Source organism: Acinetobacter sp. V104_13 (genome assembly GCF_031798995.1).
Classification (GTDB): Bacteria; Pseudomonadota; Gammaproteobacteria; order Pseudomonadales; family Moraxellaceae; genus Acinetobacter; species Acinetobacter pittii.
The window spans coordinates 1,095,756-1,153,426 of record NZ_JAVQNP010000027.1 but is presented as its reverse complement, the minus strand read 5'-3'; the positions used below and the strand labels follow the sequence as shown (position 1 = coordinate 1,153,426).

Here is a 57,671-nt window from a genome sequence, read left to right as displayed (position 1 = left end):
GCTCAACGCATCTTTATCACGTGTTTGTGAAGCCGGTAAAATATAAAGGTTTTCGATATCTTTATCGCGAATAAGGGCTTGTTGCAGACGTGCTTCATTATTAATAACATTAACGAAATCATACACAACACGACGCTCACAACCCATAATCAAATCAAGGTTACGTAAGCCTACATCAAAATCAATCACAACAGTTTTATGACCACGAAGGGCTAAACCTGTTGCAAAAGATGCGCTCGTTGTAGTTTTACCTACACCACCTTTGCCTGATGTTACGACAACAATTTTGGCCACCGAATCCACTCCTATTATGGTCATACACCCTTAAAAGGGCTGTTTTTTGGTGATTTGCTTAATAAATTAAAGTTCTAGAGCTTCAAATTCAAGCTCTTGCTTTTCATTTAAATAAATATGTACTGGTTTTTTTACCACATGTTTAGGGATATCATCTGCGACACAATACGTTCCGGCAATGGAAACGAGCTCAGCCTCTAAAGATTGGCAAAAAATGCGTGCAGCTGCGTGCCCGCCCGCACCAGCAATGACTCTACCACGAACTGTGCCATAAATATGTATATTTCCTGAAGCGATCACCTCGGAACCACTATTCATGCCAGCCTTTAAAATAATATCGCCGTTATCTTGTACAAGGGATTGGCCTGTACGCAAAATTTCATCATGATAAGAGGTAATATGAGCGACCGCTATCTTGTTTAGTGGTTTTTTTGTTTCTGCTGAAGACGAGGCAGGAGCTGTAGCAGGTTTTTCCACAATAGCCACTTGTTCAGCTGTCGCTTTAATGCGTTGTAATGGTTGATCTGCCGGTAAAACAGGGAATTGAATAGCGCGAGCCTCATCTCCTAAAATACCGTCGATTACCGCCATTGGTTGTAAACCCAAGCTCACCAGAAGTTGAATCAATGCAATTAACTCTTGCTCAACTGTACTGTCAATAATCACTAAAGTTCCTTGATAGGAACCTTCATTTAAAATATTTGATAATTGCTGGCGGATCACATCATGATCATTGGTATCGAAGGTTATCCTGCTAAAGTTAACCATTCTGCCGGTAATCCGTATATCAGCCATAAGTCTTCCTTCAAGGCGTTAAACGAGCTGTAATATCGTTAAGTTTATTGTAAATAGGGCAAATGCTAGAACAATTCGTGCCAATTCTCTAGCGTGATTCATAAAAAATTAAATAAATGCTTATTCTTTGATTCGATCATACTCCGCAAGGGTTTGTTGCCATTGTTTGACCTTGACTTGTTTACGTACAGACTCCAGTGTCTCGAACACGACAGATTCAACCAATTGCTCAAGCTGACGATTATTAATATTGATTTCACTTACTCTTTGAGAAATTAATTGATAAGTAGGGTTCGGACTATTTGGTGAGCCCTCAATTAAAGGTTCAATTAAACCTGCACTAATATTTTCACCTAATCTTTGACCAATGCTTTGAATTTGCTGTTCAATGCGGCCCCCGACTAAAGGAATTAATCGTAATAATTGAGTTAGCTCAGGCGTATCAATAATGGCTTGATCTACAATTTTGCCCACCCCTTTTGTAATGGCAGGCTTTTGTTCTTTTAAAGCGGTGGCTAAAGATTCTTGTAATAATGCAGTTAGAGCAACAGTAAATTGCTCACGATGATGATTAACCAAGTCGTGAATAATCTGTTTATGGCTAGAACTGGTTTCAAGTTCATATCTAATACCATCAATCACGGTAATTACAACGCGGTCAGATAATTCTTCCATTACGACGCGATAATAAAATAGCCCAGTTTTCCGCCAGCTTTCCGGAACAACTGGATAACCCAACTCATGTAAACGGTAAGCAATAATTCCAGCACGGAATAAACGTAAAAAACGAAGTTGAGGAATAATGGCTAAAATTTCATACCAGTGAATAAAAGGGAAAAAGAACCAACGCTTATGGTGCTTGTTGATGATCGCAATAGCCCAGCGTACAAGCAGCTCAATAATTAAAAAACCAATAAACCAAGCTTCTGATGTAATCACCCAAGGATGTAGTGAAGTACGATAAAAGCTGAGTACTTGGGGCAAGTGAATATGTTCGAAGAACCATGCTCCAATACTGCTCATTAAAAAGAAATTAGTCGCAAGACAGAACAAGTTAAAAATGATAATAAACACCATAAAGATGTCGTAGACCAAAAACAGCTTAAATGAAAGGCTGTTTGGGTCTACATGATGGTATTTCGTTTTTTTCCCAGAACTGTTTTGCATAATAACGGGTGCTTTCTTAAATATTTGCAGTGGTATATTGAGACTTCATTTGCTCAATAAGTTGATCTTTTTCGGTCCAAATGTCATGAACCCATTGCTGAAAACGTTCACGATAAGCTGCGTCATCTTCATAGTTGCCGCCAAGCACCCAGTCTGGAATTTCAATTTTACGTAAGTTAACCGCAATTTTAGAAACATCCCCAAGCCAGAAATCGCTATATCCCGGTACGCCATCAGGATAGACGATGGTCATATCAACTAGGGCATCGATTTTGTCACCCAAGATATTTAATGCAAGCGCCAAGCCACCTGCTTTGGGTTTTAGCAAATGCTTATAAGGGGATTTTTGCTGGTCATGTTTTTCTTGAGTAAAACGAGTACCTTCCAAATAATTTAATAGGGTGAAGGGCTGACTTAAAAGCTGCTCACAAGCTTTACGTGCTTCCATCATGTCACGATCTTTAAGTTCAGGATTCTTAGCGATCTGTTCTTTAGTGTGACGCTTCATCATTGGGAAGCCTAAAATTTTAAATGCTTGCCCAACAAAAGGAATAAAGATGAGTTCCCATTTAGTAAAGAAACGGGTAAGGGGCATACGGGTTAAACCAAAATATTGATTTACAGTCGTGTCAACCCAACTTTGATGATTACAGGTCATTAAATAACGACCTTGCATATTCAGATCAAGCCCTTCATCAATGGTAATGTCCCATTTTAGATTGGGTAGAACATGGTCAATTAACCAGTTATTTACCCCTAACCAGCTATTTGTAATTTGAATATTAGTTTCATCTATTTTTGATGATTTTTTTAAAAGCTTGGTCAGACCTAATGCAAGAACAGGAGGACCATGAAAAAAAGTACTTCCTGTAATGACTGTACCTACAGTGAGTCCACGTGTAATTTTTTTTAGCGCAGATTGTTTATTGGGTGCAGTTGGCATATAAATGACCCCGAATGTCTCAAATCCATAGAAAAGTTGTTCAACTATAACTGTCATAATATGAAATACAACGTTATCTTAGACAACAATGAAGAAATTGTGATGAGCTAGCATCTTAAAGTGCATCAAAATATTACAAAAACATAACTAAACTGTTTATTATTAACAAAATATCAATGTTTTATACTTCCTTTTTGTTTCATTATTCATTCAGACAACAAAACACACAAAGTGAGGAGGCATGCAATGCGTGCATTAGTTATTTCAACAGTGGTAGGGGCAGCAGTAGTTCTTTCTGGTTGTCAAACAACTGGTAATAATCTTGGTGGCGTTGAATACGATAAAGCCGCATTAGGTACTTTAATTGGTGCAGCAGCTGGTTATGGTATTTCTAAATCAAATGCAAACTCTAGCCGTCAAAACAACCGTGCTGCGGCAATTGGTGCAGTTCTTGGTGCTGCTGGTGGTGTATATCTTGACCAGAAAGAGAAAAAACTTCGTCAACAAATGGCGGGTACTGGTGTAGACGTTGGCCGTAACCCAGATGGTTCTGTTCAATTGATCATGCCTGGTAGCATTACTTTTGATACAAACAAATCAAACATCAAGCCAAACTTCTATGCAACTTTGAACAAAGTGGCTCAAACTTTGGCTGAAGATAACAAGAGTGCAATTCTTGTAACTGGTTATACTGATAACACTGGTAATGACTCTATCAACATTCCATTATCACAAGCACGCGCTCAATCAGTACGTAGTTATTTAGCTAGCCAAGGCGTATCTGCTAGCCGTATCGACGCGCAAGGTTATGGTTCATCTAACCCGATCGCAGATAACTCAACTGCATCTGGCCGTGAACAAAACCGCCGTGTAGAAATCAGCATTTATGCTAAACAATAAGATCTAGTTTATTGTTTCAAAAACCACCTTCGGGTGGTTTTTTTATGGGGGCAGTACAAGAAATAATCACGACATTCTGCGGCGCATAAATTGCATTATTAGACATCATTTATACATATCCGTAGATTTACTATTGGGATTCTAAAAAAGAGATGACTATAATCATGCTCGAAAAATTAAGAGGTAATACACGATGTCATCTGCCAGTCAATTGAACAACAAGCAAGAAGAAGCCATGAAATATACTCAGGGCCCTTTATTGGTGCTTGCTGGCGCTGGTTCAGGTAAAACATCGGTAATTACGCGTAAAATTGCCTATTTAGTGCAACATTGCCGTATTCCTGCACATCGTATAACCGCGATGACCTTCACAAACAAAGCTGCGCGTGAAATGAAAGAGCGTGTGACCAAGCTTTTGTCGCGTGAAGAAGCAAAAGGTTTATCAGTTTCTACCTTCCATACTTTTGGTTTAAACCTTTTACGTTTAGAACTTAAAAATTTACCTTTAAAAGCTAATTTTTCGATTTTAGATGCAGACGACTGTAAACGTATTTTGATGGATTTGATGCATCGCGATAATTTATCGGGTGCAGAGAGTAAAGAATTAATTGCTAAAGCAATGAAGAAAATTTCAGATTGGAAAAACGATCTGATTTTGCCGGAACAAGCACATTCGACTTGTGAAACACCGGAAGATGTCCAGTTTGCACATCTCTATCAACTTTATGAACGTAATTTACGTGCCTACAATGCTGTCGATTTTGATGACTTGATTGTTATGCCAACACGCTTATTGCAAGAAAATGCAGAAGTACGTGACAAATGGCAAAACCGTGTCCGTTATTTATTAGTCGATGAATATCAAGATACCAACACGGCTCAGTATATTTTGGTCAAACTATTAGTTGGTGTAATGGGGCAGTTCACTGCAGTAGGTGACGATGACCAGTCAATCTATGCGTGGCGTGGTGCTAAGCCTGAAAACATGGCGTTGCTTAAACAAGATTTCCCAAATCTACATATTATTAAGCTTGAGCAAAATTACCGTTCGACCAGCCGTATTTTAAAAGCAGCGAACTGTGTGATTCAAAATAACCCACATATTTTTGATAAGAAATTGTGGAGTGATAAAGGGCATGGTGAAGTCATCCGAATCATTACATGTCGTAATGATGATGATGAAGCAGAACGCGTAGTCAAAGACTTACTGACTCATAAGCTAATGAACGGTAAGAACTGGAAAGATTATGCCGTTTTGTATCGCGGAAACTTTCAGGCACGTGTATTAGAAACCCAGCTTCGCCAAATGCAAATTCCGTATAAACTCTCTGGCGGTACATCGTTCTTCGCGCGTGCAGAAATTAAAGATGTAATGAGTTATTTGCGTCTTATTATTAACCCAGAAGATGACAGTGCTTTCTTACGAATTATTAATACGCCTAAACGTGCGATTGGCCCTGTTACTCTAGAGAAGCTCGGTTTATTTTCACAAGAAAATAATTTGTCTTTACTTGGTGCTTCTGCTGACCAGCGTTTAAGCATGGTGCTTCCTAAAAAGGCAGAAACACAGCTTCATGAATTTGCTGACTTTATCGCGACATTTACACGTGAATTGTTGGAAGATGATGAGCCTGTGCCTAAAGTTCGTCAAATGATGAATGAAGCGGGTTATATGGATTACGTTCGGGAACAGTCAGCAACTCCTGCACAAGAGAAAAGTAAACTCGATAACATCGAGAACTTATTTACCAGTATTCAAAATCTGATTAATCGTGCTGAAGATGTTGATGAAAAGAATATTGAAAGTGTCATCCGAAAACTAGTTTTGCTCGATCTGTTAGAACAGCAGCAGGAAGAAGAAGATACAGACAAAGTTAACCTTCTTACTTTGCATGCAGCAAAAGGTCTGGAATTCCCATATGTGTACATTATGGGACTTGAAGAAGAACTATTGCCTCACAAGAACTCGATTGCAGCAGAAACCATTGAGGAAGAGCGCCGTCTCATGTACGTGGGCATTACACGTGCACGCCAAGGTTTAACGTTAACTCTAGCGGAACAGCGTAAAAATGGTGGACAGATGAAACAAATGACGCCTAGCCGTTTCCTTGATGAGCTTCCGCAAGATGAGCTTGAGTGGTTAGGGCGTAAAAAGAAAATTGCGGCTAATGTTGACCCTAAAGAACAGGCTCAACAATATCTGGCAAATTTAAAAGCTTTATTAAAGCGTTAATTTTTTTAATTTTTAGGAAATCCCATGAAAGTTCAAGTGAAATTGCTCGATCCGCGTTTAGGTAAAGAATGGCCTTTACCTTCATATGCTACAGCAGGTTCAGCGGGTTTAGATTTACGTGCCTGTTTAGATGAAGCAATTGATATTGAACCAGGACAAACTGTTTTAGTTAAAACAGGTATGGCAATTTATATTCATGATGTAAATTTTGCTGGTTTAATTTTACCACGTTCAGGTTTAGGCCATAAACACGGGATCGTGCTTGGCAACTTAGTTGGTTTGATTGATTCGGATTACCAAGGTGAATTGATGGTTTCAGTTTGGAACCGTGGTCAAACCACATTCCGTTTAGAACCAGGTGAGCGCTTGGCACAGTACGTTTTAGTGCCAGTCGTACAAGCTGAATTTGAGCAAGTAGAAGAATTTGAAGAAACTTTACGTGGTGCTGGTGGCTTTGGTCATACAGGTAAACAGTAAGTTTTTCTAAAATATTAACGAAAATCAAACGCCTGTTGAACAGGCGTTTCTTTTTATATCTTGAATGTTACAATGGATTATATTACAACACGCTTTACTCATATTCTTTTAACTTTTTTAGCAAACAAACCTTTCAAAAATTTTGAATAATCTATGTTTTTGCGATAGATCGAATTGATCTTTAAATAGAAGATACGCTATGAATGTAAGACACTCATTTCCAAAAAGTATTTTTCGTGCTTACGATATTAGAGGCAAACTTTCTTACTTAACCACGGACGTTGTCCGTTCAATTGCCTACGGATTGGCACAACAATACAAACAAGCAAAACAAACTCAATTAGTGATTGGCTATGATGCCCGTCTCACAAGCCCAGCCTATGCACACTTAATTGAAGAAATTTTAATAGAACAAGGTTTAAAAGTAACCAATATTGGTTGCTGTTCATCACCAATGATGTACTACATTGCACGAGATTTTGGTGGCAATGGCATTATGGTGACAGCAAGCCATAACCCAAAATCTGATAATGGTATTAAGTGGATTTTAAAGGGTGAACCGCCGTCTCCAGAAATGATTCAGCAGGTGGGTGAAGAAGCCCAAACTTATGTACCAAACCATTCAATTTCTGTACTTGAGTTGACATTACCTCAATTTAAAGTTGAATTTTGCCAGCAATACCAACAAGCCATTTTTAAAGATATTCAGTTAAAACGTCCTTTAAAAGTTGTTTTAGATGGTTTGCATGGTTCAGCCGGGCATTGTTCAAAACTAATCTTAGAAAAAATGGGTTGTGAAGTCATAGCTTTACGCACTAATCCAAATGGAGAGTTTCCAGATCACGCACCAGATCCATCACATGCAGCTCATTTAATTAGCTTGCGAAAAGCCGTGGTCGAGCAGCAGGCGGATATTGGTATTGCTTTGGATGGTGATGGAGACCGTGTTGTTTTAGTCGATGAAAAAGCACAGATATTGACAGCAGATCGCTTATTGTCGCTTTTTGCGCAAATGTGCCTTGAGCAGCATCCAGAGCAAGAAATTGTTTTTGATGTGAAATGTTCACGTATGGTTCAAGAGACCGTCGAGAAACTCGGCGGAAAAGCAAAAATGATCCGCACGGGAAGTAGTTTCCTAAGGGCTTATTTATCTCAATCGAATGGACGGGCCATTTTTGGTGGTGAATATGCAGGTCATTATGTGTTTAATGATGGCCGTGGTTTTGGCTACGACGATGGTTTATATGCTGCATTACGAGTAATGGAGTATTTTACCCAATCTGATGCCGCTACAATTTCTGAATTATTTGCTCCATATCCAGAAAGATGTTGTACAGAAGATACCTATATTGGTACTTATCAGTCTGATCCAAAGTATGTATTACAAGATATTGAGATTTTAAGTCATCGCTTAGGGGCACGTATTAGTAAAATTGATGGCGTACGTCTTGATTTTGATGATGGTTTTGGCATTATTCGAGCATCAAATACTGGTGAATACTTTACAGTACGATTTGATGCGGATAATCCTTTACGATTAAAGGAAATCCAGCAAAAATTTGTAGATATGTTGCAAGAACACTATCCGCAAATTGCACAAGAACTTTCAGAGGCCTAAGTAAGGAGAGGCGTAATGCCACAACATCAGCATATCGGTGTCGACAAAGCAAAAATCTTGATTGAAGCTTTGCCGTATATTCAACGCTTTACTGGTAAAACGCTGGTGGTGAAATACGGTGGCAACGCAATGACTGATCCGGAGCTTGAAAGTTCATTTGCCCGAGACATCGTTTTACTTAAAACTGTAGGATTAAATCCGATTGTTGTTCACGGTGGTGGGCCGCAAGTGGATTCATTCTTAAAGCAGTTAGGCCGTGAATCTGACCGTATTGACGGTATGCGCGTAACTGATGCTGCAACCATGGAAGTGGTTGAAATGGTGTTGGGCGGCAGTGTAAATAAATCAATCGTTAATCTAATTAATAAACACGGTGGACGTGCGATTGGTTTAACAGGTAAAGACGGTAATTTACTTCGTGCCCGCAAATTGCTCATGGAAAAGCAAGAAGAAGATGGTTCTATCAAACATATCGACTTGGGTATGGTTGGTGAAGTCACTGGCGTTAAAACAGATGTATTGGAAATGTTCACCCAAAGTGACTTTATTCCAGTGATTGCACCGCTAGGTGTAGATGAAGAAGGCAATACTTATAATATTAACGCTGATTTAGTTGCAGGTAAGGTTGCAGAAGCTTTAGGCGCTGAGAAATTAATTTTGCTCACCAATATTAGCGGTGTGCTTGATGAAAATAAAAATCTGTTAACTGGCCTTACGACACAAGAAGTTGATCGCCTCATTGAAACAGGTGTGATCTATGGCGGTATGATTCCTAAGGTAGGCTGTGCACTTGATGCTGTTAAAGGTGGCGTTGTGAGTGCGCATATTGTTGACGGTCGTGTGCCACATGCCACATTACTTGAAATCTTCACTGATCATGGTGTTGGAACGCTGATTTCTAACCGTACTAAAACAGCTTAAGAAATCAGTTATTCTCAATAAAAAGATCACCCTAGGTGGTCTTTTTTTATACCATATTGATTTGGTCATTTTTTTGTCATGAGCTTTGACTAGTGTAGGGGGTGTCACTAGGAGCGTTCATTATGCTGGAAAAATTTAATCAATATCGCCAAACCTGGACTTTACCTTTAAATCGTCATAAAGCAATAAATCAGACGCAATTTCGTTTTGAGTGGGTTGATAATTTAAAAGAATTACAAGATGTACAACGGTTTCGTGCACAACAATTTAGCCAACAATTCGGAATCAAGTTTGAAGATAACTTAGACCAAGATATTTATGATTTTGGTTGCGAGCACGCAGTCTTACGTGAAAAGTGGACTGGAGAAATTGTAGCGTATACGCGTCTAAAACTATTTCAAGGCCACGAAATAGCACAGAGTTACAGCGCACATGAGTTTGATATAGTTCCTCAGTTATCGCATCTTCCAAATGTGTTAGAAATAGGCCGTACCTGTGTACATCCTCGCTTCCGTAATGGTAAAGCGTTATCTATGCTGTGGTTAAACCTTGCACCGAAAGTGCTATGGTCAATGCGTGCTAAATATTTAATGGGCTGTGTCAGTATTCATTTGCAAGATAATTTGGCTAGAGCGTACTACACGCATCGTCAGATTCAGCAGTTACCAGAAAGTAAAACGATTGATATCCGTTCGAAAAAAATCTATGAACCTGAATATCCTGAGTTTAGCTTCCCACAAGATGAACGTATGCCAAAGCTATTCCAAATGTATCTGAGCATGCAATCAAAACTATCGAAACAGGCTTTTTTTGATGAAGAGTTTAACTGTTTGGATTATTTTGTATTTCTTGAGGTGAATAAAGTCGCGACCTCATTTGTGATGAATAAAATGGTGCAGCGTTAATCATATTTTCTATTTTGTAATAGCCAGCACATATTGAGATTTGCAAGCACTTTTACTCTCATGCACAATAGAGCATATGGGGTAATTAGAAGTAGTTTAAAAAGCGATATGTGCCAGCTATTAGGAATGAATTGTGCAACACCAACGGATATCACTTTTTCCTTCCGTGGTTTTTCACAGCGTGCAGGAATTACCTCAGATCATAGTGATGGATTTGGTATTGCATTTTTCGAAGATAAGGCGTGCCGTTTATTCGTTGATAACCAATCAGCAGTTGAGTCTCCAATTGCCGATCTTATTCGTAATTATCCTATTAAATCACGCAACGTGATTGCACATATCCGCAAAGCTACTCAAGGTAAAATCACTTTAGAAAACTCTCATCCGTTTATTCGAGAATTGTGGGGGCGACACTGGATTTTTGCCCATAATGGTGATTTACATGACTTTAATCCGCCGTTAAGTGGACGTTTCACACCAGTAGGTAATACCGATAGTGAGCGTGCTTTTTGTTATTTGCTCGATCAACTCATTGAAGTATTTGGTTATGAAGAACCAAGTCTTGAACAGATATTTGAAGTATTAGAAAAGATTTCTCCGCAAATTGCGGAATACGGCACATTTAATTATTGTCTATCTAATGGCAAAGCATTATTTAGTTATGCCATTACTAAATTACATTGGCTCGTTCGTGAATATCCATTTAATCATGCTCATTTAATTGACTTAGATGTCGAAGTCGATTTTAGCCAGGTAACCACTCCAGAAGACCGTGTGGCAGTAATAACAACTGAACCTTTAACACATAACGAAAATTGGACAGCATACCAACCTGGTGAAATGATTTTATTTCAACATGGTAAACCAATTAAAAAAGCTATTACTTTTGTAGAAAGATTAAAGCGCGAACAGGAAAATCCTGAACTTAAACGTATTACGCGTGCAGATCAGTATTAATATAAAATACATTTAAAATATATGAATAAGGATGTTTATATATTTTTATCATTTAATAATAAAATAGTTTGTTCAAAAAATACTTTATTATTTTAGTTGGTTAATTTTAATTTAATATTTAAAAAACAATAACTTGAGTTAAATATAATTTTTATATGCTAAAGCCGACAAATTAGGTTTGTTTTTATTTATATTCTTTAAATATATCATGCAGTTTATGCAACGATCATTAATCATCATTGGGGAGATGTATGAAAATGAAATGGGCTTCAGAATATAATACGGGTATTGATGTTATTGATGAGCAACATAAACGAATACTTGATTATATTAATGAAATTGATGATGTAAAAGATGAAGAGGATAGACGTCGTATTAAAGATGTTCTAGACAATATTATCGATTATACGCAATCACATTTTACTTTCGAAGAAAGTTTGCAAGAGGAAGCTGATTATAAATATCGTGTACCTCATAAACGTGTACATGATTTATTTATTAAAAAAATAGAGCTATATCGTGAACGTTTTGAAATGGGACACACGATTGAAGCAGAATTACAAGAAATTTTGGCTAAATGGTTAATTAACCATATTCAACATGATGATGCCGATTATGTAGGAGCAGTAAAAGAAAATATGATGGGAATTATTAGAGAAAAAGAAAAGAAAAAAGGGAAAAACTGGTTTGCTCGGTTTTTCTCATAACCTGAAATAAAAATAACTCATAATTTCAGTTAGCGCGGCAAACTATCGATTCGGTAGTTTGCTTTTTTTATTGAGCAAACTTTGATTTTCAAGCATGACACGGGCAAAATATCTCTAGTCTTTTTCAAGGAATGCATAATGCAGGACATACCTATGTCACGATGGTTATCGCCCCTGATGGCGTTTTGCTTATCTTTCATCATTATGGCGACATTGGCACCCACAATGGGAATCCAGATTGATCGTCAACTCGATTTCTGGTTATTGTGGTTAGGCACGATGTTGTTATTGGCACTACCAGTTTGTTATTTGGAAATTGCTTTAGCAAAACGGTCGAAGACTACAGCCTTAAATGCTTTATCAAGTTTAACTCGTGAAGCAGATAGTTCCCCAAAATGGCGTTTGGTTGGCTGGCTTGCGGTTATTTTTATTCCATTTTTAGCTGGTAATGTATTAAGTACAGCTGGCAATTTACTGACTACACAACTTAATAATAGTGTTTCAGGGCAACTTGTTTTTGCTGGTCTTGCTGTTGTGGCCCTCATTTTATCCTTTATTCCACGTCAGATTTTAATTTTACTGATGACGGTTGGTGTAATTGCTTCTCTTGTTTTAGCTAACACGATGGGAACGACTTTACAGCCTTGGCATTGGACCAATGTTGAGTTTAAAGAGTGGGGTAATGCAACTGTACTTGCACTTGTTGCGAGTGGGCTAGGTTTAGGGCTTTACTGGCAAAATAGTGTAGGTGCGGTTCAGTCGCAAGAAGGTGCAACGAAAACTGTTCTTCCAATTTGGTTAGCTCAGTTAATTGCTGTGATTGCCTTTGGTTTCTTTTCTTTACAAGCACAGCTTCCTGTTTTTACTTGGATCTTTACCGCAGTAATGACAACAGCGTTATTTGTGCAATTGGCTAGAGAGCAGCTTGCTCAGCGTCAGCTTATGCCTATTTTACAGTGGGTGATTATTGTTGTAACGATTGCTGTTTGGGCTGTGCCTGAGCTTCATAACATCTTTACGCTGATTTTGATGCTTTGGGGATTACTCATTTGCTTGATCTATGCCATTTTTGCTGGCTGGATTATGAAAATTAGCCATTTGCGTAAATCTATGAATTTTAGCAATGAGTTGTTTTATAACTTATGGCGCATTGCGGTACGTATTGTATTGCCGCTTTCAATTGTGATTGCCATGATTGCGGTGATTGGACAAATTATCTGATGGAAAAAGCTCAGCAAGTGTGGGTTGCTTATGCAGCCCCAGAGCAACAGTTTTTAGTTGCTATTCCATTTGAAGCTGGTATGACTGCATTACAAGCAGTTGAGGTGAGTGGTTTGCAGACACAGATCAGTTTGCCTGAGCCATTACAACTTGGCATCTTTGGTGCAAAAGTTGAAGCACATGCGATTTTGCAAGCGGGTGATCGAGTTGAGGTTTATCGACCTTTAACCATTAATCCTAAAGATATACGTCGTAAACGCGCCGAGAAAAACCCTGTGGGGCGATATATTAAAAGTAATCGCTTTAAGCAATAAGCCCCATAAACAAAACCCCTCAAAGTATTTCACTTGAGGGGTTTATTTTTATTAGAAAAAACGATTATAGTGGTGGTGCAGTTAAAATCGCTTCTTTAGAAGCAGGTAAACCTGGTTGCGATTCTGGAATAGTTTCTAAACCTTCAATTTTAGTTACTGTGCCAGTGCCATCAAAGTAAATTTTTAAATGCTGACCATGTGCTGCGGGGATTTTTGCTTTTTTAGCATAAGTTCCCGGGATATAGTTGTAAATGTAGTCCCAACGTAGAGGATTGAGGGGATCAGTCACAGTTGGACTACCAAGCAAAAAACGCACTTGCTGGAAATTCATGCCGACTTGTACTTGAGAGGCTTGAGCTTTGGTCAATGGAGTCCCTTGAGGAATATCAACCTTATATACACCAAAGATTGAACAACCGGCAAGGAGTGAAGTGACTAATAACGTCAGCACGAGTTTTTGCATTTTGCTACACTATCCCAATAAATTATGATGCATTTGATCAAAGGATAGATCATACTTCATCTAAATTCTATTGCCTATTCCAACTTGAGATTTGTTGAGAGACCTTTTTTCATGCCTATTTCCAATCAAGATTTGCGCAAAGCTGGACTTAAAGTTACCCTTCCTCGAATTAAGATTTTGGAATTATTAGAAAATTCAAAACAACATCATCTTAGCGCTGAAGATATTTACAAGACTTTGTTAGAACAAGGGGAAGATGTCGGTCTTGCGACAGTTTACCGTGTGTTAACACAATTTGAAGCTGCAGGTATCATTCAGCGCCACCATTTCGAAAATAATCATTCTGTTTTCGAAATTATGCAAGAAGATCACCACGATCATTTGGTTTGCCATAATTGCAACAAAGTTATTGAATTTACTAATGATGTTATCGAGAAAGAACAGCATGCTGTAGCTGAGCAACATGGGTTTACCTTAACTGGTCACTCATTAAACCTCTACGGTTACTGTAACGAACCTGAATGTCAGGAAGTACTGCGCAAGAAATAATCGTTTTCACACAAAGAAAACAAATAAAAAAGGAAGGTTACGTTTAACCTTCCTTTTTTTATGAAGAAATTACTGTCTGTCGAAGGTTAAATGCTGATTTGTGCCTGCAATTTGCTCAGGACCTTCTTCGGCAAGCTTAATTGTTAAACGCAAATCGTTTGGTGAGTCGGCATGTTTTAATGCATCTTTGTAGGTAATTTGGCCCGACTTATAAAGATCAAACAGTGCTTGGTCAAAAGTTTGCATACCGAGTTCACGTGAGCGTTTCATTAAATCTTTAATTTCATGAATTTCGCCTTTACGAATATAGTCTGAAATTAATGGTGAGTTAATGAGAATCTCGATTGCGGCACGGCGCGAATTACCATCTGGAGTCGGAATAAGTTGCTGTGCAATCATGGCCTTTAAGTTAAGAGATAAGTCCATGTAGAGCTGACTGTGGCGGTCACTTTCAAAGAAGTGAATAATACGGTCAAGTGCTTGGTTGGCATTGTTCGCATGCATTGTGGCTAATACAAGGTGACCTGTTTCGGCGAAGCCAATCGCGTAGTCCATAACTTCACGAGAGCGAATCTCACCAATCAAGATTACATCGGGTGCTTGTCGCAACGTATTCTTTAAAGCAATTTCAAATGAGTCTGTATCGATCCCAACTTCACGTTGGGTAATGATGCAGCCAGCGTGTTCATGAATAAACTCGATAGGGTCTTCAATGGTAATGATATGACCTTTGGAGTTATGGTTACGATAGCTAATCATTGAAGCCAAAGATGTCGATTTACCTGTACCTGTTGCACCTACAAAAATAATGATGCCGCGTTTGGTCATCGATAAATCTTTAAGCACAGGTGGTAACTGCAAGTCATCAATTGAAGGAATTTTAGTTTCAATTCGACGTAGTACCATGCCGGGCATGTCACGCTGTTGAAAAGCACTCACACGAAAGCGGGCAGTTTTATCACGGTTCATAATGGCAAAGTTACATTCACGAGTCTCAGCAAATTCTTTGCGCTGTTTTTCACTCATGATGGAGTGTAATAGTTGTCCAATAATTTCGCCTGAAAGACTATTTTTTGAAATGGGAACAATTTGCCCGTTAATCTTCATCGATGGTGCAACGCCATCTGTAATAAAGAGGTCGGATGATTTTTTTTCAACCATGAGGTTGAGTAGGTCATTAAAATCCATATTTATTCTCTAGTTATTTTTATAGAAATGATTCTGGCTGTTTAGCAGCAGTACGAGCCGTTTGTGGGCTGATCACACCGCGAGACACCAGATTTTTTAAGCTTTGGTCGAGGGTGGTCATGCCATGATTTGCGCCAGTCTGAATAGCTGAGTACATTTGCGCGACTTTATTTTCACGAATTAAGTTACGAATGGCAGGAATACCAATCATGATTTCATGAGCTGCCACACGGCCGCCGCCATTCTTTTTAAGCAGGGTTTGTGAAATTACAGCCTGCAATGATTCAGAGAGCATGGCACGAACCATGTCTTTTTCTTCGGCTGGGAATACGTCAATTACACGGTCGATGGTTTTCGCAGCAGAAGTGGTATGCAGTGTGCCAAACACCAAATGACCTGTTTCGGCAGCAGTAAGTGCTAAACGAATAGTTTCGAGGTCACGCATCTCACCGACCAAAATAATATCTGGGTCTTCACGCAGTGCTGAACGTAGTGCCTCATTAAAGCCGTGTGTATCACGATGCACTTCACGTTGGTTAATCAGGCATTTCTTTGACTGATGTACAAATTCGATAGGGTCTTCAACCGTTAAAATATGGTCATAACGGTTTTCGTTGATGTAGTCCATCATCGCTGCAAGTGTGGTCGATTTACCAGAACCTGTTGGACCTGTTACCAGTACAATGCCGCGTGGATAGTCACAAATATCTTTAAAGATTTGACCTAAGCCTAAATCTTCCATGGTGAGTACTTTAGAGGGAATGGTACGAAAAACTGCACCCGCACCACGGTTTTGGTTAAATGCGTTTACACGGAAACGAGCAACGTTGGGTACTTCAAAAGAAAAGTCGGTTTCGAGTTTTTCTTCGTAGTCACGACGCTGTTTATCATTCATGATGTCGTAGACCAGACGATGAACATCTTTATGATCTAGAGCAGGTAAGTTAATGCGACGGACTTCACCATCCACGCGAATCATTGGTGGCATGCCAGCAGATAAGTGTAAATCGGACGCGCCATTTTTCACAGAGAAGGCGAGTAGCTCTGTAATATCCATAATTTCCCCAAGTAAATCAAAATATGTCATTATTTTGTAGAATAATATACGGCTTTCACCGAGGCTTACCAACACCTCGCTTTAGGTGAAAAGCAAAAAAGTTTTTTGAAAATGAGAACCTTGTCAATGAATTACCTGCAAGATGCGCGTCAGCACGTATTACAGAAAATCCAAAGTGCTTGTGAACATGCTCAACGTGCGCCTGAAACTGTGCAACTTTTAGCCGTATCAAAAACACATCCAAGTGAAAGTTTGCGTGAAATGTATGCAGCAGGACAAAGAGCATTTGGCGAAAACTATTTGCAAGAAGCTTTGGAAAAAATCGAAGCTTTACACGACTTAGACATTGAATGGCATTTTATTGGTCATGTTCAACGCAACAAGACGAAGCATTTGGCCGAGAAATTTGATTGGGTACATGGTGTAGATCGTTTAATTATTGCCGAGCGATTATCTAACCAACGTGGCGATGATCAATCTGCACTTAATATTTGTTTGCAAGTCAATATTGATGGGCAAGACAGTAAAGATGGTTGTGTACCAGATGAAGTTGCCGAGCTGGTTGCTCAAATCAGTCAATTACCAAAAATCAAGTTACGCGGTTTAATGGTCATTCCAGCACCTGACAATACTGCTGCATTTGCAGATGCTAAAGCCTTGTTTGATGCTGTGAAAGACCAACATGCCCACCCACAAGATTGGGATACTTTAAGTATGGGAATGTCGAGTGATTTAGAAGCTGCAATTGCTGCTGGTTCAACCATGGTTCGTGTAGGAACAGCCTTATTTGGTGCTAGAGACTATTCGCAAAAAGGCTGATGTAAGCTTTATCTTACAGAAATTGCGGCCTTTTGCGGCTATGGCAGACAACGTTTTTTTCGTACTATGAACTCATCAGGAAACAGGATGTTTCTAAGAATAACAATAAACAGTGATGAATGGATGCATACAGGTACGACAGGAGTTATACCAACGCAGAATCTAAAAAAGCCCCGACAGGATGTCGGGGCTTTTTAGTTTTAACCTACTACTTCAATGGTACTTGCACCCGCGCCGAGTGGTTTTACCTGAATTTGTACAGGAATACGTTCATGCATTTCTTGAATGTGTGAGATGAGAATGACTTGGCGTCCCTGATTTTGTAGTTGGTCTAGAGCATTCATGACCATATGTAAAGATGAGGCGTCTAAAGTACCAAATCCTTCATCAATAAACAGCGATTCAATTTTCATTGAGCCCGAGGCCATATTGGCAATCGCTAAAGACAAGGCAAGGGCTGTTAAGAACGACTCACCGCCAGACAAAGATGCAACAGAACGGGTTTCTCCATCCATGTCATGGTCAATAATCGCAAGGCTTAAAGACTGATCTAGGCGTTTTAGCGTATAGCGTTGAGACAGCATTGCCAGTTGCTGGTTGGCGTGTTCAACTAAAATATCTAAGTGATATTGCTGGGCATAGTCGCGGAACTCTTTTCCTTTGGCATCACCAATCAAGCCTGAAATTTTGCTCCAGCGATGTTCTTCTTGCTGAATATTTTGAATTTGCTCGGCATATTGTTGCTGTTTAGCCAGATTTTGCTGATGGACTTCGAGCTTAAGCTTCAGTTGATCACGTACTTCAAGCTGTGCTTTAAGCTCTGCAATATTGTCTTGAATGAGGCTAACAAGCTTTTCATGTTCAATATCTGGCTGAGTTTGTAAATGCTCACTTAATTGCTCTTGCATGGTCTTAAGGGCAGAAGAAGCTTCACTTAATAGACGCTCGGCATGATTAAGACGGTTACGAATGTCTTGCTCTTGGGCGGAATTAATCTGCATGAGCGCCGTAAGAGCAGATGCTTGAAAATCAGCATGGGCCTTTAACCAGTTTTGAATTTGCTCATCAACCTGCTGCTGATGTTGTGCAGTGTGTTGATGTTGATGCTTGAGCTGATCAAGTGCCTGTTTTTGCTGTTCAAAGTGTTGTCTGGTTTGTTCGAAACGCTGTTTAGCTTCGTGATATGCTGTTTGTTGCTGCTGACGTTTGGCATCGTGCTCAATTAACCATTCGTGCGGTTTAATGTCAGCGCGACCAGTCATTTGTTGAATGAGCGACACCGCTTTTTCATTATTCTGTTGGCCTTTAAGCGTAATGTCTTTGAGATTTTGATCGACCTCATCAATTTGCTTGGTCATTTGCTCAAGATTGGCAGCTAACATTTTAAGTTCTTGTTGCTGCTGTTCAAAACGCTGTGAAAGCTGTTCTTGTTGTTCAAGCTGCTTAGCGCGTGCGTCTAAAACTGACCAAGTCTGCTTAGCTGTTTGGCTACTTGCTTGCTGCCATGCATGCTGTTCGGCTTCAGATAAACACTCAACAATATGTTGAACTTGTTGTTGCCATTGCTGTGCTGTATTGAGCAAGCTTTCATTACGTTGAATCGTTTGAACGAGCTGATTATGCTGTTTAATTGCTTGGGCTAAACGCATGTTTTCTGAGTCAAATGAATTTATGGCAGTTTGCGTGGTTTGTCTGAGTTCGTTCAGCGTTAGCAAGATTTGTTCAGGAGCTTGATTAAGCTCAATATTTAACTGATTGAGGTTAAGCGCTTGCTCAAGTTCTTGCTGTAAGTTTGTTTGTTTTGCCTGAAGTTGAGCTAGATATTTCTGAACTTGCTCAAGCTCGGCACGACACTGGGTGAGGGCATGCTGTTGGGTTTGCCACGCATTAAATGTAGTTTGCTCTAGTGCTACTGCCTGTTGCTCTTGTTGTTGCTGCAAATCGAATAAAGCTTTAGAGACTGCACTGTCATCAACACGATAGGGATGATGTGTACTTCCACAAACTAAACACGCTTCACCTTCTTTAAGATTGGCCCGTAACTGCTCAATATTTTCGGTGTGTAGTAAACGCTGCTGTTGCAGGATGTACTGTAACTTTTCACGTTCAGTTTTTGCTGTTTGGTAGTCTTGTTCAGCTAACTGGCAAACAGTTTTAAGCTGCTGCTCTTGGGCTGAGACTTGAGTTTGTTTTTCAGAGAATTGCTGAAGCTCAGCGTATAGTTCATGATAAATTTTTATTTTCTGTTGAATCAGATCTAACTGCGTTATTTGAGCAAGTTTCTGATCTTTATCTTTACGTTGCTGTTCAAGCTTTAACTCAATTTGTTCAACTGTGCCGAGTGAAGCTGTGAGTTGTTCAACTTCACTTTTAGCTTCCGATAGCTTTTGGCGAGCAAGGGTAGGGTTACCGAGCTGTTGTTCAATCGTTTGGTAATTTTGAATAAATTGCCCGAGCTGATGTAGATGTGCTGAAAGGCCCTTGTCTAATACCGCATATTGCTGAGTTTGGGTAAGTTGTTGTTGTAGATAAACTTGGTTCTGCTCAAGCTGTACAATCTGCTGTTGCACAGTGTTTTGCTGTTGTTGCAATGGACTGAGTTTCTGCTCAAGTACATTTTTCTTTTCTTTGCACTTTTTATATTCATCGGCAATAAAGGCACGTTCTTGAATGGACTGTCGAACTTGATTTAAAGCTTGTTGATGCTGTTGCTCAAAATCGAGCGTTTGTTTGAGTTGTTGTTCTGCAAGTTGATATTGTTTTTGTTCCGTTTCAAAAAATTGCACCAACTCATTAAACTTGGTTTGCGCTTGCTGAATTTGCGGCTCAAGTTGTTGTAGCGTTTGTAAATTTTGAGATTGCTGAAAAACTTGTGGGCGTATTTCAGAGAAAACTTCGAGTCTTTTTAATTGCTCACGCTCACCAGCCAATTGTTGATGGTGATTTTGCTGGGTTTGAAACTGTTGTTGTTTCGCTTGAACTTCTTGTTCAAGTTTTGCTTTACGTTCAAACCATTGTTGCTGTTTGTCTAAGACATTTTTTTGTTGTTCTAACTGTTGATGATTTTGCTCGGCTTGCTGATATTGTTCGGTAAAAGCCGCAATATCTTCATCAGACAAAATTTCGATATGTCCTAAAAACTCTTCAAGCTGTTTACGCTGCTTTGCAATATCGGCTGTTTTACGAAAAGCCAATTCACCGATTTTGGCGAAAATGCTGGAGTTGGTCAGGTACTCAAGTAACTCACCACGCTCGCTGTCTCGTGCTTTTAAAAACGCGGTCACTTCTGACTGAGCAAGTAGTACAGCACGAGTAAACTGTTCAAAAGAAAGCTGGGTAATTTGTTTAACTTTTTCATCAACTGCTTTGGCTTTATCGGCAAGCACCACACCATCGGTTAGACATTTTAAATGGCGTTGCACGCTTTGTAATTTACCATTTGGGTTTTCACGTGCACGTTTAATTTCCCAGCGTGCCAAATAGCGTTTTTGATCTTGTGCGATAAAGCAAAGTTCCGCAAAACCATGTCCTGTACCACGGCGTAAGACAGTTAAAGGTGAGTTGGTCAATAACTCAGAACCATCAACATCTTTTAATTTGCCATCACTGTCTTTCAAGCGGGGTACCCGATTAAACAAAGCCAGACACATTGCATCTAAAATGGTTGACTTACCTGCGCCTGTTTTCCCTACAATTGCAATCAGACCTGCATGGGCGAGAGGCGCGCTTTCAAAATCAATAAAGTGTTCATCAGAAAGAGATGCCAGATTTTTTATTCGAATGGATAAAATTTTCATGACATATCCTTAAGGGGTTGCATCATTTTCAAGATGTTTTTGTGCTTCTTGTACCAAGCTTAGAAAATCTTTTAAGACCGCATCATCAGCGTTGTAACCTTGTTTTTCCCAAATATTTTGAAAGAGTTTTTCCGGTGTAGGCGGTTCAAGTGCAATGTGCTGAGTAGTATTTGAATCGGTCGCGTCTTTATTCACATATTGACGTGAAATACGCACTAAACGATAGCGGTCAGATGGCAGGGCTGCTTCAAACTGCTGACGTAAATTAGGCTGTGGCGGCGTTAAACTATAATATTCAATATCGACATATTCACGGTGGTCAATATTTTCAATCACGCCGTGAGGCAAGGCTTTAAGTTGTTGCAGTACCTCGTTTAGCTCACCACGAATGCGGTGCAATTGTATGCAACGTGGAATTTCGACAGCTTCAAATTGCAAACGGCTCTCTGTGTCTTGAGTCGGATCAACTTTGACCTCAACCACTTGGTGTTTATAGTTTATTTCACTAAAAGAAAGCGGAATTGGCGAGCCACTATAACGAATGTGTGGCTGACCTACTTTTTGTGGTTTATGTAGATGTCCTAAAGCGACATAGTCGACAGCATCTTCAAACAAAGTCGTTGAAAGCGCCTCTTCATTACCAATAATAATTGGGCGTTCAGAGTCTGATGTTTCCCCACCTTGCATGTGGGCATGCGACATCAAAATAAGCGCTTGGTCTGGTGTCTTGCGACGTTTGGCTTCAGCAATGAGTTGCTGGTGCAAATAGGCAATCGCATTTTTGCTGTTAGTGGTATGTTCATTAAAACCCGTAATTTCGGCCGAGCGTAAAAAAGGCAGGGCAAGGCACCACGCCACAATATCCTGATTTTGATTATAAATAGGTAAAAGTAGTCGATCGAGGTCTAAGGTTTTATCTTCATTCCAGCGAACCACGCCCACGGTTTTTGCGTTATATTTTTCTAAGAGTGGTTCGACCTGTTCAATACGGTAGCCTGAGTCATGGTTACCCGCAATCATGAGTGTTTGCATGTGCGGCGCAAGGCGATGAGCATCTGCTAAAAATTGGTAGAGTTGTTTTTGTGCTTGTGAACCGGGGTTAATCACATCAAAAATATCGCCGGCGATGAGTAGGGCATGTGGTTGTTTTTCTTGAATTTGAGTGAGTAACCAGCTTAAAAATTGTTGGTGTTCGTAGTGGCGTGAATGATTATAAAAAAACTGCCCCAAATGCCAGTCAGAAGTATGTAGAAAATGTACGGACATAGAAACAGACATCAAGCCAAAATAAACACAGATACGTTAGCATAAATTGGCAGGAGATTTTATCAAGACATTTTAAAGTGCTCGTTATTTAAGCCTACAGTAAAACTTAAATTAATTTTTTTACTTTAAACGCTGCTTTGTTACTATCAGGTCAAATCATAAACTCTGAGAACAAAATGACCATTCATAAATACGAAGTAAAAATACAGTGGGAAGGTAATACGGGTACAGGCACTTCATCTTATCGTTCATATAAACGAGACTTTAGCATTCAACATCCTCAGAAAACCACAATTCAAGGTTCATCAGATCCTGCCTATTTAGGCGATGTGACCAGATGGAACCCTGAAGATTTATTGGTGGCATCAGCTTCAGCTTGTCATAAGCTTTGGTATTTACACCTGTGTGCAGTCAATCATATTCATGTGCTGAGTTATGTCGATCATGCGCTTGGTTTTATGGAAGATGCAGATCCAGTTAAACGTGGTCACTTTACTCAAATTATTTTAAGACCCGAAGTTGTTTTAGAAAAAGGTGCAGACCAAGCGCTTGCAGCAAAACTGCACGAAGAAGCACATCACGAATGCATGATTGCCAATTCGGTGAATTTCCCAATTACATGTGAAGCTAGCTTTAGCTTTGCCGAATAATCAATATGAAATAGCCACCGATAAAAAGGCGGTGGCTATATATTAAAAATAAATAGAGTCGTTAAATAAGATCTTTAAGCTGCATTTTCATCGACTTGGAAAATACCAAAAACGTTGTGGTCTAAATCGACAAAGTAACCATGCCAAGCGCGGCCCGGAATAGCAAATTTATCCATTGCGACAATACCGCCTTGCGCTAAAATTTTTGCAGTCACTTCATCGAAGTTTTCGACTTGAACCGAACAGGTAAATGCATTGGTGCCATATTCCATTGGAGGTGTTTGAGCAGGGCGTTTTAATAGCCCACCCATAATTGAAGGTGTCTCTATGCGGTAATATTCAATTGGTAAGTTTGGATCTAATTTAAATTGCCAACCAAACACAGCTTGGTAAAACTGCGCATCGCGGGCAGGGTTTGAAGACTGGATTTCAAAATAGGCAATAGTGTTCATATTATTTAAATCATATTTTTATGGTGCAAAAAGTATAAGCATAGCCTTTATCGCCACGAAAGCACTATTGTGTATGGTGAGCGTAAAATAAATGAAAGTACCAGAAAATAAAAACCGACGATTCGAGTGATGAGAGAATCGTCGGTCAAAAACTTCATCAAGGGTTTCGGCTGCTAACAAAACCTAATCCGAAGGAAGGAAAGAGTCGTAATGAAAGGTCACCGAAACAATTTTGCGGATGCCGTGCAAAGGAAGTATTCGGTTGCTGCGACCTTGTTATCCTATATAACGTCAAGAGATCAGGATTGGTTGACAGAAAAATGAAAAAAAATCGAAAAAAATTTATAATTATTTTTTGAACCCATAAATTAGGCAAAAATATGACCAAATTACGTTCTTACTTTCTCTGGTTTTTTGGTTTATGCATCGTGCTCACCTTAATTGTAGGTGTTGTTGCAGCACTATTACCAGCGAGTGTAGGTGGTATTTTAACAGCCGTTCCATATTTAGGCGCAATGATTTTTGTCTTATTTAAATTTTTAAAGAAAGAACGCCGTGCCCCAACTGTACCAGAAAAAAAGAAATTTACTTTAGGTTTTACCCTGATTTTTTGGGGCTATAACTTGTGTGGTGTTTTATTTGGTCTGTTTTTATTTGCCAGAAAAGACCCTGAGATTTTGCAGAACTTTATGCTTTACCTCAAACAGCCTCAGTTTTTAAGCATTATGGTGATTATGCTTTTAATGTTAGCTATTCCGCTTTATTTAATTACCTACTGGTTTTATGGCAAGCAGGCACAGCGAATGGCTGACAAAATGTTTAACGTGTAATAGATCACTACGAAAACTCATACGATTAAATATAAATGAGTCTTATACAATTAAATAAAACTTGAATCCTCAGCTTAGGAGGAAATATGAATAAGAATGTATTAATTACAGGTGCAAGTGGTTTTATCGGAACGCATTTAATTAAGTTCCTGCTACAAAAAAATTATAACGTGATTGCTGTGACACGGCAGGCTGGAAAGGCATCTGACCATCCTGCCTTGCAGTGGGTGCAAAAGTTTGAAGATATTTCGACCCGACAAATTGATTATGTGGTGAATTTGGCAGGTGCAAATATTGGCGAGAAACGCTGGACCGAGTCACGTAAAAAACAACTCATTGAAAGCCGTGTAAATACGACCCGAAAATTGTATGCATGGCTCAAACAATCTGAAATTTTTCCGGAAGTAATTGTGTCTGGTTCTGCAATTGGTTATTACGGAATAGATGATCAAGAAAAGTGGGCAGAAGTGTGTACTGAACAAAGCCCGCCACAGCCTATTTTTATGTCCGAGCTTTGCCAAGAGTGGGAGCGAGCAGCTTTAGCAGATTCTCAACAAAATACTAAAATTATTCGCTTAGGTGTGGTGTTTGGGCAGGGCGGTGGCATTTTGCCTAAAATGTTGCTTCCTATTCGACTCAATTTACTCGGTCAAATTGGTCATGGTCGTCAGCCTGTGGTTTGGGTACACATTGAAGATGTATTAAACGCAATTGAGTTTATATTTAAACATCCTCAATCTGCTCAAATTCACAATGTCGTGGCACCAGAAAATGTGACTCAAAAAGCTTTTGTTGAACAAGCAGCAGAGGTTTTAAATAAGAAACCATTGTTGTCAGCACCGAGCACGGTTTTCCGTTGTTTGTTAGGAGAACAATCGCAATTGATTTTGAATGGGCAATACGTCAAACCCGCAGCCTTACAAACTGAAGGATTTGAGTTTGCTTATCCTCAGTTAAAAATGGCTTTAGAGAATATACTCGCCTCAGGCTAAGATTTTATTTTGCAAACGCTCTGGAGAATATGCTTTGGCATCAACTAATGTCGGTTGACCCAGCATAAGTTGACGGAGCAATTGTGCAGAACCTGCGCCCATACATAAACCATTTCTAAAGTGACCAAAGTTTGCCCAGAGATTGACCATTTCAGGCATTTTGCCAATGTACGGAACGCCATTTGGTGAACTTGGTCTAAGTCCCGCCCAACGATGTACAATCGGGAAATCGGCCAGTTCAGGCACCATTTCTAAACATGCTTCTAAAATATTGTGCTGCGTAGTTTCATCGGTAGAGGTGTCAAAACCACGATGTGCCATGCTAGACCCGCATACAATATGACCATCCATACGAGGAATCAGATACATGACTCGATTCATACACATGGTCGGTAGCCAGTGAGCAGGGGTTTTAAATAACAGCATTTGACCTTGAACAGGTTCGACTGGAATTTCGAGTTGTAATTGTGAGTTCCAGTAATGGCTCCAAGCGCCCGAAGTTATTACAAAATGGTCTGCTGTATGTTTGCGACCATCTTCGGTTTGTAGCGCTTGTATGACATCACCTTGTTGAATCAGTTTTTTAACAGGAGTGTGCTCAAAAAATTCAACATTTGGGTGTTGTTTTAAATAGCGAATCAGGGACTGTAATACACGCGGGTTGCGGATATTAGATAGTTCAGGGAAATAAATGGCTTCTTGAAACTGATCGGAAATATGCGGGTTGACTTGTTCTAGCGCATCTCGCTGTAAATATTCACAGCGCTGCATCGGTTCTTGATGCTGCTCGGCGTAGGAAAGTCCGACGTCAAAATCTTCTTCATCAAAAATCAGCATGCCTGTGTCATGAATTTCAAAATCAATCCCTGTAATAGGGTAGAGTTTTTGGTTCCATGCTTGATAAGAGGCTTTGCCAAATTGAGCAAGTTGATTCACTGCATGCACATAGCGCCACGGGTACATCGGAGAGAGAATACCTCCGCCAGCCCAAGAGGCTGCTTGTCCCGCTTGTTGTTGATCAAAAATGCTGATCGTACAGCCTTGCTCAACCAACTCCAGCGCAGACATTAATCCACTTATGCCCGCGCCAATGATTGCAATATGCATGCAGTGTTATCCTTTCTCTGCGAACTTAGTTCATTTCCTTGAGTTTTTCAGCAGCGGTTTCTGCAAAGTAAGTCCAGATTCCGTCTGCACCAGCGCGGCGGCAGCACATGAGTGACTCTAAAATTACTGAGTCTGATAACCAGCCATTTTGAATTGCACCAGCTAACATTGCATATTCGCCACTCACTTGATAAATGAATGTCGGAACACCAAAGGTATCTTTCACTTCACGTACCACATCCAGATATGGCATGCCTGGTTTTACAATCACCATGTCAGCGCCTTCTTGAATATCAAGTGCGATTTCATGTAACGCTTCGGCACGGTTGGCAAAGTCCATCTGGTAGTTATATTTATTACCACCTTTGAGGTTGGATGCAGAGCCAACAGCATCACGGAACGGGCCATAGAAGCTAGATGCATATTTCGCAGAGTAGGCCATGATGTTGGTATAGATGTGACCATTGGCTTCTAAAGCTTGACGAATTGCGCCAATACGGCCATCCATCATGTCGCTTGGTGCAATCACTTCGGCACCTGCTTCTGCATGACTTAACGCTTGTTTAATCAAGCATTCTACAGTCTCGTCATTGAGCACATAGCCTGTTTCATCAATAATGCCGTCTTGACCATGAGTGGTATATGGGTCGAGGGCACCATCGGTAATTAACACCATTTCTGGTAATTCTTTTTTAAGCAGACGACATGTGGTTTGTACTAAACCATCTTCATGCCATGCAGCTTCTGCGGTGAGGCTTTTATCTTCTTGCGGGGTAACTGGAAAAAGAGCCAGTTTTGATACGCCCAATTCCAAAAGTCTTTCAGCTTTTTTCAGTAACAAATCTGCCGACAAACGCTGAATGTTCGGCATACTTGGAATATCTTGGGTCTGATTTTGTCCCGGTAATACAAATACTGGATAAATCAAGTGATTGGTAGTGAGCTGTGTTTCGCTGACCATCGCACGCAACTGGTCATTTTTACGGATACGGCGCATGCGAGTGGCTGGAAATGCAGGACGATTGAACGTATAAGTCATAACAATCTCGATGTTCGGTATTACACTAGGATAGGTTGGCGGATATTCCATTACTGTCAACCGACTGCTGTATTGTAGCCCCATAATGCTGTATTTGTACAAAATTATGGGCGTTTATCATGCTTTTAAATTTAGGCAACATATGAGTGAAGAAAAGAAAAATTGGACTGGGAACATCCATTTAGGTGCAAAAACAGACCTGACTGTGGTTCTCAACCAATTATGTAAGGCGTTTAATAGCTCTCCTTTTTTTAAGCATAGTGGAATGATTATGCGTGTGGTGGACGGGCACATTGAAGGCTATATTGAGATGCAACCCAACCTGATTGGCAATTTGGCATTTCAGATTTTACATGGCGGTGTTGCTGCAACTTTGCTCGATAGTATTGGTGGAATTGTGGCAATGGAACACCTCTATCGCCGTTCAACTCCCGAAACTTTAACTGAAACCATTAAGCAAGTGTCGCGTTTGGCAACAGTCGACATGCGTGTAGATTATTTAGCACCGGGGCGTGGTAAATATTTTATTGCACGTGCCGAAGTATTACGTTTAGGTCGTAAGGGCTGCACCATGCGCATGACCATGGTCAATGATGAAGATAAAGCGATTGCTGCCGGCATTGCTTCATATGCCTATTAAGCAATGAATTGAACCCTTTGAAAGCGCCAAGTGCGCTTTTTTTAGTGTATAAAAAGCAGAAATTTTTACAAAAACTTTGAGATAAACATTAATTTAATTAGAACGAACGCATTAGTTATAAATTTTTATTCTCATATTATGAGGTTTTAGCGTTAAAATTAGCTCCTTTGACAATGCGGTATGTCTTGTTTATAGAAAAATAAAAACTCTATAACAAGGTGTAGTGCGAGATTGATGGCAAAGCCAACTCATCTTTAGGAACATACCATGACTGATGCACAAAGCAATGTACAAGAAACAGTGCCAACAACATCTGCCTCGGATGAAAACAATCAAAACAAGCGCAAAAAATTTCTTGGTTTTTTTGCGCTGATTTTATTGATCGCCGCTATTTTGTATGCAATCTGGGCATTATTTTTAAATAATTCCGTGAGTACGGATAATGCCTATGTCGGTGCAGAAACCGCGCAAATTACTTCAATGGTGAGCGGACAGGTCGCTCAGGTTGTCGTAAAAGATACCCAAACGGTACATCGTGGTGACGTGCTGGTTCGTATTGATGACCGTGATGCCAAAATTGCATTGGCTCAAGCTGAGGCAGAACTTGCCAAAGCAAAACGCCAATACAAACAAACTGCGGCAAACAGTAGTTCTTTAAACTCTCAAGTTGTGGTGCGTGCTGACGAAATTAACAGTGCCAAAGCACAGGTTGCTCAAGCACAAGCAGACTATGACAAAGCTGCTTTAGAGTTAAACCGCCGTGCACAGCTTGCTGCCTCTGGTGCAGTGTCTAAAGAAGAACTGACTAAAGCACAAAGTGCAGTTGAAACAGCCAAAGCAGGGCTAGAGCTTGCTAAAGCTGGTTTAGCGCAAGCCTCTTCGAGCCGTAAAGCTGCCGAAAGTACTTTAGCTGCAAATGAAGCGTTAATTCAGGGTGTAAGCGAAACTTCGACACCTGATGTACAAGTTGCACAAGCACATGTTGAACAAGCTCAGCTTGATTTGGAACGTACCGTGATTCGTGCGCCAGTCGATGGTGTGGTTACGCGTCGTAATATTCAAGTCGGTCAACGTGTTGCACCGGGCACCAGCATGATGATGATTGTGCCGCTCAATGATTTATATGTAGATGCGAACTTCAAAGAAAGTCAGTTGAAAAAAGTCCGTCCGGGTCAGGAAGTCACGCTGACTTCAGATTTATATGGCGATGACGTTGAATATCACGGCAAAGTGATGGGCTTCTCTGGTGGTACAGGCTCTGCCTTTGCCTTAATTCCGGCTCAAAATGCAACGGGTAACTGGATTAAAGTAGTTCAACGCTTACCAGTTCGTATTGCACTTGACCCGAAAGAACTTGCTGAACACCCACTGCGTGTTGGCTTGTCGATGGAAGCAAAAGTCGACTTATCTGCGAAGTAAACGCTTATGAAAACGCAAACACCTTTTGCCGAACTAAGCGGTGGCCGTTTAATACTGGCAGCGTTTGTTATTGCCTTGTCGAACTTTATGGTTGTGCTCGATACGACCATTGCCAACGTATCTGTACCGCACATTACCGGTAACCTTGCCGTTTCAAGTACACAAGGAACATGGGTTGTTACGTCGTATGCTGTTGCAGAAGCGATTTGTGTACCTTTAACAGGTTGGCTTGCGGGTCGCTTTGGAACCGTTCGGGTTTTTATTTTTGGTCTGATTGGTTTTACCATTTTTTCTTTCTTGTGCGGCCTAGCAAACTCGTTAGGGATGCTGGTGTTTTTCCGTATTGGACAAGGTCTATGCGGTGGCCCGCTTATGCCACTCAGTCAAACCTTGCTCATGCGTATTTTCCCTCAAGAAAAGCATGCACAGGCGATGGGTCTATGGGCCATGACTACCGTTGTTGGACCAATTTTAGGACCAATTTTGGGTGGTCTGATTAGTGACAATTTGTCTTGGCACTGGATCTTCTTTATTAACTTACCGGTTGGGATTATTTGTGTTTTAGCGGCAATGCGTTTGTTAAGAGTGGCTGAAACAGAAACGATTTCTTTAAGAATCGATACGGTCGGTTTAGGCTTGTTAATTCTCTGGATTGGTGCACTACAGCTCATGCTCGATTTGGGGCACGAACGAGATTGGTTTAACAGCACCAGCATTATCGTTTTAGCTTTAACTGCCGCCATAGGCTTTGTGGTATTCCTCATATGGGAGCTGACCGACAAACATCCCGTCGTGGACGTCAAAGTCTTTAGGCATAGGGGCTTTGCAATTTCGGTACTGGCCTTATCGCTCGGCTTTGGCGCATTCTTTGGTAGTATTGTACTGATTCCACAGTGGCTGCAAATGAACCTTTCCTACACCGCCACGTGGGCCGGCTATTTAACCGCAACCATGGGCTTTGGTAGTTTGACCATGTCACCGATTGTGGCAAAGCTTTCGACCAAACATGACCCACGCGCACTGGCGAGTTTCGGTTTGATTTTGCTGGGTGGTGTGACCTTAATGCGGGCATTCTGGACCACAGATGCCGACTTTATGGCGCTCGCTTGGCCACAAATCTTGCAAGGTTTTGCTGTACCGTTCTTCTTTATTCCACTGTCGAATATTGCACTCGGTTCCGTACTCCAGCAAGAGATTGCATCTGCTGCGGGCCTCATGAACTTCTTAAGAACCATGGCAGGGGCGATTGGCGCTTCAATTGCAGTGACGGTATGGGATGACCATGCCAAAGTTGCCCGTAGTGAAATGGTGTCAAACCTACATACCACTGAAGTACAAAACACCCTTTTGCAAAATGGTTTTACGGCTGACTCGACATTAGGAATTATTTCAAACCTTGTCGATAAAGAAGCCATTACCATGTCGGCAAACCATGTATTTTTACTGTTTGCGATTGTGTTTGTCTTTGCAGGGCTGGTCATTTGGCTGTGTCCAAAACCCAAACAGGTCAGTGGTATGCCTTCTCACTAAACATCAAAAAGCATCTCTTCGGGGGTGCTTTTTTTAGGCCAACTACAAAATGAGTGTGTTTACAAATAGCAGATTTAGCCTGTATTTAAAGAAATAAAGCATGCCAGAATTGGGCAAATCAGTTATAAAAGAGTGTGATAACAAGCAAGGAGACATCACACAGAGCACAAAATAAACAGCCTTAATCATTTAATATTATTAAAACTTTATTTTTATCAAAGATTAAAAAACTGAAGACCTGAAAACAAAGAAGCTTGCATGGCAATTGCATGGATAGGCAGGCGTATATATTGGAGTTATCACGTGAATAAAAGATATTCATTTTTGTTCAGTAGTTTATTAGCAGTCGGTTTATTACAAGGATGTGGAGATGACTCCTCGTCAGATCAGCCCAAGGATGATTCAAATACAACCCCGCCCAATTTAATTGTAGATAATGACCCGACCAGTTGTAGCAAACTGGCCCAAGACGGTTCAAGCGTGGTGGTCGGTTCAAACCAAAATGGTGATCCAGCGGCACCAGAGGGTGCATCGGGTTATAGACTCGGTAACACGGTTAAATACGCAGATAAATATATGGTGGTGGCAAATACGCCACTTGCAGTAAAAGCAGGTTGCGATGTGTTAAAAGCAGGCGGTAGCGCAGTCGATGCAGCCGTAGCGGTACAAGCCGTGCTTGGTTTGGTCGAGCCACAGTCGAGTACCATTGCCGGTAGTGGTTTTATGATGTATTACGATGCCAAAACCAAACAGGTCACCGCTTATGATGGCCGTGAAACCGCACCAGCAGCAGCCAACGAATTTTATTTAATTCGTCAAAATATATATGACCCAAATTCACCTCCGCCTGTACCAAGTGCCCGCCGTAGCGGTCGCTCGATTGGTGTGCCGGGCGTGATGCGTTTGCTTGAACAAGCACAAAAAGAGCATGGCAAACTTAAGTGGAACCAACTTTTTGGTGAAGCGATTGGTTTGGCTGATAACGGTTTCCGTATTCCGGGCCGTTTGGCAGATGCCATTGCAAGTAATGCAAGCAATTTAGCACTTGATGCAAATGCAATGGCGACTTATTTCTACCCAGATGGATCACCACGTAAAGTCGGCGAGACCATGACCAATAAAGCCTATGCCAGGACACTTGAAGCACTCGCTTCACAAGGGGCAAACGCACTGCACACTGGTCCAATTGCGCAAGCCATTGTGGCAAAAGCAGGGCAAACCGTGGGTGATGACCCAGCACGGACTCCAATTACTCCAAGCTTAATGACCTTGCAGGATTTATCGAACTATCAGGTTAAAAAACGCGACCCAATTTGTACAACGTACCGTGACCGTTACTATGTATGTACTATGCCACCTCCATCTTCGGGAGGGATTGCGGTTGCACAGACGTTGGGTATTTTAGAAAACTTTGATATGTCGCTTTATCCACCTAAAAATCCTGAAAATGAAGGTGGTGTGCCCGATGTGATGGGCGTGCATTTAGTGTCTGAGGCAGAGCGTTTGGCCTATGCTGACCGTGACAAATATGTGGCAGATACCGACTTTGTTCGTTTACCGGCACAGGGCATTTCAAGTTTTATTGATAAAAACTACTTGAAGCAACGAGCAGCACTGATTAACCCGAACCAAAGTATGGGCGTAGCACCAGCAGGTAATTTCAATACAGCGGCAGGAGTGGATACCACTGTTGAACATGGCACAACTCAGTTCACGATAGTAGATGCCTATGGCAATGTGGTTTCAATGACATCGACTGTTGAATCGAGCATGGGTTCATTCCACATGGTGGATGGTTTCTTGCTGTCAAACCAGTTAACTGACTTTAGCGCGAACCCTTATGACAGCACTGGGGCACCAGTTGCCAACCGTGTAGAAGGCGGCAAACGCCCACGTAGTACTATGGCGCCAACCTTAGTATTTAAAGGCACCACGCCAGATGAGTTTTATATGGCAACAGGCTCACCAGGTGGCGGTACCATCATTCAATATGTAGTTAAAACTTTGGTGGGTGCATTGGACTGGAACTTAAATGCACAGCAGGCCACTTCGCTTGTTAACTTTGGCGCGACCAATAGCAAAAATACCAATGTGGATAGCTCGAATGTACAGCTTTCTTTAGTTGACCTGATTGAAGGCTTAAAAGCAAAAGGGCATGGCATTTCTAACACTGCGCAAACCAGCGGTATTTCAACGATTATGAAAGTAAATATTAATAATCAAAGTAAATACGCAGGTGGGGTAGACCCTCGCCGTGAAGGTATTGTGTTAGGCAATGGTGCTTTATAGACCCAACTTAAAAAAAGCTGTCATTTTTGGCAGCTTTTTTATGAGGGGCCTTGAAAAAAACAAAAGGCTCTCCATTATGTAAATATGTTCATCAGTAGCAGACTGTTGATAAATTGCACAGCATTTTATTTTAGTTATGCTATGATGTTCAGACATTCATGGGGATGTTATTGGCTTCGACGCCGGTGATGAAACTCATAGATGCATGCCGAGAGCGCATTTTCTCTCGTAAATAAAATTTGCATTTTAATAGTCGCAAACGACGAAACTTACGCTCTAGCTGCCTAAGGGCAGTTTGTCCGCTTCCTAGAATACTTGTGGTTTAGGAACCCGACCGTAGCGCACGCACACAAGTCCGTATAGAGTCAAGCCTCGGGGCTTTATACCAAACTTAGAGGATCGCACCTTGTACCCTGTTCGTCGGGTCACTTGGTGTTAAAACAATAGACGATATCTAAGCATGTAGTATTCTCGAGCGTAGTGCTGGCGGACGCGGGTTCAACTCCCGCCATCTCCACCAAAATTCGAAAAAGCCCCAAATTTAATTATTTGGGGCTTTTTTATTGATTATATTATTTAATACTTTTGATAAAAGTTCTTCTTTTATTTTTATTAGTTAAGGGTCTAATTTACTAAAACTAATTTGTGATTTTAGGTGTGTTTTTAAGACAAAATTTAGAAAACAAAAAATCACAAATTAATAGTAATAATGCTTATGACTAATAAAGCTACTTCAGTAATAGAATAGGCATTGGATTTTTTATGAACCTTATTGAGTTAAAACAGTTAGAAGATCAGTTGTGGTCCGCAGCAGATAGCTTGCGTGCTAACACGGACTTAAAACCTAATGAATATTCAACACCAGTATTAGGTTTAATCTTCTTAAAGTTTGCTGACAATAAATACGCTGCAGCTGAAGAAGCAATTCTAAAAGAATATAATGAACTTAAAGGTTCTCGCCGTGAAAAGTCGATTGCTGAAATTGCCATAAAACATTGTGGTTTTTACTTACCAGATAATGCTCGTTATAACTATTTGCTTGAACTACCTGATAATGAGAATTTAGCGAAAAAAATTAAAGAAGCTATGCAGCAAATTGAAGATCATCAAGGTCAAGATGATTTTAAAGATGTATTGCCTAAAGAAGAATATCAAGCCTTTAACCGTCGTCCAGAAAGTAAAGAAGCTTTACGTGGTTTAGTGCGTAGTTTCTCTAATATTCCTGTGGATGCTTCAGGTGACGTATTTGGTAAAATCTATGAATATTTCTTAGGTAAATTTGCACTATCTGAGGGACAAAAAGGTGGGGAGTTCTTCACACCTACTTCTGTTGTACGCTTAATGGTTGAGATGATTGAGCCTTTTAATGGCTCTGTATACGATCCAGCATGTGGTTCTGGTGGTATGTTTGTTCAGTCTTTACAGTTTGTTGAACGTCGTAAAGAGTTAAACAAAAAGTTCGGTGAAGCCGAAAATACAAATCATTTATTTGTATATGGTCAAGAAAAGACACTGGATACCGTCAAACTTGCCAAAATGAACTTGTTCGTAAATGGTCTTAAGGGTGAAATTCAGCAAGCAAACTCCTATTCAGAAGATCCCTTTAAAGGCTTTGAGAAGTTTGATTACATCATGGCGAATCCGCCATTTAACGTAGATGATGTGGCTGTTACAACAGTTGAAAATGATCCTCGTTTTAATAGCTATGGTTTGCCACGCAATAAGTCTAAAGCTAAAAAAACAGATGATAATGCCAAGAATGAAACAGTTCCAAATGCAAACTACCTATGGATTAATTTATTTGCAACTTCACTGAAAAATCCACAGCAAGCACAATTATCAAATAGTGGTCGTGCCGCTTTGGTTATGCCCAACTCTGCTTCAGATGCACGTAATTCTGAAGCAGAAGTACGCCAAAGATTGATTGAGAATAACTTAATTTATGGCATGCTTACTTTGCCATCAAATATGTTCTATACGGTAACTCTCCCTGCAACACTCTGGTTTTTTGATAAAAATAAAACTGATGACAAAATTTTGTTTATTGATGCTCGTAACATCTTTAGACAGACTAGCCGTGCGCACCGTGACTTTACTGATGAACAAATTCTTAATATTGCCATGATTAGTAAGCTTCATAAGAAGCGTAATCATGAATACATCAGTTTGATTGATGATTACTTTAGACAAGGTATGGCAAAGCTTGAGACAACTGTTCCTCATGTAGAACCTAGCTTTAAAAAACTCAAAGAAGCATTAAAAGACGATGCTGTGATTATTAAAAGTGTTGATGAGCTTAATCAACATTGGCATGCTTTAAAACCCTTAAAAGAGAGTTTTGATGCTTATGTAACCGTTTTCCCTCAAGTAGTGACTAAAAATTTAGTTGCTGATTTGAATGAGAAGCAAAAGAAGTTAAGAGCAAGCTTTACACCATTCTTTAAAGCGATTGCAGAGGAGGCAAAAGTTTTAGACAAAGCCATTCGTGAAAAAGAAAAAGCGCATAACGAGTTAGTCAAACTCACTCGTGCTGAAGTTGCTGAAGCTAAGGCAAATAATAAAAAAGATGTATTTAAAGTTAAAGAAGCCAAACTTAAAGAATTGAATGCTTTAACAGCAGATATTAAAGAATTTAAAGCCTTCCTTGCCGATATTAAGGCTGATCGTAGTGAAGCAGAGTATTTCTTTAATCATATTTTATGGTTACAAGAACGTTTTCCAAATGCCGAATATGAGGATGTAACGGGACTATGTAAGTTAGCAACACCCAAAGAAGTGAAAGAGCAAGATTATTCTTTAAATGCTGGTCGTTATGTTGGTGTGGTAATTGAGGAAGACGGACGTACAGAAGAAGAATTTTTAGACTATATCACTTCATTAAGTGAAGAATTTAAACAATTAAATGAACAAGCGGCAACTCTGGAAAAAGTTATTAGTCAGAACTTAAATTCAATCATTACAGGAGCTCTATAAATGCTTGAATGGCAGGTAAAGACTATAAAAGATTTAGGTAAAGTTGTAACAGGGAAAACTCCATCTAAAGAGAATAATGAATTTTACAATGATGGTGAGTTGCCATTTGTATCACCTAAAGATTTAGATTGGAACAGTTATTACGTTTATGATACCCAAACTAAAGTTACTGATAAAGCTTATGAGTCGCAAAAAAATCAAAGAGTTCCTAAGAATTCTGTATTTTATACTAGTTTAAGTTTTGCAATTGGTAAAATAGGGATAGCTTCAGGAGAGAGCTTAACAAATCAACAAATTCATTCAATTGTTGTGAATGATAAGCATGATTACAGGTTTGTTTATTATCTTCTACAACAATATAGACCATATATTTTCTGCTTTAATTCAGGGATTGATACACCTATTGTTCCCAAGTCCGTCTTTGAGAAAATTAATGTTGTAGTACCTGATTTAGATATTCAAAAGAAAATAGCTGCCATTCTTTCAGCTTATGATGACCTAATCGAAAATAATAAAAAACGTATACAAATTTTAGAAAGTATGGCTGAAGAGTTATATAAAGAATGGTTCGTACGTTTTCGTTTTCCAAATTATGAAAAAACTGAGTTTGAAAAAGGGATTCCTAAAGATTGGTCATATACTACTTTAGAACATTTAGGAAAAATACGTACAGGAAAGACTCCTTCAACCTCTAATAGTGAATTTTATGGTGGTGAATATCCATTTTATAAAACTCCAGATATGCATGACAAAGTATTTGTATTTGAGACAGATGAAACTTTAACTGAGCAAGGGTTAAATTCGCAAAAGTCTCAAATTATCGAAGCAAATGCAATTATGGTAACGTGTATTGGTAGTGGCGGTGTCACAGCTATTTCTACCAAGAAAGGTTGCACCAATCAACAGATTAATTCTTTATCCGTTGCAAATAGTAAATTTTTATATTGGGCTTATTATTCGATTAAATATTTAAAACCACAGATAGAGCTTTATGGTGCTACTGGCGCAACTATGACAAATTTAAGTAAAGGTAAATTTAGCAATTTAGAAGTTGTTAAACCTACGGATGAGCTCATTGAAAAATATTTTAATTTGGTTACTCCAAAATTCGAAATGATTAAAAAATTATTCCAGATGAATCAAATATTAGAAGAGCAAAAAGGTAGTCTTCTGCCTAGATTAATTTCAGGAAAACTTTCGGTAGAAAACTTGGATATTCAGTTTTCACCATCGATGCAAGAATCGTAAGTTATAAAAAAATAAGTTATTTAGAGGGATATAGGGGATAAATTGTGGCAAAAGTAACTCGTAATTTTATTAGTGAAGATGATATTGAACAAGCAACAATTGTACTTTTGAGCACAGAATTTGGTTATAAGCATCTAAATTGCTATACCGTAGATTCAAGTGACTTAAATGATCGTTCAGGTCGTACAGACAAAAAAGACGTTATTTTCAAAGATCGTGTTATTGAAAAATGTGCAGAATTCAATCCCCGAGTCCCTCCAGATGTTATTGAAACTGCTATATCTAAACTGATGGATCGCCGTGGTTCTATGTCAGCTATTAAAGCCAATATGGAACTCTATACTGCTATTCGTGATGGTGCTTCTATCACCTATGAAGATAAAAACGGTGAGAAACATGAAAATGAATCTTTAAAACTGATTGATTTTGAAAACCCTGAAAGTAATGAGTTTTTGGTGGTTTCTCAATTATGGATTCAATCTACAGGACGTACGCCATATTGCGCTTATCGCCGTCCTGATCTAATTCTCTATGTAAATGGTTTGCCATTGGTATTTATTGAGCTGAAAAACTCCAATGTAAAGCTTAAGAATGCTTTTAACGATAACTTAAAAAACTACAAAAATGATATTCCTCAGCTTTTCTTAACTAATGCTTTCTGTGTACTTTCAAATGCGACAGATACAAAACTTGGGAGTTTTACTGCTGAATGGGAGCATTTCTTTAACTGGCTACGTGTGGATCAGGAAAAAGAGAAAGTAAATAAAGAAGATATTGAAGAGAAAGGTACAAGTATTGAATACTTGTTACGTGGTTTATGCCGTCCAGAACGTCTTTTAGACTATGTCGAAAACTTTATTCTATTCCAAAAGGAAAAATATAAAATTATCGCTCAGAATCACCAGTTTTTAGGGGTAAACCATGCTTTTCAAAACTTCTTAAAGCGTGATGAATTGAAAGGTCGTCTTGGCGTGTTTTGGCACACACAAGGTTCTGGTAAAAGCTTTTCCATGATTTTTTATGTCAGGAAAATTTATCGTAAAGTCACAGGTAATTTTAGCTTTGTTGTCATTACTGATCGTGAAGACTTAGATGACCAGATTTACAAAAACTTTATTCATACGCAAGCCGTTATAGAAGCTGAGGCAGCAAAGCCTAAAAATAGTACCCATCTTCGTACATTATTAAGCCAAAATACTAAGATAGTCTTTACCTTGATTCAAAAATTTAGATACCAAAAAGGTCAAGAATATCCTCAGTTGTTTGATCCTACTAAGCGTGAAGTCATCGTGATAGTTGATGAGGCACATCGTACCCAGTATGAATCACTTGCTGAGAATATGCGAAAAGGCTTAGATGGTGCACATTTTCTTGCATTTACAGGAACACCTATTCTTAAGCAGAAAAAAACAAAACAGTGGTTTGGTGAATATGTATCAGAATACACATTTCAGCAAGCTATTGAAGATAAAGCCACGCTGCCACTTTTCTATGAAAAGCGAGTGCCAGAGGTTTTATTGCAGAATGATGATCTAAATGATGAACTCGCTGAAATTTTAGAAGATGAAGAGCTCAATGATGCTCAGAAAGAAAAGCTTGAGCGTAAGTTTTCTACTGAAATGGAAGTCATTAAACGAGATGATCGTTTGGATCGTATTGCAGAGGATATTGTGTACCATTTTCCGCGCCGTGGATATCTAGGTAAAGGAATGATGGTTGCTGTGGATCAATTCACAGCAGTACGAATGTATGACAAGGTTTCAAAACTTTGGAAAGAAGAGCAAAAGAATTTACAAACTCGTATTCATAATTCTAAAAATGATATTGAAAAACACCGCCTAAAGCAGCGTCAAAAGTATATGAGTGCTGTACAAATGGCGGTAGTGATTAGTGATCCTAGTGCTGAAAAAGAGCGTTTTGATAAGCAAGGTCTAGATATCCAGCCACATATTGATCGTTTAAATAAACTTGATGCAAATGGAGCGGATATTGAGGACAACTTTAAAGACCCTGAACATCCATTACAACTTGTTTTCGTGTGTGCAATGTGGCTCACAGGCTTTGATGTACCAACAGTTTCAACGCTGTATTTAGATAAACCTATGAAAGGTCATACGTTGATGCAAACGATTGCTCGTGCAAACCGTGTGACTTCTTATCGTATCAAGAATACAGAGGGTGAACTGGTAGAAAAAAGAAATGGTGAAGTGATTGATTACTATAATGTATTTAGAAATCTAAAAACCGCTTTGAAAGATTATGGTCAAGGTACGGGAGAAGGTGGCGAAACAGATGCACCCGTGCAAGAGAAAGCTATACTTTTTCAAATGCTAGATGAAGCAATTATAAAGACTCTAGAATATTGCGAATCTAAAAATATCGATTTGAATAAAATATTGGAAACTCGTGATGAGAGTGGCGGCACGTTTAAAGAGAATGCTTTGTTTGAGCAATACGCCGATCAACTATTAGAAAAAGATGAATACCGAAAAACATTCAATGTTTATTTCAATACGGTCGCTGCTTTATATCAAGCATGTAAACCAAATATTTTGGTACAACCTAGACCCATTGTTTCGGTTATCCAATTTTTACATGGCTTCATTGAAGCAATGATTGAGCCTCAAGATTTAGAAAAATCAGGAGTTTCAGTTGCTGGCTTACTGGATAGAAGTGTAGTCGTTAATCAAGATACAGTGAAAACTGTTAAAGATTTTAAAGAAAATTATAGTTTAATTCATGGTCAAAAATGGGATTTAAGTACAGTAGATTTTGACAAGCTTAAAGAACAATTTAAAGAAATGAAGCTTAAAAATATTGCAATTGCAGATATGCGTGCTTTTCTTGAAAAAAAAATCATTCAAATGCTCAAGCGAAATGGTGGTCGTATTAACTTTGCTGAACGTTATCAGCAGATGATAGATCGTTATAACTCTGGCGCTACGGCAACTGAACAGTTATTTGATGAGCTTCGGAAATTTACAAAAGATCTTAAAGAGGAAGATCAACGTCATATCAAAGAAGGGCTGACTGAAGATGAATTGGAAATCTATGATCTTCTCTTAAAGGATAAGTTAACTAAAAGTGAGCAACAACAAGTTAAATTGGCAGCTAAAGACTTAATCACTGCTCTGTTAAACAGTACACCTAAAATTTTGGTTCAAGATTGGTGGAAAGACATTCAGACTCAAGCAGTGGTCAAAGATGAAATTGAAAAGGTTTTAGATAAGGACTTACCAATAAGTTATGACCCGATTCAATTTAAAGAAAAGGTTTCTTCTGTATTTGAGTTGGTAAAAACTTTGGCTATGAATGATGACAAATGGGTAAGTTAATAATATTCCTCCCAAGGCCCCCATGCCACAACAGAACTTTAATTTTTTGCGCTGATTTAAAGTCATCTACCATTGCGACACAGAGATAAGGGAGCTAAGCCAAACGCTTAGCCCATGTCTTCTTTATCGCACCGCCGCATCACACTAAAAAAAGTAGGGGCAAAGTCCTGTGGGAGAGCAGGACTTTGCAAACTGACATGTTCTAGACGTTGCATGAGTTTAGGCGAATACACTTGTTCAAGTCGTTGGTAAATACAGTCGCAACTGGCTTGGCTGTGCCCACCAGACAGGCAAATTTTTTCAAAATCCTGCTGAGTGTGGAGGTCACAACCCGAAACGCTGTAATCGCCGACGATAAGGGCTAAAACCAAAATAGTTTTATAAAATTTCATATTATTCTCGTAATGATTGGGGATATATCAATGAGAAAAAATAAACCGCTATATTTTAAGTTTTAAAATCATTTTTAAAGGCAATAGTTAACCCGCCTATAAAAGCAATAAAATAAAATGACTTAAATTTTAAAATAAAAATAATTTATAAATTTGAAAATTTAGATAATGGAAAACCTAAATTTTAAATAAATAAAAAGTTTATAAGGGAGAGGGGATTAATATAAAAAAGGTCATGGTCAACTCCTAGAATGTATGGAGCTCTACCACCAAAGATCACCGTCAATTGATTATGGTGGTAGAACGAAAGGGGGTTAGCAGACTGGGATCCAAGGAACCAGCACGCGCGAGCGCGTCCCCCTCCCGTCCTACCGCAAAGAAAAGGGACGCAAGGGTCTAACGACTTATAGTGGAACTATAACCCGCCATGGATCTACGGTCTGCTAAAACCGACTGGCAATGTAGGCCAGCGGGACCATAATAATCATAAGTTTTTAACAGGTCAATTCAATTTAAATAAAATATTATAAAAATTTTAAATATAAATTTATATTTTAATTAAACTCAAAAGTTAATCTATTTAAAGCCATAAATTAATAAAAATAATAAAGCTAAACTAAACGTTTAGCTTACTCTTAAAATGTATAACGGTAATTAATAAATACACGGTGCTGGTCCCAATCTTTACGAGACATACCATTTATTTTTTCACCTAGGTTTGCATTTTCAAACTTCGATTCATAATGCAAAAATGAATAACGCACATCTAAGTTTTTCACCCACGGCAAGACATAACTTACCGTAAAGTCAAAGTAACGCTCTTTACCCTCAATATCACTGCTAATGTTACTTTGGTGAGCACCAAAGCCATAAATATACTTCGCTTCGGTTTTTAAACCTTTCACGTAGTCTTTCCAGTTATATTTCAGGCGAAGGGCAACAGCGGTTTCATCGTTATTGGTAAAGTCAGGGCCAATGGTCGCCGAGGTTGGAAAAGGGTTGGTGCCGTGGTCTTGCATTAAAGCCGAGTTGCGGGCGGAGTGCACAGCAAAGTTATCTTCTATCCAAAAACCATCAAACTTTGAAACGGCAATGCCACCTTCGAGGTTATTCTTGGCCACATTTACATCGACAAAATAGCCATTGCCACGGTTGTTAATGTCTTGGCCTTTGACACAGTCCAGCTCGGTTTCGGCACCGCATTTAAACAGCTTGCCATCATCACGCGAGAAAAAAGCACCTGTGTTAAATGTCCACACCAAGCCATGCAAGGGCAATTTATATTGAGCAATCACCCCGTACTTTTTTAAATAATCTTTGCTATTTAAATATTCGGCATTTACGCTCCAGTTTTTGTATTGGTACTTGGCACCAAGCAAACCGACATAATCAATTCGCTCGTCATTTTCAGTCACCATTTTTTCAAATGAGTCCATGCTGCGCGGTTTCCAGCGGTCATAGTAGGCCATATAGGTTTGTAGCTGATCATTCAATTGAAACTGACCACTTGCGCCCGAAAACGTGTCGGGCACCGCGCGGTTATTGGTGCTTTTAAGCAACAGTGAGTCTTGCAACTGGCGGCCTAATTTAATTTCGCCTTTGTCGCCGATTTTTGCTTTGATGTAGAGCTGGCCTAAAGTTGCAAAGTTTTGATCGAGCTTGCCGTTATTTTCAACCTCTAAAAGCTGAGCGCTCGGCTTGCCTGAGTCAAATAACTTGGTGACTGCATAGAGTGAGCCATCTACCCCAAGCCAGTCCCACAAGTAAGGTGACTGATAATTTAACTCAAGCCCTAAAGCGCTTTGTTCATATTCACTCGACGAAGGTGAAAGGTTAGCAAGCGTGGGGTGGGCAGTGCCTTCATCGTTCCAGTAACGGGTGTTGAGTTTTAATTCTAACTTGCCAAATTCTTGAGGAAGCTCTGCATACGCATTGCTCACACTGCCTAAACCAATACAGCCCCATAGCAAATATTTATTCATTTTAAATTCCTTTTTTAAGCATGAATAAGCCCTTTGCCTAACGCTGAGGTTAGGCAAGCTTTTTTATGAAATGGATGAGTTAAGGAGAGAGTTTTTCGAGCACTTGGCCTTTGGTTTCAATGGCAAACAAGAAAGTCACTAGACCACCAATGAGCGCTACAACGGCAAGCACACTAAATACATATTGAATGCCATAGCCACCAACCACCAGACCCACCATAACAGGCCCAATTGCAGAGCCGGCACGGAGCCAAGCGGTACTAAAACCAATGCCCATCGCACGTAGGCGAGTAGGGTAAAGTTCGGCAGCGTAAAGGTATAAAGAGAATGAAATGGTCTGCAAAATGGCATAGCTCAGCGTCGCTAAAATCACAACTTCCATCGCCGATTTTGCGCCTAAAATCGAAAGGCTCATGAGTGGAATAATTGCCAAGAAAAATGCTGCACTGTACCAAGGACGGCGGCCGACTTTATCAATCATTAACGCACAGATAATAGAGGCAATCACACCCACGCCCGAGGTAATCCAGCCATAACCTAAACTGGTTTGAAGCGACAGACCAAAGTGTTGTTTGTAGAGAGATGGCAGCCAAGTCACCATGGCATTGTTCACCATATACACGCAAAACCACATGCCCCACAGGGTAAAGGTCCGTTTGCGGTAAATGCCACGGAACAGCTCACGCCAGTCGGTTTTTGCCATGCCTTGCGGGTTAATTTCTTTAACCACAGGTTCAGCCAAAGTTTTACCGCTTTTGATGGCACCGTCTTCAAAGCTTTTAACCACTTGATCGGCTTCTTTAAAACGGCCTTTTGAAGCCAACCAGCGTGGTGACTCAGGCAAGAAAAACCGTAAAGGAATGACCAGTAAAGATGGAATTAAGCCCACAATAAACATGACTTTCCAGCCGTAAATTGGCATCAGGAAAAATGCCGCCATGCCTGCAAACATAAGACCGAGTGGGAACAAAACTTCATAGAGCAAGAAAAACTTACCGCGCTTTTCTGCACCAATAAACTCGTTAATATAGGCACTCGCAACAGGCACTTCGCCACCTGTTCCAACACCTTGTAAGAAACGGAAAACTAACAGCGACATTCCACTCCACGCAAACAGACAAGAAATATCCATTGCCACAAACAGTAAAATGGTAAAAGACAGCACTTTTAAACGACCGACTTTTTCGGCAAGAGAACCAAAGAAGATTGCACCGACCAGTTGCCCGACATAACCCGCGGCAATGATCGCACCGACGTAGGCGGGCGTGAGGTGCCATTCGGTAATGAGTTGGGGTAAAGCAAAGGCAATCGCAAGAACAGTATAAGCGTCAAAAAAGGTCGCGATACCGATGGTAATTCGCATAAATTGCAATCGACCAGTGACGGGTAGCCGTTCGAGTCTTGCAATAATTTCCGCATTTTTTTGATGATGACTAATTTGTTCTACATCCGCTAGATTTGTCATCTTCTATCTCCTTATTACTACATTCCTCGTAGTTTTGTTGTTCTATTTCGCACTACCTGTTCACCACAGTTTGCATGCTTTTTATTATTGTTTTTAAGAGACATGCCCGATGTTTGGCCTCAGGCAGCGTACAGGAAAAAAAGGCTAGCGTACATGCTAGCCCGAATAGAATTTAAGCAACGGCTTGGGTTAAATCGACCTTGCCAATTCCGGCTTGACGCATCGCATCATGAATTTCTTGCTCAGCACCATCTGCCAGTGGAAGCAGAGGCGAACGCACAGTGGCATGGTCCAAAATGCCGCGAGCAACCAATGCATGTTTAAGCGCGACTGTGCCTTCCATGTGTGAACCACGGTGATAGACATTGCGAGTCACTGGTAATAATTGGTCGTGAATCGCACGCGCTTTGGCATAATCTTTGGCTTTACCTGCTTTAATCATTTCAATTAACAGTTCAGGGGCAATGTTGCCGTAGCCCACCAAAGCGCCGTCTACATCAAACATGGTGTGAAGCAAATATTCATCGTGGCACGTCAACACCTGTAAATCTGGACGTTCACGGCGAATAATCGGAATTTCGACATCCCAGCGGCGCATGTTACGCACACCATTTTTCATGGCAAATACGCCTGGCTGTGCAGAAATATCGAGTAGAGTCTCTAGGTCATAAGTGGCCTTCGTTGCATCTGGATATTGGAATAAAATAGATGGCAAACCACTTTCTTCATAAATCGCTTTATAGCGGTCTTGTGGTGCGCCTTTTTGATAGCCAAAACGCAACCAGCCATGTGAAGGGTAAATCAAACCTGCCGAAGCACCCGCACTCACTGCACGTTTTGCTTCTTCTGCTGCAACCGAAGTACCTTCGAGTGTAATCCCTGCGATTACCGGAATTTTGTCATCTACCGATTTAACAAAGCTTTCGATGACCTGCATTTGTTCTTTTTGCGACAAGAATGTTCCTTCACCTGCATGCCCAAGAACAACCAAGCCTTTCACGCCATCAATACTGCCTAACCATGAACCTAAACGTTGAATTGCATTATGGTCTACTTGTCCGTCACGGGTAAAAGGAGTCACAGGTGCTGGGGTTAATCCACGTAAATCTAAACTCATAATCGTACTTCCTATACAGTGTAATTAAATATTCTCTGGTTCTTAATCTGACTTAAATCGTGTTGTAGAGAACATGATTGGAGTATAGGAATAGGTGAGTTATGTAGGAATTACCAATTCTTGAATTTCAGTTATACTGAAAATGTATAGCTCAAAATGCTGCCTATTTACGATTTGGGAAGAATCGATGAATTATGAATTATGGAAAATATTTTTAGACGCGGTGGAACTTGGTAGCTTAAGCAAAGTCGCGATGTTGCATAACACCAACCAGCCGCAAATCAGTCGGCAAATGAACGAGCTTGAGGCGCAATGTGGCGGTCGTTTGTTTAACCGAACTGGACGCGGTGTCGAACTCACCGATTTAGGCCAGCATTTACTTCCTAAAATTCGTTCATGGCTGAACGTGACCGACCAACTCAATAATGAAATTTTACACTCGACCGATACCCCAATTGGTACGGTGCGCATTGCCAGTTTGCCGTCTACTGCACATCCCTTGTTATCGACTTTGTATAAAGTGCTTCAAGAGAAATATCCCTTAATTAAACTGTCGGTGCGTGAAGGGCAAGGGGTGCATTTAGAAAAATGGCTCGAAGATGGCAGCGTCGATTTAGCCATACTCTATCGGTTTAACCCAACGCCTAAACAGGGCGATGTTTACCTTACCGAAGCCGATACCTATTTGGTCGGCTGCGAAGATGATGCGCTTACTCAGGCAAAAGAAGTCGAATTTAAAGAAGTAAGTCAGTTACCGTTGGTCACCTTTTGCAGGCCAAGTAACTGGCGCAATTTTTTAGACCACATGGCTTATGAAAATGGGGTAGAGCTAAATATTGTGTTTGAAGCCGACTCGATTAGTTTACAAACGCATTTGGTTTCCGAATCTCGCATGTACACCATGTTGGGGCCGCAAGCTTTAAAAAAAGCCAGCCAATACACCTCAATTCAAGCCGCAAAAATTATTAACCCCGCACTCAAGCGCTACATTTCTTTGTCTATTTCTAAGCACGGCTATTTAACACCTGCGTGTAAGGCGGTAATGGAAGAAATTAGAAATCTTGCCGATTTGCTTTAAGAAAAGTGCAGCAAAGCGAGCGGATAATTAATTCAATTTATTAAACAGTGATTTAAGTTTTACTTGAATTATTGCTTGACTTGTTTAAATGATAATTATTATCATTTGTGGGTTCCTTGTTTTGAGTCCAATTGCTGTGAACAAAACTTCTTTGCTTGTAGATCAGTTATATAGAAATCACCAAAGCTGGCTTCACCAATGGTTGAGACAAAAATTAGGTAATACTGATCAGGCCGCAGATCTGGTTCAGGACACATTTATTAAACTGCTACAAACCCGAGACGAGCTATTCGGCATTAAGGAACCGCGTGCTTATTTAACCTCGATTGCTAAAAACCTGCTGATTGACCAAGTGCGCCGTAAACGCATTGAACAGGCCTATTTAGATGGCTTGAGTCAAATGGAATATATGCTTGATGCAGTGGCTTCACCCGAAGACCAAATGCAAATTATTCAAGCAATTAACCAGCTTTGCAAAGCACTCGAAGGGGTTTCTGAAAAAGCACAACAAGCTTTTATTTTGCATTACCTTGAAGGCTATACCCATAAAGAAATTGCTGAGCGTTTAAGTGTGTCGACCAAAATGATTCAAAAATATTTGGCGAGCTGTTTAATTCAGTGCTACCAAAACCGACAAGACATGGACGCTTGCATTTAAATGGCCATGGATAAAAACAAACATCACCAACTGGTTGAAGAAGCCGCACATTGGATTGTTCAACTGAGCTCGGATGATGAAAGCTCACGAAAAACCGCCAAACAAAAATTTGAAGAGTGGAAAAACAACAGTGAGCAACATCGCCAAGTGGCTGCCGATATTGAACAGTGCATTGGGTCAATTCAAAAACTTTCCCAAACCAGCGGACATAAAAAAGTTACCAAGGTTGCCCTTAAAGCTGGCCTAAGCTCAGGCAAAGCCTATAAACATTTGCGCGCAGGAACAGCGTTTGCAGTCGTATTTGTTGCCATGAGTGGGGCATTATTTTATTTAACTGATACCACAGTGGCCTATGTGACTGCCGATATTCAAGGGCAATCGGGGCAGTGGACCACGCAAACCTTACCAGATGGTTCACGTTTAATTTTACGTGGTAAAAGCGCAGTCAATCTTGATTTTAAAACCAACCAGCGAGTGGTTGAGTTGGTGCAGGGGCAAATTTATGTCGATGTTGCTAAAGATAAGACCAGACCGTTTTTAGTCAAAACCAGTCATGGGCAAATTCAGGCACTCGGCACAGCTTTTAGTGTCAGTTATGATCCTTCAGCAACCGAGCTCAACATGTTGCACTCAAAGGTAAAAGTAGAAGCCACGCAAGTTAAAACCACTCAATTGCACGCTACTCGTCAGGCTATTGTCGAGGCAGGTCAAGCCATTAAAATGGACAAAAATGGCGTACAAAAACTGCCTGCACTGAATGTTTATAATGAACAACAAAAATGGCAAAAGCATCAGCTTATGGTAGAAAACCTGCCGCTGAATCAAGTGCTACAAGAGTTAGACCGCAACTACAAAGGCAAAATTATTTTTAATGATGCGGCGCTGCAACATGTGCGGGTCAATGCGGTGTTGCCTTTAGACCAAACCACAGAGTCGCTTAAGCTTTTAGCTACGGTTTTTCCAGACCTGAAAATTAAGCAAATCACCCCGTTTGTGGTTATGGTTTCTTTAAAATAATAAAAAATTAAATTTATTTTCAATTTTAGGTTCCACTTTTTTGAAAGTCGTTCGTCATAGTAAGTAGAAGCAATAAGTATGGATCATTTTAATTTATTGTATTGAATGATTCTTATTATGATTTACTGGGGCGGGCAAATGAAAAAAGCGGGAATGGGGCAAAAGTGGAATCGATCGATTTTTCGATTCTCAACACTGGCGTTTGCCATGCATGTTGTGTCGATGGGTGGGCTTGTTGTATTTCCTATGCAGCAGGCCTATGCAGAAACAGCCGGAGTTAAAAGCTATAACATTCCCGCCGGCCGTCTTGCTAACGTACTCAACCAGTTTGCCGAACAATCGGGTACTTCAATTGCAATGGATGCCCAACAACTCCAAGGGCTACATAGCCTAGGCTTAAAAGGTAACTTTGCAGTCGAACAAGGTTTTGAGCAGCTTTTAAAAGCAACCGAATTTAATGCTGTAAAAGTTGGGCAGGGCTACACACTCACCAAAAAATCTATGCCGCGAGTCACTCCCGCTAAGGTCCAGACCGCTAGTCTGCCGCCAAGTAGCACCATAATTGAAGAAGATGTATCGGTACGACTCACGCCAATTGTGGTGTACGGCAAAGAAGACCGTGACACAGAAGGCTATAACAAAGTTTATGACGCAAACCGCTCTTCGGTCTATGCGGGCAAAGATTACGTTGAACGATTTAAAGGAACCAACCCAGCCGATGTTTTACAAGGCATGGTGGGAGTCTATAGCGGCGATGCCCGTAACAGTGGCGCACTCGACCCAAGTGTACGTGGTGTGCAGGGTGTTGGTCGTGTGCCTTTAACCATTGATGGCACTGAACAGTCGATTGCCGTGTGGCGTGGCTACAACGGGGTAAACAACCGAAACTATATCGACCCCAATCTGATTGCAGGCATTGAAGTCATTAAAGGCCCATCTTTAGAGCGCAATACCACAACTTCTGTTGGCGGCGGTGTAGTGGTTAAAACGCTAGAGGCCGATGACATTGTTCGTCCGGGTAAGTCTTTTGGTGCAGAGTTAAAAGTAGAAGGCTCAACCAACTCAATCGATCCGTCTTTGCCAGACATGAGTAAAGTAGGCCAAAACTACGATAACACAACGCCTTGGATCGATATGAATGGGGCAAAATATGACCCCGATATTTATAAAAAGAACCGGACCAGAAGTGATAACTCTCATTTTTCGGGCGATGACTTAGCGGGCCGACTGGCAGTTGCCACTAAGCAAGATAAATTTGATTTACTGGCTGTCTATGCAGTACGTGAGCGCGGCAATTATTTTTCGGGGACACATGGCGCGGGCTACTATAAACGAGCGACGCCAGACAGTAGCCTCGATTTTATTCCTTACTTTGCCTATGCCTATCAACCGGGCGATGAAGTTCCTAACACTTCAAGTCATATGGAGTCGTGGTTGTTAAAAGGGACCTATCGCCCAACTGATAGCCAGACTCTTAAACTGACTTACCGAGATACCAAAAATATTTTTGGTGAAATTATGCCATCTCGAATTGTTTGGGGTATTACGCCTGACTTGGGTGTTCCGCAGTGGCCTTTAAGCAATATTCACTCTAAAGCTTATAGCCTCGAATATAAGTTTAAGCCTGAGAATAATCGCTGGATTGATTTTTATGCCAACATTTGGCAAACCGACACCGAAAGCCAGACATACACACGTGGTGGGTGGCCAACCACAATCGACTTTCGAGATAACACCATTATTAACACGGCAATAAGCCATTCTGACAATACGCGTAAAGGCATTACGGTCAGTAATAAAACTCGTTTGTTAGACCAGCTTGATTTGACGCTCGGTGGAAGTTTCTTAAAAGAAAAACTAACGTCTGACGATATATATGGCGAATTTGGACCAAGTTATTCGCTCTATCAGGCGCTGCCACGAGCAGGACGCCGTGAGGAAAAAACGTTCGACTTTAATTTTAATTATCGACCGCTGTCTTGGTTAAGTTTTGATGCGGGCATGCGTTATCGTTCATATTGGGCTGTTGATGACTTTTTAAATAAGTCTTTGCAGAGCGAGATTGACCCGAGTTTAAATCCGCTGTTTACCAAAAAAAGTAGGCTTAAAGAATATACCTTTGAATATCAGACCATGCCTGAGAGTTACACCTCGACTCAGCAGCGTTTAATCAATGTTTTAAAACAGCGTTATGCCACAAAAAATCCTGATTGGGATGGGCAGCTCGATACTGTGCCTGCATCAGAGAGCACGTTGTATAACATGATCTGGTCACAGAAAAATACGCTGAGCTGGAAAGCCGATGCAAATGGACAATTGTCGCTTGCCGATAATCCTTTAAACCAGCTCAATGCCTCTGGACAAAAGTACGTCGTAACTGGCGGGAACTTTATGTCGGTGGTAGACCAAGTTCCAGTTGAGTCTGCCGACAAAGTTAAAGATAGCGGCTGGGCACCGCAGTTAGGCGCCTCAATTCACCTCACGCCAAACAGCAGAATCTATGCACGCTATGCAGAGGAATATCGCTTACCAAGTTTGTTTGAAAGCACTGTCGGTTTTTCTGCGATGTTGCCATATCAAGCAATCAAACCTGAACACGCTTTTAATTACGAAGTGGGTTATGTCTATGACATGCGTGATTGGTTCAGCACAGCGCGCAATGCTGACATTAAGCTCGCCTATTACTACAACAAAACCAAAAATGTGATTGAGCGTGACCAGAACCTTATTTTTACCAATATGGATGAGCAAAAATTATCAGGTCTAGAGTTACAAAGCCGTTTTGATAATGGTGGTTTCTTCACAGACTTGAGCGTGGCCTATAGCTTAAAAAATGAAGTGTGTGACACCAATAGTGCCATTAACAAAATGATTTTAGGCGGCACGGTTCAAACCGAGCAGGGCCTTGAGTTCCGCGAACCGTATCAGCGTTGTGTCGATGATGGTTTCCCAAATGGCTACTTGGTAACAATGGCTACACCTGAACTGAGTTTTCACGGTTTGCTTGGCGCACGCTTTTTTGATGAAAAGTTAGAGCTCGGTGCACGTGCAACATTCTATAAAGCTTATGAAAGCCCGCTACGCAAAAACAATGATGCTAGCGTCAATAAAGGCTATTACCTCAATGTGCCTTTGGCTTGGGATGATACGTGGATTTTTGATGCCTATGCGCGTTATCAGGTCGATAACTACAACACGGTTGAGTTTGTCGGCAGTAATCTTTCTAACCAGTTTTATATCGATCCTTTAACTCGTAGTGCCATGGCTGCACCCGGCCGAACGATGAAAATTAGTTGGACCACTAAATTTTAAACAGAATTTGATTCCCTCTATACATACATAAAAGAGGAGTCAGGTAACGGTAAATAATAAGATTGAATGATTATTATTTACAAAAAACCGAGTAGGTTTGCAGCTGGGCCTACTCAATAAACTAAAAATAGCGAAATCGTTATTTTAAATTAAACAATAACTTAGTTTTAAAAAAGATGGAGTAACAACAAATGAAAATCTCTCAATTGTTCTTGGGTCTCGTTGCTTGTTCAACTGCATTTGCTTATGCAGGAATTGATGGTATTTCGAGTAATGAAAGTAACATCAAAATCGGTGCTGCTGCCAATGCAAGCCATCCGGGTGGTGTAGCAGCGGTATCGGTTCAAGCTGCGGGTGCACCATATAACGCTTTTACAGGTTTTAGTTCGTTAAAAGGTTTGGCTCAGGCTTTTGCCGCGCAGGGAACGAGTAACACCAATGTAACGGTTGGCAGCAAAACCTTTAATATTTCGCATATTCCAGTGTCTGCAATGCCACCTTCACACAGTGCATTAGGTAATTTTAATTTTGGTCAGGTGGGCACACAGGAAGTCTATTTTGGTGAATGGTGGAAAGCGGGTGACACGCCGGCAAGCGCGAGCCATACCGTTTACTACGCGGGTGATAACACCAATACCACTGTTCCAACCGCGGGTACTGCAACATATACCGTTGCAGGGATTAATGGTTCTGGAAGCAATCTGTTAAGTGGTACGTTCACGGCAAATTATGGCGCGGGTACACTTGAAGGAACGCTTACCGGAACAGGTACGGCTGTTTCATCATTAAGCCTAGATGGTGTGGCATTTAACCCGGGTACTGCTGCGTTTGCAGGTTTGGCAACGGCTAACGGTACGGCTGGTGTCGACAACTCTGGTGTGGTGCAAGGTCAATTCTTTGGTGCAAATGCTTCGGCTTTAGCGGGTATTGCCCAGTTTGATAACGTGTCTTACAACACTGCATTTGGCGGTGCTAAAAATTAATGAATGCAAAAGGAATCTACACACGTAGGTTCCTTTTGTTTTTTGGGCTTTTGCTTGGTTGCTTCAGGTTTATTGTTTTATGAAACGAACGCTTTTGTGCTGTCTGACATTGTTGAGTTGTCCATTTTTATATGCCGACGAAGACACACAGCTTCGTCTCAATCAAAGCTTGGACCAAACGCTTTTACAAGAACAGCGCCAGTTTCACGAGCAGGGAACCATTCGCAGTACCGAGCAATTACCTAAACTTCAAATTAATGGACAAGAATACAGTGTTGAGCAAAATCAGAATGATCTTGCCAAGGCGTTATATCTGGCAGTCATGCAAAAACAGTGGCTCAAAGCCACGGTTTATTTAGAACATTATAAGAAATATGTTGGCTACGATCGGGCTTTAACCGACTTTGCCGAAGGGGCAGTTGCACGTTCTCAGGGTCAACTGAAATTGGCTGAACAAAAATTTCAAAGCAGCCTAAAACAACAACCTCATAATTTAATTTGTGAACTTGAGTTAGCGCGCGTGCTGTTTGAACAACAGAAAAATAAGGAAGCAGCACGCCTTTTTATTTCCATTCAAGACAAACTGAAACAAAGTGACCCTGCTGTAATCCCGTCTGGAGTTTTAACAACAGTAAATACTTTTGTTCAAGCACTAAAAAAACGAGACTCTTGGCAAGGCTCGGTTTCAGCCGGTTATACCTATGTCAGTAATTTAAATAGTTCGTCTGAACAGAGTAAAACATGGACGCTTTATGGCAAAGACAGTGACGGTAATATTATCCCAATTGAGCAAGTTACCCGTGGGACCCCTAAAGCTGAGTCGGCAACGGGTTTAGATTACGAAGCCAGTCTGATTAAACGCTATGCGATTAAGGGGCATCATGGCGTGGCTTTACGTGCGCTGGCGTTTGGACAGTCCTATAACGACCACGCGGCATTTAATGAATCTACCATCAACATTAATGCAGGCTACAGCTACTTTGACTTAAAAAATCAAATTGGGGTGAGTCCGCTTTTTGAACATAAACGTTATGGCAACGATGGTCTTTACAATGCATGGGGCGCGCGTGCTGAGTGGATGCATTTTATCTCGGCAGATAAAGCCTTTAAGCTTGAGGTTGAGAGTAAAGATTTAAATTATCAGAAATATAAAACCCTAGATGGGGTAGAAAGCTCAGCGTTTGCTACTTTCTGGAAAATTTTTCCAGACCAGTGGACTTTTTTTGGTGGTCTAGATGTGCTCGACCATTCGACCCAAGAAAAATACATGGCTGCCTACCAACAGCAAGGTGTGCGATTGGGCTTAAGCAAATCTTGGAGTACAGGATTTAATACCACTTTGCTGAGTTCTTATCGTTGGCGCCTGTTTGATAAATACGCAGAAACTTTCTTAGCTCGTCGTCATGATTTTGAACAGAACTATACCTTTGTTGTGCAAATGCCGCGCTTTGAGTTTTATGGCATGACACCCAATTTAACCTATCGCTATAACCATAATAAAAGCAATGTCGATTGGCTGTATTCCTACGATAAACACAACATTAGCCTCAAGCTTGAGCATCGTTTTTAGGGAATAAGTCATGAAATCAAAATCTTTATTCCCTACGCATAAGCCGATAGTTATGTTGCCTTTACCACAAGGACCGAAGCATTTTTATAAGTGCTTAATCGTAGTCGTGGTGATTGGTCTGCATGTGTTTGTTGTCTGGATGCTGAGTCATTTAATTGAACCTTATACTTTTAAAGCAACACCCAAAGTAGATGCATTAAAAGTAAGTTTTGTGTCATTGGTACCTGCTAAAAAGCCATCGGTTGAAAAGACTGAAAGCCAACCTAAAAACAGTGTAACGCCTCAATCTACTTTAAACAGTTCGGTATCTCATGCACCCGATCAGCCAAAAAACTCGCTTACAAATGTTCAAACATTAGCGTCAAAAACTGCCTCTAAAGAGGTCGTGCAAAATAATTTAAATGACAAACAACAAGCACAACCAAAAACGACTTTAAACAATTTAGCTTCGTCTCAAGCAGCGCAGCCTACAGAAAGGCGAGCGGCTCATAATTATAAAAAACTGAGTTCGACAGGCCTTGAACAAACGCAAACGGAGCATTTGCCACAAAACACCAATAGCGAAACTAAAAGTGGTGGGGTCAAAACACCCGCAATGCAGCAAGAGTATTCGAAAGCCCCTAGCACTCAAGTTGAACATGATGACATTGTTCAGGTGAGTAGTGTGGATGTGCTGAGTTTTGGCGGGCTTGACTACGATGACCGCGAGTTAAAACAACAAAATCGTTTGGTTGAGCTTCGGATTCACATTAATGAAAAAGGGCAGCCGATTGACATCCAATTACGTCAAAGTTCGGGTATTCAAAGCCTTGATGAACGGGTCATGCAAGCTACACGTAAATCCAGATTTAAACCCCACAAAATTAACGGTCGAGCCGTGACTATTGTTGTGGATTTTCCAGTCCAACTCAAACTCAATCGGGGCCGCTAACCGATGAGTAATATCTATTTTGCAGGAGAAAGATGATGAATTCATCTACAGAACAAATCATTAGCAACAGTTTGTCTTTACGTTTGAAACAAGAAACTGCTGCTGAACACGAACGTATGCATCAATTAATGTCAGAGGCAAAGGTGTTTTCAAGTAAAGAAAAATACGCGCAATTTACTTTGTCTCAATATTACTTTCAGCGTGAAATTGAACATCTTTTTGAAAAAGAGGGTGTAGCTGGACTGATTCCGGACTTAGACATTCGTGGCCGCTCAAAACAAGCACTTGCCGATTTAAATGATTTAGGTATTCAACCCAACGGGCAGCAATTACAGAGTGAAAACGTACAGCTACCCGAAGCTTTAGGCTGGATTTATGTGTCTGAAGGTTCAACTTTAGGGGCCGCATTTTTATTTAAAGAAGCTCAAAAGCATTTAGGTTTTTCTGAAACGTTTGCTGCACGTAATTTAGCGGCATATCCCGAAGGGCGCGCGAAAGTCTGGAAACGTTTTGTACAAGCACTGGATGAAGCAGGCTTTGACCAAACCCAGCAAGACCGAGTCGTTCAAGGAGCTTTAGATGCCTTTGGATATTTTGGTCAAGCGCTTGATCAGCTTGATGAATTGAAGTAGTAAAAAGTGGATAAAGGGAATACCCAATATGGATAAACTCAATCAAGTAAATACCATGGTAAAACATGAGCAGTCGTTAGCGCCTGCTCAACCAGTCAGTAAACTTGCCCGTTCTATGTGGGCACGCTGGGTGTTTATTGGTTTGGCTTGGTTGTGTATTGCACTTGGTATATTGGGTATTTTTATTCCGGGTTTACCCACCGTCGACTTTATGATTTTGGCGGTTTTCTTTGCGGCCCGAGGTTCTGAAAAACTTCATCAATGGTTTCGAAATCATCGCTATATCGGCCCACTCATTCGTGAGTGGCAAGAACATCGTCGTATTCCTAAAAAGGCAAAATACATCTCGACCTTAAGTATGAGTCTGGCCGCGGGACTGATGATTTGGACCATTCCGCATCCGTGGTTTGTCTATCCAGCAATTTTATGTATGGCAGGGGTATTGGCGTGGATGTGGCTTAAAAAATAAAATTATGACTGGCATTTTTGCATGGTACGCATCATGGATTTTACAAAATCACGCGGTATTTCAGGGCTTTGTAAACTTAAACTTCCAAGTTTATGCATGAGCTTAGGGGAGTATTGGCGTTCTAAACGATGATAAATGCATGTACAGCTTGCACGGCTATGACCAGCCGCAATACATTTCAGATAGAAATCACGATGAGGACTGTTTTTTTGACCCGCGAAGGCAACAGATACAAATAATAATCCCCCTAAAAAAACTGAAAAATTATAAAGTGACATATATCTACTCGTGATTGTTGTTATTGATTATCCATATTTTGGCATAACTTTTTCAGGTCCAAAACCAGTTGATGTCAACTAGCGGCTTCATCATAGTTAGAACAGTTTTGGAGGTCAAATTGATTTAAGGAGGAGAACAGTTTAGTGTTTTAAAAATAGTCAATTTTGATTGTTGCCATTTTAAAGACAGTGTTACGACATTACGCACCCTATTTTTTTACATAGTTTTTTGCTTTCATAAACGCTTTAGTATTATTCATTTTTAAATCATTTATATACAACTTGCTTACTTTAAAGTTTTAATTTAACAGGATATTTTATATGACAGATACCCCAATTAAAAAAGACACAGAAAGTACCTGGGCGATATGTCGAGATCCTGTTTTACTCACCATGGTAGGTGGGGCAATTGATACTATTGGCTTTATTGCATTGTTTGGTTTTTTCACCGCGCATGTGACGGGAAACTTAGTGTTGGCAGGGGCAGCATGGGTTAAAGGTGGCTCGGGTTTATGGATTAAGCTCGCAGCAATCCCACTATTTATTTTGACTGTTGTCATTACCAAACTGTTGATTGACCGCAGTCAGGTCAAGCACAAGACGCTGTCTTATTTATTTTTATTTGAAGCTATTTTTCTATGTGCCTTTATGGTGGCAGGGCTTTACTTTGAGCCGTTTAAAGATCCGGATGC

At 40.4% G+C, this 57,671-nt stretch carries 49 protein-coding genes and 1 other RNA gene (2 of these 50 cut by a window edge); 33 read left to right on the top strand and 17 right to left on the bottom strand.

The window, feature by feature from the left end:
• The 4 genes from minD to RMB06_RS18165 all read right to left on the bottom strand — a co-directional run.
• Positions 1–294: the start of a septum site-determining protein MinD gene (minD, locus tag RMB06_RS18180; protein ID WP_002121719.1), read on the bottom strand. It extends 519 nt beyond the left edge of the window; the window shows 294 of its 813 coding nt (coding positions 1–294); the start codon lies at positions 292–294; the stop codon falls past the left edge of the window.
• Positions 295–360: 66 nt separating this feature from the next.
• Positions 361–1,089 carry a septum site-determining protein MinC gene (minC, locus tag RMB06_RS18175; RefSeq protein ID WP_005075304.1) on the bottom strand — a complete coding sequence of 243 codons (729 nt, stop codon included), beginning with the start codon at positions 1,087–1,089 and terminating at the stop codon, positions 361–363.
• Between the two features lie 120 nt (positions 1,090–1,209).
• Positions 1,210–2,256, bottom strand: a complete 1,047-nt coding sequence (locus RMB06_RS18170; RefSeq protein WP_039756890.1) for a hypothetical protein — start codon at positions 2,254–2,256, stop codon at positions 1,210–1,212.
• Between the two features lie 16 nt (positions 2,257–2,272).
• Positions 2,273–3,199, bottom strand: a complete 927-nt coding sequence (locus RMB06_RS18165) for an acyltransferase (protein WP_017398885.1) — start codon at positions 3,197–3,199, stop codon at positions 2,273–2,275.
• A gap of 246 nt (positions 3,200–3,445) precedes the next feature.
• Here RMB06_RS18165 and RMB06_RS18160 point away from each other — a divergent pair, with 246 nt between their 5' ends.
• The 10 genes from RMB06_RS18160 to RMB06_RS18115 all read left to right on the top strand — a co-directional run bounded on the left by RMB06_RS18160 (position 3,446) and on the right by RMB06_RS18115 (position 13,452).
• Positions 3,446–4,099: an OmpA family lipoprotein gene (locus tag RMB06_RS18160; RefSeq protein WP_005070886.1), complete on the top strand. Its 654-nt coding sequence runs from the start codon at positions 3,446–3,448 to the stop codon at positions 4,097–4,099.
• A gap of 193 nt (positions 4,100–4,292) precedes the next feature.
• Positions 4,293–6,332, top strand: a complete 2,040-nt coding sequence (locus tag RMB06_RS18155; RefSeq protein ID WP_005070868.1) for a UvrD-helicase domain-containing protein — start codon at positions 4,293–4,295, stop codon at positions 6,330–6,332.
• A 24-nt stretch (positions 6,333–6,356) separates the two neighbouring features.
• A complete protein-coding gene (gene dut / locus RMB06_RS18150) occupies positions 6,357–6,809 on the top strand; it encodes a dUTP diphosphatase (RefSeq protein ID WP_002121799.1) in 453 nt (150 codons plus the stop codon).
• Positions 6,810–7,008: 199 nt separating this feature from the next.
• The gene (locus RMB06_RS18145; RefSeq protein ID WP_311080696.1) at positions 7,009–8,427 is read left to right on the top strand and encodes a phosphomannomutase/phosphoglucomutase; all 1,419 of its coding nucleotides are present in this window, start codon (positions 7,009–7,011) and stop codon (positions 8,425–8,427) included.
• A 15-nt stretch (positions 8,428–8,442) separates the two neighbouring features.
• The gene (gene argB, locus RMB06_RS18140) at positions 8,443–9,348 is read left to right on the top strand and encodes an acetylglutamate kinase (RefSeq protein ID WP_002121716.1); all 906 of its coding nucleotides are present in this window, start codon (positions 8,443–8,445) and stop codon (positions 9,346–9,348) included.
• 122 nt (positions 9,349–9,470) lie between these two features.
• Positions 9,471–10,253 (top strand): GNAT family N-acetyltransferase, encoded by a 783-nt coding sequence (locus tag RMB06_RS18135; protein WP_002121744.1) that lies wholly within the window; start codon positions 9,471–9,473, stop codon positions 10,251–10,253.
• Positions 10,254–10,361: 108 nt separating this feature from the next.
• On the top strand, positions 10,362–11,210 hold the full coding sequence (locus RMB06_RS18130) for a class II glutamine amidotransferase (RefSeq protein ID WP_064784257.1): 849 nt from the start codon (positions 10,362–10,364) through the stop codon (positions 11,208–11,210).
• Between the two features lie 251 nt (positions 11,211–11,461).
• Positions 11,462–11,917: a bacteriohemerythrin gene (locus RMB06_RS18125; RefSeq protein ID WP_002121698.1), complete on the top strand. Its 456-nt coding sequence runs from the start codon at positions 11,462–11,464 to the stop codon at positions 11,915–11,917.
• 153 nt (positions 11,918–12,070) lie between these two features.
• Positions 12,071–13,138, top strand: coding sequence for a hypothetical protein (locus RMB06_RS18120; protein WP_130118783.1), 1,068 nt, complete (start codon positions 12,071–12,073; stop codon positions 13,136–13,138).
• Entirely contained in the window at positions 13,138–13,452 is a 315-nt protein-coding gene (locus tag RMB06_RS18115) for an RnfH family protein (protein ID WP_064784259.1), read from the top strand. The genes RMB06_RS18120 and RMB06_RS18115 overlap by 1 nt, the downstream gene beginning before the upstream one ends.
• Before the next feature lie 64 nt (positions 13,453–13,516).
• On the opposite strand, the gene RMB06_RS18110 is transcribed toward RMB06_RS18115, so the two are convergent.
• Positions 13,517–13,915 (bottom strand): outer membrane protein assembly factor BamE, encoded by a 399-nt coding sequence (locus RMB06_RS18110; RefSeq protein ID WP_002121740.1) that lies wholly within the window; start codon positions 13,913–13,915, stop codon positions 13,517–13,519.
• Between the two features lie 111 nt (positions 13,916–14,026).
• On the opposite strand from RMB06_RS18110, the gene fur reads away from it, so the two are divergent.
• On the top strand, positions 14,027–14,464 hold the full coding sequence (gene fur / locus RMB06_RS18105; RefSeq protein WP_002121758.1) for a ferric iron uptake transcriptional regulator: 438 nt from the start codon (positions 14,027–14,029) through the stop codon (positions 14,462–14,464).
• A 69-nt stretch (positions 14,465–14,533) separates the two neighbouring features.
• On the opposite strand, the gene RMB06_RS18100 is transcribed toward fur, so the two are convergent.
• Positions 14,534–15,652 carry a PilT/PilU family type 4a pilus ATPase gene (locus RMB06_RS18100; RefSeq protein WP_005070855.1) on the bottom strand — a complete coding sequence of 373 codons (1,119 nt, stop codon included), beginning with the start codon at positions 15,650–15,652 and terminating at the stop codon, positions 14,534–14,536.
• A gap of 19 nt (positions 15,653–15,671) precedes the next feature.
• Positions 15,672–16,709 carry a type IV pilus twitching motility protein PilT gene (locus RMB06_RS18095; RefSeq protein WP_002121749.1) on the bottom strand — a complete coding sequence of 346 codons (1,038 nt, stop codon included), beginning with the start codon at positions 16,707–16,709 and terminating at the stop codon, positions 15,672–15,674.
• A 126-nt stretch (positions 16,710–16,835) separates the two neighbouring features.
• Between RMB06_RS18095 and RMB06_RS18090 the strand changes: the two genes are divergently transcribed.
• Positions 16,836–17,528, top strand: a complete 693-nt coding sequence (locus RMB06_RS18090; protein WP_311080687.1) for a YggS family pyridoxal phosphate-dependent enzyme — start codon at positions 16,836–16,838, stop codon at positions 17,526–17,528.
• Between the two features lie 200 nt (positions 17,529–17,728).
• On the opposite strand, the gene RMB06_RS18085 is transcribed toward RMB06_RS18090, so the two are convergent.
• Positions 17,729–21,325, bottom strand: coding sequence for an AAA family ATPase (locus RMB06_RS18085; protein WP_311080685.1), 3,597 nt, complete (start codon positions 21,323–21,325; stop codon positions 17,729–17,731).
• A 9-nt stretch (positions 21,326–21,334) separates the two neighbouring features.
• Entirely contained in the window at positions 21,335–22,603 is a 1,269-nt protein-coding gene (locus RMB06_RS18080) for an exonuclease SbcCD subunit D C-terminal domain-containing protein (protein WP_311080684.1), read from the bottom strand.
• A 164-nt stretch (positions 22,604–22,767) separates the two neighbouring features.
• Here RMB06_RS18080 and RMB06_RS18075 point away from each other — a divergent pair, with 164 nt between their 5' ends.
• Positions 22,768–23,241, top strand: coding sequence for an OsmC family protein (locus RMB06_RS18075; RefSeq protein ID WP_311080682.1), 474 nt, complete (start codon positions 22,768–22,770; stop codon positions 23,239–23,241).
• 74 nt (positions 23,242–23,315) lie between these two features.
• Here the strand turns inward: RMB06_RS18075 and RMB06_RS18070 are convergent, their stop codons facing one another.
• On the bottom strand, positions 23,316–23,693 hold the full coding sequence (locus RMB06_RS18070; RefSeq protein WP_046812996.1) for a VOC family protein: 378 nt from the start codon (positions 23,691–23,693) through the stop codon (positions 23,316–23,318).
• Positions 23,694–24,073: 380 nt separating this feature from the next.
• On the opposite strand from RMB06_RS18070, the gene RMB06_RS18065 reads away from it, so the two are divergent.
• Together RMB06_RS18065 and RMB06_RS18060 are read left to right on the top strand one after the other, a co-directional pair.
• Entirely contained in the window at positions 24,074–24,523 is a 450-nt protein-coding gene (locus RMB06_RS18065) for an ABZJ_00895 family protein (protein ID WP_002121708.1), read from the top strand.
• A gap of 86 nt (positions 24,524–24,609) precedes the next feature.
• Entirely contained in the window at positions 24,610–25,515 is a 906-nt protein-coding gene (locus RMB06_RS18060; protein ID WP_311080678.1) for a TIGR01777 family oxidoreductase, read from the top strand.
• On the opposite strand, the gene RMB06_RS18055 is transcribed toward RMB06_RS18060, so the two are convergent.
• Both RMB06_RS18055 and hemB read right to left on the bottom strand, forming a co-directional pair.
• Positions 25,507–26,622, bottom strand: coding sequence for an FAD-dependent oxidoreductase (locus RMB06_RS18055; RefSeq protein ID WP_311080676.1), 1,116 nt, complete (start codon positions 26,620–26,622; stop codon positions 25,507–25,509). The genes RMB06_RS18060 and RMB06_RS18055 overlap by 9 nt on opposite strands.
• Before the next feature lie 25 nt (positions 26,623–26,647).
• Positions 26,648–27,661, bottom strand: coding sequence for a porphobilinogen synthase (hemB, locus tag RMB06_RS18050; protein ID WP_004794101.1), 1,014 nt, complete (start codon positions 27,659–27,661; stop codon positions 26,648–26,650).
• A gap of 142 nt (positions 27,662–27,803) precedes the next feature.
• On the opposite strand from hemB, the gene RMB06_RS18045 reads away from it, so the two are divergent.
• The 8 genes from RMB06_RS18045 to RMB06_RS18010 all read left to right on the top strand — a co-directional run bounded on the left by RMB06_RS18045 (position 27,804) and on the right by RMB06_RS18010 (position 41,095).
• Complete coding sequence (locus RMB06_RS18045) at positions 27,804–28,301, top strand: thioesterase family protein (RefSeq protein ID WP_002121786.1); 498 nt, start codon at positions 27,804–27,806, stop codon at positions 28,299–28,301.
• A 267-nt stretch (positions 28,302–28,568) separates the two neighbouring features.
• Complete coding sequence (locus RMB06_RS18040) at positions 28,569–29,720, top strand: EmrA/EmrK family multidrug efflux transporter periplasmic adaptor subunit (protein ID WP_005070833.1); 1,152 nt, start codon at positions 28,569–28,571, stop codon at positions 29,718–29,720.
• A gap of 6 nt (positions 29,721–29,726) precedes the next feature.
• On the top strand, positions 29,727–31,250 hold the full coding sequence (locus tag RMB06_RS18035; protein WP_017398872.1) for a DHA2 family efflux MFS transporter permease subunit: 1,524 nt from the start codon (positions 29,727–29,729) through the stop codon (positions 31,248–31,250).
• 303 nt (positions 31,251–31,553) lie between these two features.
• Positions 31,554–33,539, top strand: a complete 1,986-nt coding sequence (gene ggt, locus RMB06_RS18030) for a gamma-glutamyltransferase (RefSeq protein WP_311080672.1) — start codon at positions 31,554–31,556, stop codon at positions 33,537–33,539.
• A gap of 160 nt (positions 33,540–33,699) precedes the next feature.
• Positions 33,700–34,059, top strand: a transfer-messenger RNA (tmRNA) gene (ssrA, locus tag RMB06_RS18025).
• A 242-nt stretch (positions 34,060–34,301) separates the two neighbouring features.
• The gene (locus tag RMB06_RS18020; RefSeq protein WP_311080670.1) at positions 34,302–36,512 is read left to right on the top strand and encodes a class I SAM-dependent DNA methyltransferase; all 2,211 of its coding nucleotides are present in this window, start codon (positions 34,302–34,304) and stop codon (positions 36,510–36,512) included.
• Positions 36,513–37,760 carry a restriction endonuclease subunit S gene (locus RMB06_RS18015; RefSeq protein WP_311080668.1) on the top strand — a complete coding sequence of 416 codons (1,248 nt, stop codon included), beginning with the start codon at positions 36,513–36,515 and terminating at the stop codon, positions 37,758–37,760.
• A 44-nt stretch (positions 37,761–37,804) separates the two neighbouring features.
• Positions 37,805–41,095, top strand: coding sequence for a type I restriction endonuclease subunit R (locus RMB06_RS18010; RefSeq protein WP_311080666.1), 3,291 nt, complete (start codon positions 37,805–37,807; stop codon positions 41,093–41,095).
• A gap of 107 nt (positions 41,096–41,202) precedes the next feature.
• On the opposite strand, the gene RMB06_RS18005 is transcribed toward RMB06_RS18010, so the two are convergent.
• From RMB06_RS18005 to RMB06_RS17990, 4 genes are all read right to left on the bottom strand, one after another.
• Entirely contained in the window at positions 41,203–41,487 is a 285-nt protein-coding gene (locus RMB06_RS18005) for a hypothetical protein (protein WP_311080664.1), read from the bottom strand.
• A 635-nt stretch (positions 41,488–42,122) separates the two neighbouring features.
• Positions 42,123–43,469, bottom strand: coding sequence for an OprD family outer membrane porin (locus RMB06_RS18000; protein WP_311080662.1), 1,347 nt, complete (start codon positions 43,467–43,469; stop codon positions 42,123–42,125).
• Positions 43,470–43,548: 79 nt separating this feature from the next.
• Positions 43,549–44,934, bottom strand: coding sequence for an MFS transporter (locus tag RMB06_RS17995; protein WP_311080660.1), 1,386 nt, complete (start codon positions 44,932–44,934; stop codon positions 43,549–43,551).
• Positions 44,935–45,106: 172 nt separating this feature from the next.
• The gene (locus RMB06_RS17990; RefSeq protein WP_000050879.1) at positions 45,107–46,051 is read right to left on the bottom strand and encodes a dihydrodipicolinate synthase family protein; all 945 of its coding nucleotides are present in this window, start codon (positions 46,049–46,051) and stop codon (positions 45,107–45,109) included.
• Between the two features lie 187 nt (positions 46,052–46,238).
• On the opposite strand from RMB06_RS17990, the gene RMB06_RS17985 reads away from it, so the two are divergent.
• From RMB06_RS17985 to RMB06_RS17945, 9 genes are all read left to right on the top strand, one after another.
• On the top strand, positions 46,239–47,129 hold the full coding sequence (locus RMB06_RS17985; protein ID WP_311080658.1) for a LysR family transcriptional regulator: 891 nt from the start codon (positions 46,239–46,241) through the stop codon (positions 47,127–47,129).
• Between the two features lie 136 nt (positions 47,130–47,265).
• Positions 47,266–47,787, top strand: a complete 522-nt coding sequence (locus RMB06_RS17980) for a sigma-70 family RNA polymerase sigma factor (protein WP_311080756.1) — start codon at positions 47,266–47,268, stop codon at positions 47,785–47,787.
• Positions 47,788–48,804, top strand: a complete 1,017-nt coding sequence (locus RMB06_RS17975) for a FecR domain-containing protein (protein WP_311080655.1) — start codon at positions 47,788–47,790, stop codon at positions 48,802–48,804.
• A gap of 138 nt (positions 48,805–48,942) precedes the next feature.
• Positions 48,943–52,116, top strand: a complete 3,174-nt coding sequence (locus tag RMB06_RS17970) for a TonB-dependent receptor domain-containing protein (RefSeq protein ID WP_311080653.1) — start codon at positions 48,943–48,945, stop codon at positions 52,114–52,116.
• Between the two features lie 191 nt (positions 52,117–52,307).
• The gene (locus tag RMB06_RS17965) at positions 52,308–53,099 is read left to right on the top strand and encodes a Slam-dependent surface lipoprotein (protein ID WP_002041986.1); all 792 of its coding nucleotides are present in this window, start codon (positions 52,308–52,310) and stop codon (positions 53,097–53,099) included.
• Between the two features lie 103 nt (positions 53,100–53,202).
• Positions 53,203–54,669: a porin family protein gene (locus tag RMB06_RS17960; protein WP_311080755.1), complete on the top strand. Its 1,467-nt coding sequence runs from the start codon at positions 53,203–53,205 to the stop codon at positions 54,667–54,669.
• A 10-nt stretch (positions 54,670–54,679) separates the two neighbouring features.
• Positions 54,680–55,600, top strand: coding sequence for an energy transducer TonB (locus tag RMB06_RS17955; protein WP_311080651.1), 921 nt, complete (start codon positions 54,680–54,682; stop codon positions 55,598–55,600).
• A gap of 32 nt (positions 55,601–55,632) precedes the next feature.
• Complete coding sequence (locus RMB06_RS17950) at positions 55,633–56,232, top strand: biliverdin-producing heme oxygenase (RefSeq protein WP_002062720.1); 600 nt, start codon at positions 55,633–55,635, stop codon at positions 56,230–56,232.
• A gap of 28 nt (positions 56,233–56,260) precedes the next feature.
• Positions 56,261–56,701 carry a YbaN family protein gene (locus RMB06_RS17945; RefSeq protein ID WP_311080648.1) on the top strand — a complete coding sequence of 147 codons (441 nt, stop codon included), beginning with the start codon at positions 56,261–56,263 and terminating at the stop codon, positions 56,699–56,701.
• 2 nt (positions 56,702–56,703) lie between these two features.
• On the opposite strand, the gene RMB06_RS17940 is transcribed toward RMB06_RS17945, so the two are convergent.
• Positions 56,704–56,979, bottom strand: a complete 276-nt coding sequence (locus tag RMB06_RS17940; RefSeq protein ID WP_000061143.1) for a hypothetical protein — start codon at positions 56,977–56,979, stop codon at positions 56,704–56,706.
• A 321-nt stretch (positions 56,980–57,300) separates the two neighbouring features.
• Here RMB06_RS17940 and RMB06_RS17935 point away from each other — a divergent pair, with 321 nt between their 5' ends.
• Positions 57,301–57,671: the 5' portion of a YoaK family protein gene (locus RMB06_RS17935; RefSeq protein ID WP_311080646.1), read on the top strand. It continues 337 nt past the right edge of the window; the window shows 371 of its 708 coding nt (coding positions 1–371); its start codon is at positions 57,301–57,303; the stop codon falls past the right edge of the window.

Bases quoted from the DNA above. Each gene is read 5' to 3' on its own strand.
- minC (WP_005075304.1), bottom strand. From the start codon at position 1,089: ATGGCTGATATACGGATTACCGGCAGAATGGTTAACTTTAGCAGGATA.
- RMB06_RS18170 (WP_039756890.1), bottom strand. From the start codon at position 2,256: ATGCAAAACAGTTCTGGGAAAAAAACGAAATACCATCATGTAGACCCA.
- RMB06_RS18165 (WP_017398885.1), bottom strand. From the start codon at position 3,199: ATGCCAACTGCACCCAATAAACAATCTGCGCTAAAAAAAATTACACGT.
- RMB06_RS18160 (WP_005070886.1), top strand. From the start codon at position 3,446: ATGCGTGCATTAGTTATTTCAACAGTGGTAGGGGCAGCAGTAGTTCTT.
- RMB06_RS18155 (WP_005070868.1), top strand. From the start codon at position 4,293: ATGTCATCTGCCAGTCAATTGAACAACAAGCAAGAAGAAGCCATGAAA.
- dut (WP_002121799.1), top strand. From the start codon at position 6,357: ATGAAAGTTCAAGTGAAATTGCTCGATCCGCGTTTAGGTAAAGAATGG.
- RMB06_RS18145 (WP_311080696.1), top strand. From the start codon at position 7,009: ATGAATGTAAGACACTCATTTCCAAAAAGTATTTTTCGTGCTTACGAT.
- argB (WP_002121716.1), top strand. From the start codon at position 8,443: ATGCCACAACATCAGCATATCGGTGTCGACAAAGCAAAAATCTTGATT.
- RMB06_RS18135 (WP_002121744.1), top strand. From the start codon at position 9,471: ATGCTGGAAAAATTTAATCAATATCGCCAAACCTGGACTTTACCTTTA.
- RMB06_RS18130 (WP_064784257.1), top strand. From the start codon at position 10,362: ATGTGCCAGCTATTAGGAATGAATTGTGCAACACCAACGGATATCACT.
- RMB06_RS18125 (WP_002121698.1), top strand. From the start codon at position 11,462: ATGAAAATGAAATGGGCTTCAGAATATAATACGGGTATTGATGTTATT.
- RMB06_RS18120 (WP_130118783.1), top strand. From the start codon at position 12,071: ATGTCACGATGGTTATCGCCCCTGATGGCGTTTTGCTTATCTTTCATC.
- RMB06_RS18115 (WP_064784259.1), top strand. From the start codon at position 13,138: ATGGAAAAAGCTCAGCAAGTGTGGGTTGCTTATGCAGCCCCAGAGCAA.
- RMB06_RS18110 (WP_002121740.1), bottom strand. From the start codon at position 13,915: ATGCAAAAACTCGTGCTGACGTTATTAGTCACTTCACTCCTTGCCGGT.
- fur (WP_002121758.1), top strand. From the start codon at position 14,027: ATGCCTATTTCCAATCAAGATTTGCGCAAAGCTGGACTTAAAGTTACC.
- RMB06_RS18100 (WP_005070855.1), bottom strand. From the start codon at position 15,652: ATGGATTTTAATGACCTACTCAACCTCATGGTTGAAAAAAAATCATCC.
- RMB06_RS18095 (WP_002121749.1), bottom strand. From the start codon at position 16,709: ATGGATATTACAGAGCTACTCGCCTTCTCTGTGAAAAATGGCGCGTCC.
- RMB06_RS18090 (WP_311080687.1), top strand. From the start codon at position 16,836: ATGAATTACCTGCAAGATGCGCGTCAGCACGTATTACAGAAAATCCAA.
- RMB06_RS18085 (WP_311080685.1), bottom strand. From the start codon at position 21,325: ATGAAAATTTTATCCATTCGAATAAAAAATCTGGCATCTCTTTCTGAT.
- RMB06_RS18080 (WP_311080684.1), bottom strand. From the start codon at position 22,603: ATGTCTGTTTCTATGTCCGTACATTTTCTACATACTTCTGACTGGCAT.
- RMB06_RS18075 (WP_311080682.1), top strand. From the start codon at position 22,768: ATGACCATTCATAAATACGAAGTAAAAATACAGTGGGAAGGTAATACG.
- RMB06_RS18070 (WP_046812996.1), bottom strand. From the start codon at position 23,693: ATGAACACTATTGCCTATTTTGAAATCCAGTCTTCAAACCCTGCCCGC.
- RMB06_RS18065 (WP_002121708.1), top strand. From the start codon at position 24,074: ATGACCAAATTACGTTCTTACTTTCTCTGGTTTTTTGGTTTATGCATC.
- RMB06_RS18060 (WP_311080678.1), top strand. From the start codon at position 24,610: ATGAATAAGAATGTATTAATTACAGGTGCAAGTGGTTTTATCGGAACG.
- RMB06_RS18055 (WP_311080676.1), bottom strand. From the start codon at position 26,622: ATGCATATTGCAATCATTGGCGCGGGCATAAGTGGATTAATGTCTGCG.
- hemB (WP_004794101.1), bottom strand. From the start codon at position 27,661: ATGACTTATACGTTCAATCGTCCTGCATTTCCAGCCACTCGCATGCGC.
- RMB06_RS18045 (WP_002121786.1), top strand. From the start codon at position 27,804: ATGAGTGAAGAAAAGAAAAATTGGACTGGGAACATCCATTTAGGTGCA.
- RMB06_RS18040 (WP_005070833.1), top strand. From the start codon at position 28,569: ATGACTGATGCACAAAGCAATGTACAAGAAACAGTGCCAACAACATCT.
- RMB06_RS18035 (WP_017398872.1), top strand. From the start codon at position 29,727: ATGAAAACGCAAACACCTTTTGCCGAACTAAGCGGTGGCCGTTTAATA.
- RMB06_RS18020 (WP_311080670.1), top strand. From the start codon at position 34,302: ATGAACCTTATTGAGTTAAAACAGTTAGAAGATCAGTTGTGGTCCGCA.
- RMB06_RS18015 (WP_311080668.1), top strand. From the start codon at position 36,513: ATGCTTGAATGGCAGGTAAAGACTATAAAAGATTTAGGTAAAGTTGTA.
- RMB06_RS18005 (WP_311080664.1), bottom strand. From the start codon at position 41,487: ATGAAATTTTATAAAACTATTTTGGTTTTAGCCCTTATCGTCGGCGAT.
- RMB06_RS18000 (WP_311080662.1), bottom strand. From the start codon at position 43,469: ATGAATAAATATTTGCTATGGGGCTGTATTGGTTTAGGCAGTGTGAGC.
- RMB06_RS17995 (WP_311080660.1), bottom strand. From the start codon at position 44,934: ATGACAAATCTAGCGGATGTAGAACAAATTAGTCATCATCAAAAAAAT.
- RMB06_RS17990 (WP_000050879.1), bottom strand. From the start codon at position 46,051: ATGAGTTTAGATTTACGTGGATTAACCCCAGCACCTGTGACTCCTTTT.
- RMB06_RS17985 (WP_311080658.1), top strand. From the start codon at position 46,239: ATGAATTATGAATTATGGAAAATATTTTTAGACGCGGTGGAACTTGGT.
- RMB06_RS17975 (WP_311080655.1), top strand. From the start codon at position 47,788: ATGGCCATGGATAAAAACAAACATCACCAACTGGTTGAAGAAGCCGCA.
- RMB06_RS17970 (WP_311080653.1), top strand. From the start codon at position 48,943: ATGAAAAAAGCGGGAATGGGGCAAAAGTGGAATCGATCGATTTTTCGA.
- RMB06_RS17965 (WP_002041986.1), top strand. From the start codon at position 52,308: ATGAAAATCTCTCAATTGTTCTTGGGTCTCGTTGCTTGTTCAACTGCA.
- RMB06_RS17955 (WP_311080651.1), top strand. From the start codon at position 54,680: ATGAAATCAAAATCTTTATTCCCTACGCATAAGCCGATAGTTATGTTG.
- RMB06_RS17950 (WP_002062720.1), top strand. From the start codon at position 55,633: ATGATGAATTCATCTACAGAACAAATCATTAGCAACAGTTTGTCTTTA.
- RMB06_RS17945 (WP_311080648.1), top strand. From the start codon at position 56,261: ATGGATAAACTCAATCAAGTAAATACCATGGTAAAACATGAGCAGTCG.
- RMB06_RS17940 (WP_000061143.1), bottom strand. From the start codon at position 56,979: ATGTCACTTTATAATTTTTCAGTTTTTTTAGGGGGATTATTATTTGTA.